The 54,996-nt window shown below is 70.5% G+C and carries 54 protein-coding genes and 1 pseudogene (2 of these 55 only partly in view); 26 read left to right on the forward strand and 29 right to left on the reverse strand.

The features are described from left to right. The 8 genes from bchY to BLR02_RS30535 all read left to right on the forward strand — a co-directional run. Window positions 1–20: the end of a chlorophyllide a reductase subunit Y gene (gene bchY, locus BLR02_RS19665; RefSeq protein ID WP_090664354.1), read on the forward strand. 1,462 nt of this gene lie to the left of the window's left edge; 20 of the gene's 1,482 nt are visible here — the last part of the coding sequence; its start codon lies off the left edge, out of view; it ends in the stop codon at window positions 18–20. Window positions 21–24: 4 nt separating this feature from the next. Continuing rightward, window positions 25–1,467 carry a chlorophyllide a reductase subunit Z gene (gene bchZ / locus BLR02_RS19670; RefSeq protein ID WP_090664355.1) on the forward strand — a complete coding sequence of 481 codons (1,443 nt, stop codon included), beginning with the start codon at window positions 25–27 and terminating at the stop codon, window positions 1,465–1,467. 52 nt (window positions 1,468–1,519) lie between these two features. Beyond that, complete coding sequence (gene pufB / locus BLR02_RS19675; RefSeq protein WP_342670586.1) at window positions 1,520–1,825, forward strand: light-harvesting antenna LH1, beta subunit; 306 nt, start codon at window positions 1,520–1,522, stop codon at window positions 1,823–1,825. Window positions 1,826–1,841: 16 nt separating this feature from the next. After that, entirely contained in the window at window positions 1,842–2,018 is a 177-nt protein-coding gene (gene pufA, locus BLR02_RS19680; RefSeq protein WP_090567233.1) for a light-harvesting antenna LH1, alpha subunit, read from the forward strand. 102 nt (window positions 2,019–2,120) lie between these two features. Next, a complete protein-coding gene (pufL, locus tag BLR02_RS19685) occupies window positions 2,121–2,945 on the forward strand; it encodes a photosynthetic reaction center subunit L (protein ID WP_090664356.1) in 825 nt (274 codons plus the stop codon). Window positions 2,946–2,973: 28 nt separating this feature from the next. Continuing rightward, on the forward strand, window positions 2,974–3,945 hold the full coding sequence (gene pufM / locus BLR02_RS19690; RefSeq protein ID WP_090567239.1) for a photosynthetic reaction center subunit M: 972 nt from the start codon (window positions 2,974–2,976) through the stop codon (window positions 3,943–3,945). Beyond that, window positions 3,942–5,018, forward strand: coding sequence for a photosynthetic reaction center cytochrome PufC (pufC, locus tag BLR02_RS19695; protein WP_090664357.1), 1,077 nt, complete (start codon window positions 3,942–3,944; stop codon window positions 5,016–5,018). Before pufM ends, pufC begins: the two co-directional genes overlap by 4 nt. A gap of 178 nt (window positions 5,019–5,196) precedes the next feature. Then, window positions 5,197–6,210: a c-type cytochrome gene (locus BLR02_RS30535; protein WP_090664358.1), complete on the forward strand. Its 1,014-nt coding sequence runs from the start codon at window positions 5,197–5,199 to the stop codon at window positions 6,208–6,210. 24 nt (window positions 6,211–6,234) lie between these two features. Here the strand turns inward: BLR02_RS30535 and BLR02_RS19705 are convergent, their stop codons facing one another. Both BLR02_RS19705 and BLR02_RS19710 read right to left on the reverse strand, forming a co-directional pair. Continuing rightward, window positions 6,235–7,413 carry a vWA domain-containing protein gene (locus tag BLR02_RS19705; RefSeq protein ID WP_090664359.1) on the reverse strand — a complete coding sequence of 393 codons (1,179 nt, stop codon included), beginning with the start codon at window positions 7,411–7,413 and terminating at the stop codon, window positions 6,235–6,237. A 4-nt stretch (window positions 7,414–7,417) separates the two neighbouring features. Continuing rightward, window positions 7,418–8,263: an AAA family ATPase gene (locus BLR02_RS19710; protein WP_090567248.1), complete on the reverse strand. Its 846-nt coding sequence runs from the start codon at window positions 8,261–8,263 to the stop codon at window positions 7,418–7,420. A gap of 90 nt (window positions 8,264–8,353) precedes the next feature. Between BLR02_RS19710 and BLR02_RS19715 the strand changes: the two genes are divergently transcribed. Next, window positions 8,354–8,914 carry a DUF1003 domain-containing protein gene (locus BLR02_RS19715; RefSeq protein WP_090664360.1) on the forward strand — a complete coding sequence of 187 codons (561 nt, stop codon included), beginning with the start codon at window positions 8,354–8,356 and terminating at the stop codon, window positions 8,912–8,914. A gap of 69 nt (window positions 8,915–8,983) precedes the next feature. On the opposite strand, the gene BLR02_RS19720 is transcribed toward BLR02_RS19715, so the two are convergent. Further along, window positions 8,984–9,304: an antibiotic biosynthesis monooxygenase gene (locus BLR02_RS19720; protein ID WP_090567254.1), complete on the reverse strand. Its 321-nt coding sequence runs from the start codon at window positions 9,302–9,304 to the stop codon at window positions 8,984–8,986. A 130-nt stretch (window positions 9,305–9,434) separates the two neighbouring features. Here BLR02_RS19720 and BLR02_RS19725 point away from each other — a divergent pair, with 130 nt between their 5' ends. Then, on the forward strand, window positions 9,435–9,902 hold the full coding sequence (locus tag BLR02_RS19725) for an Lrp/AsnC family transcriptional regulator (protein WP_245704865.1): 468 nt from the start codon (window positions 9,435–9,437) through the stop codon (window positions 9,900–9,902). Window positions 9,903–9,908: 6 nt separating this feature from the next. Here the strand turns inward: BLR02_RS19725 and BLR02_RS19730 are convergent, their stop codons facing one another. The 4 genes from BLR02_RS19730 to BLR02_RS19745 form a co-directional block, all read right to left on the reverse strand. Beyond that, entirely contained in the window at window positions 9,909–12,431 is a 2,523-nt protein-coding gene (locus BLR02_RS19730) for a PAS domain S-box protein (RefSeq protein WP_090664361.1), read from the reverse strand. A 236-nt stretch (window positions 12,432–12,667) separates the two neighbouring features. Next, window positions 12,668–13,657, reverse strand: coding sequence for a tripartite tricarboxylate transporter substrate binding protein (locus BLR02_RS19735; protein WP_090567261.1), 990 nt, complete (start codon window positions 13,655–13,657; stop codon window positions 12,668–12,670). A gap of 32 nt (window positions 13,658–13,689) precedes the next feature. Then, window positions 13,690–15,201, reverse strand: a complete 1,512-nt coding sequence (locus tag BLR02_RS19740; RefSeq protein WP_090567264.1) for a tripartite tricarboxylate transporter permease — start codon at window positions 15,199–15,201, stop codon at window positions 13,690–13,692. 4 nt (window positions 15,202–15,205) lie between these two features. Continuing rightward, window positions 15,206–15,673: a tripartite tricarboxylate transporter TctB family protein gene (locus tag BLR02_RS19745; RefSeq protein WP_090664362.1), complete on the reverse strand. Its 468-nt coding sequence runs from the start codon at window positions 15,671–15,673 to the stop codon at window positions 15,206–15,208. 139 nt (window positions 15,674–15,812) lie between these two features. Between BLR02_RS19745 and BLR02_RS19750 the strand changes: the two genes are divergently transcribed. Both BLR02_RS19750 and BLR02_RS19755 read left to right on the forward strand, forming a co-directional pair. Further along, entirely contained in the window at window positions 15,813–16,769 is a 957-nt protein-coding gene (locus BLR02_RS19750; protein WP_090567270.1) for an AAA family ATPase, read from the forward strand. Next, window positions 16,769–18,064: a VWA domain-containing protein gene (locus BLR02_RS19755; protein ID WP_090664363.1), complete on the forward strand. Its 1,296-nt coding sequence runs from the start codon at window positions 16,769–16,771 to the stop codon at window positions 18,062–18,064. The genes BLR02_RS19750 and BLR02_RS19755 overlap by 1 nt, the downstream gene beginning before the upstream one ends. A 37-nt stretch (window positions 18,065–18,101) precedes the next feature. On the opposite strand, the gene BLR02_RS19760 is transcribed toward BLR02_RS19755, so the two are convergent. Then, the gene (locus BLR02_RS19760) at window positions 18,102–18,812 is read right to left on the reverse strand and encodes a haloacid dehalogenase type II (protein WP_090664364.1); all 711 of its coding nucleotides are present in this window, start codon (window positions 18,810–18,812) and stop codon (window positions 18,102–18,104) included. A gap of 300 nt (window positions 18,813–19,112) precedes the next feature. On the opposite strand from BLR02_RS19760, the gene BLR02_RS19765 reads away from it, so the two are divergent. Then, window positions 19,113–20,363, forward strand: a complete 1,251-nt coding sequence (locus BLR02_RS19765) for an Hsp70 family protein (RefSeq protein WP_090664365.1) — start codon at window positions 19,113–19,115, stop codon at window positions 20,361–20,363. 237 nt (window positions 20,364–20,600) lie between these two features. Here the strand turns inward: BLR02_RS19765 and BLR02_RS19770 are convergent, their stop codons facing one another. From BLR02_RS19770 to pdxA, 8 genes are all read right to left on the reverse strand, one after another. Next, window positions 20,601–22,250 carry a putative 2-aminoethylphosphonate ABC transporter permease subunit gene (locus BLR02_RS19770; RefSeq protein ID WP_090664366.1) on the reverse strand — a complete coding sequence of 550 codons (1,650 nt, stop codon included), beginning with the start codon at window positions 22,248–22,250 and terminating at the stop codon, window positions 20,601–20,603. After that, window positions 22,243–23,358, reverse strand: a complete 1,116-nt coding sequence (locus tag BLR02_RS19775) for an ABC transporter ATP-binding protein (RefSeq protein ID WP_090664367.1) — start codon at window positions 23,356–23,358, stop codon at window positions 22,243–22,245. Before BLR02_RS19775 ends, BLR02_RS19770 begins: the two co-directional genes overlap by 8 nt. Further along, entirely contained in the window at window positions 23,358–24,386 is a 1,029-nt protein-coding gene (locus tag BLR02_RS19780; RefSeq protein WP_090664368.1) for a putative 2-aminoethylphosphonate ABC transporter substrate-binding protein, read from the reverse strand. Before BLR02_RS19780 ends, BLR02_RS19775 begins: the two co-directional genes overlap by 1 nt. 98 nt (window positions 24,387–24,484) lie before the next feature. Further along, complete coding sequence (phnX, locus tag BLR02_RS19785; RefSeq protein WP_090664369.1) at window positions 24,485–25,309, reverse strand: phosphonoacetaldehyde hydrolase; 825 nt, start codon at window positions 25,307–25,309, stop codon at window positions 24,485–24,487. Further along, window positions 25,306–26,427 (reverse strand): TIGR03364 family FAD-dependent oxidoreductase, encoded by a 1,122-nt coding sequence (locus BLR02_RS19790; RefSeq protein WP_090664370.1) that lies wholly within the window; start codon window positions 26,425–26,427, stop codon window positions 25,306–25,308. Before BLR02_RS19790 ends, phnX begins: the two co-directional genes overlap by 4 nt. Window positions 26,428–26,671: 244 nt before the next feature. Then, entirely contained in the window at window positions 26,672–26,824 is a 153-nt protein-coding gene (locus BLR02_RS29635; RefSeq protein WP_176849691.1) for a hypothetical protein, read from the reverse strand. A 90-nt stretch (window positions 26,825–26,914) separates the two neighbouring features. Then, window positions 26,915–27,637: a pyridoxine 5'-phosphate synthase gene (locus tag BLR02_RS19795; protein WP_090664389.1), complete on the reverse strand. Its 723-nt coding sequence runs from the start codon at window positions 27,635–27,637 to the stop codon at window positions 26,915–26,917. A gap of 5 nt (window positions 27,638–27,642) precedes the next feature. Next, the gene (gene pdxA, locus BLR02_RS19800) at window positions 27,643–28,635 is read right to left on the reverse strand and encodes a 4-hydroxythreonine-4-phosphate dehydrogenase PdxA (RefSeq protein WP_090567293.1); all 993 of its coding nucleotides are present in this window, start codon (window positions 28,633–28,635) and stop codon (window positions 27,643–27,645) included. A gap of 150 nt (window positions 28,636–28,785) precedes the next feature. Here pdxA and BLR02_RS19805 point away from each other — a divergent pair, with 150 nt between their 5' ends. After that, window positions 28,786–30,852, forward strand: a complete 2,067-nt coding sequence (locus tag BLR02_RS19805; protein ID WP_176849692.1) for an HWE histidine kinase domain-containing protein — start codon at window positions 28,786–28,788, stop codon at window positions 30,850–30,852. Here the strand turns inward: BLR02_RS19805 and BLR02_RS19810 are convergent, their stop codons facing one another. The 6 genes from BLR02_RS19810 to BLR02_RS19835 are packed head-to-tail and all read right to left on the reverse strand — an operon-like array spanning window position 30,853 to window position 37,917. Further along, the gene (locus BLR02_RS19810) at window positions 30,853–32,439 is read right to left on the reverse strand and encodes an ABC transporter substrate-binding protein (protein ID WP_245704868.1); all 1,587 of its coding nucleotides are present in this window, start codon (window positions 32,437–32,439) and stop codon (window positions 30,853–30,855) included. Between the two features lie 4 nt (window positions 32,440–32,443). After that, window positions 32,444–33,274 carry a polysaccharide deacetylase family protein gene (locus tag BLR02_RS19815; protein ID WP_090664390.1) on the reverse strand — a complete coding sequence of 277 codons (831 nt, stop codon included), beginning with the start codon at window positions 33,272–33,274 and terminating at the stop codon, window positions 32,444–32,446. 20 nt (window positions 33,275–33,294) lie between these two features. Further along, on the reverse strand, window positions 33,295–34,059 hold the full coding sequence (locus BLR02_RS19820) for an SDR family NAD(P)-dependent oxidoreductase (protein ID WP_090567497.1): 765 nt from the start codon (window positions 34,057–34,059) through the stop codon (window positions 33,295–33,297). Next, the gene (locus BLR02_RS19825; protein ID WP_090567302.1) at window positions 34,052–34,816 is read right to left on the reverse strand and encodes an SDR family NAD(P)-dependent oxidoreductase; all 765 of its coding nucleotides are present in this window, start codon (window positions 34,814–34,816) and stop codon (window positions 34,052–34,054) included. The genes BLR02_RS19820 and BLR02_RS19825 overlap by 8 nt, the downstream gene beginning before the upstream one ends. Further along, complete coding sequence (locus tag BLR02_RS19830) at window positions 34,813–36,372, reverse strand: GMC family oxidoreductase (RefSeq protein ID WP_090664373.1); 1,560 nt, start codon at window positions 36,370–36,372, stop codon at window positions 34,813–34,815. Before BLR02_RS19830 ends, BLR02_RS19825 begins: the two co-directional genes overlap by 4 nt. A 3-nt stretch (window positions 36,373–36,375) precedes the next feature. Next, window positions 36,376–37,917: an ABC transporter substrate-binding protein gene (locus BLR02_RS19835; protein WP_090664374.1), complete on the reverse strand. Its 1,542-nt coding sequence runs from the start codon at window positions 37,915–37,917 to the stop codon at window positions 36,376–36,378. 273 nt (window positions 37,918–38,190) lie between these two features. Here BLR02_RS19835 and BLR02_RS19840 point away from each other — a divergent pair, with 273 nt between their 5' ends. The 3 genes from BLR02_RS19840 to BLR02_RS19850 all read left to right on the forward strand — a co-directional run bounded on the left by BLR02_RS19840 (window position 38,191) and on the right by BLR02_RS19850 (window position 40,581). After that, a complete protein-coding gene (locus tag BLR02_RS19840) occupies window positions 38,191–39,132 on the forward strand; it encodes an N-carbamoyl-D-amino-acid hydrolase (RefSeq protein WP_218127999.1) in 942 nt (313 codons plus the stop codon). Between the two features lie 101 nt (window positions 39,133–39,233). Further along, on the forward strand, window positions 39,234–40,202 hold the full coding sequence (locus tag BLR02_RS19845; RefSeq protein WP_090567314.1) for a Bug family tripartite tricarboxylate transporter substrate binding protein: 969 nt from the start codon (window positions 39,234–39,236) through the stop codon (window positions 40,200–40,202). A 67-nt stretch (window positions 40,203–40,269) separates the two neighbouring features. Continuing rightward, window positions 40,270–40,581: a putative quinol monooxygenase gene (locus tag BLR02_RS19850; RefSeq protein WP_090567317.1), complete on the forward strand. Its 312-nt coding sequence runs from the start codon at window positions 40,270–40,272 to the stop codon at window positions 40,579–40,581. 13 nt (window positions 40,582–40,594) lie between these two features. Here the strand turns inward: BLR02_RS19850 and BLR02_RS19855 are convergent, their stop codons facing one another. Next, window positions 40,595–41,737: a CaiB/BaiF CoA transferase family protein gene (locus BLR02_RS19855; RefSeq protein ID WP_090567321.1), complete on the reverse strand. Its 1,143-nt coding sequence runs from the start codon at window positions 41,735–41,737 to the stop codon at window positions 40,595–40,597. Between the two features lie 105 nt (window positions 41,738–41,842). Here BLR02_RS19855 and BLR02_RS19860 point away from each other — a divergent pair, with 105 nt between their 5' ends. Further along, window positions 41,843–42,877, forward strand: a complete 1,035-nt coding sequence (locus tag BLR02_RS19860; protein ID WP_090664376.1) for an amidohydrolase family protein — start codon at window positions 41,843–41,845, stop codon at window positions 42,875–42,877. Here the strand turns inward: BLR02_RS19860 and BLR02_RS19865 are convergent. From BLR02_RS19865 to BLR02_RS19875, 3 genes are read right to left on the reverse strand one after another with little or no spacing between them, the layout of a single operon-like run. Further along, entirely contained in the window at window positions 42,856–44,532 is a 1,677-nt protein-coding gene (locus BLR02_RS19865; protein ID WP_090664377.1) for a thiamine pyrophosphate-binding protein, read from the reverse strand. The genes BLR02_RS19860 and BLR02_RS19865 overlap by 22 nt on opposite strands. A 41-nt stretch (window positions 44,533–44,573) precedes the next feature. Further along, window positions 44,574–46,154: a serine hydrolase domain-containing protein gene (locus BLR02_RS19870; protein ID WP_090567331.1), complete on the reverse strand. Its 1,581-nt coding sequence runs from the start codon at window positions 46,152–46,154 to the stop codon at window positions 44,574–44,576. After that, the gene (locus BLR02_RS19875) at window positions 46,154–47,128 is read right to left on the reverse strand and encodes a S1C family serine protease (protein WP_090567335.1); all 975 of its coding nucleotides are present in this window, start codon (window positions 47,126–47,128) and stop codon (window positions 46,154–46,156) included. The genes BLR02_RS19870 and BLR02_RS19875 overlap by 1 nt, the downstream gene beginning before the upstream one ends. Before the next feature lie 145 nt (window positions 47,129–47,273). Between BLR02_RS19875 and BLR02_RS19880 the strand changes: the two genes are divergently transcribed. The 7 genes from BLR02_RS19880 to BLR02_RS19910 all read left to right on the forward strand — a co-directional run bounded on the left by BLR02_RS19880 (window position 47,274) and on the right by BLR02_RS19910 (window position 51,893). Beyond that, a complete protein-coding gene (locus tag BLR02_RS19880; RefSeq protein ID WP_090664391.1) occupies window positions 47,274–48,161 on the forward strand; it encodes a metal ABC transporter solute-binding protein, Zn/Mn family in 888 nt (295 codons plus the stop codon). Between the two features lie 19 nt (window positions 48,162–48,180). Next, entirely contained in the window at window positions 48,181–48,897 is a 717-nt protein-coding gene (gene nfi / locus BLR02_RS19885) for a deoxyribonuclease V (protein WP_090567337.1), read from the forward strand. A 9-nt stretch (window positions 48,898–48,906) separates the two neighbouring features. Then, window positions 48,907–49,287, forward strand: a complete 381-nt coding sequence (locus BLR02_RS19890) for a DUF423 domain-containing protein (protein WP_090567340.1) — start codon at window positions 48,907–48,909, stop codon at window positions 49,285–49,287. After that, window positions 49,284–50,192, forward strand: coding sequence for an SAM-dependent methyltransferase (locus BLR02_RS19895; protein WP_090567342.1), 909 nt, complete (start codon window positions 49,284–49,286; stop codon window positions 50,190–50,192). The genes BLR02_RS19890 and BLR02_RS19895 overlap by 4 nt, the downstream gene beginning before the upstream one ends. A gap of 76 nt (window positions 50,193–50,268) precedes the next feature. Further along, window positions 50,269–50,661 (forward strand): EF-hand domain-containing protein, encoded by a 393-nt coding sequence (locus BLR02_RS19900; protein WP_176849694.1) that lies wholly within the window; start codon window positions 50,269–50,271, stop codon window positions 50,659–50,661. 60 nt (window positions 50,662–50,721) lie between these two features. Then, window positions 50,722–50,904, forward strand: coding sequence for a hypothetical protein (locus BLR02_RS19905; RefSeq protein WP_090567347.1), 183 nt, complete (start codon window positions 50,722–50,724; stop codon window positions 50,902–50,904). Window positions 50,905–50,975: 71 nt separating this feature from the next. Continuing rightward, complete coding sequence (locus BLR02_RS19910) at window positions 50,976–51,893, forward strand: NAD(P)-dependent oxidoreductase (protein WP_090567350.1); 918 nt, start codon at window positions 50,976–50,978, stop codon at window positions 51,891–51,893. Between the two features lie 10 nt (window positions 51,894–51,903). Here BLR02_RS19910 and BLR02_RS19915 read toward each other — a convergent pair whose 3' ends face one another. The 3 genes from BLR02_RS19915 to purB form a co-directional block, all read right to left on the reverse strand. Continuing rightward, a complete protein-coding gene (locus BLR02_RS19915; protein WP_176849695.1) occupies window positions 51,904–52,362 on the reverse strand; it encodes a calcium-binding protein in 459 nt (152 codons plus the stop codon). Window positions 52,363–52,730: 368 nt separating this feature from the next. Further along, the gene (locus BLR02_RS19920; RefSeq protein ID WP_090567357.1) at window positions 52,731–53,027 is read right to left on the reverse strand and encodes a hypothetical protein; all 297 of its coding nucleotides are present in this window, start codon (window positions 53,025–53,027) and stop codon (window positions 52,731–52,733) included. Between the two features lie 89 nt (window positions 53,028–53,116). After that, on the reverse strand, window positions 53,117–54,454 hold the full coding sequence (gene purB / locus BLR02_RS19925) for an adenylosuccinate lyase (protein WP_090567360.1): 1,338 nt from the start codon (window positions 54,452–54,454) through the stop codon (window positions 53,117–53,119). 153 nt (window positions 54,455–54,607) lie between these two features. Here purB and BLR02_RS19930 point away from each other — a divergent pair. After that, window positions 54,608–54,996 (forward strand): annotated as a pseudogene (locus tag BLR02_RS19930) (TerC family protein); its annotated part runs 217 nt beyond the window's last position; the annotation flags it as partial.

The raw sequence follows: 54,996 nt of genomic DNA on the forward strand, positions 1-54,996 counted from the left end.
ACGAAGCGGTGGGGAGCTAGCGCGATGCTCGTCCTCGACCACGACCGCGCCGGCGGCTACTGGGGCGCCGTCTATGCCTTCAGCGCCGTGCGCGGCCTGCGCACCGTGATCGACGGCCCTGTCGGCTGCGAGAACCTCCCCGTCACCGCCGTCCTCCACTACACGGATGCGCTGCCGCCGCATGAGCTGCCCGTGGTGGTGACCGGCCTCGACGAGGAGGCCCTCTCCCAGACCGGCACCGAGGGCCCGATGAAGCGCGCCGCCGCCACTGGCGATGCCGACCTCCCCGCCGTCGTCGTCACCGGCAGCATCGCCGAGATGATCGGCGGCGGCGTGACGCCGGAGGGCAGCAACCTCCGCCGCTTCATCCCCCGCACCATCGACGAGGACCAGTGGCAGGCCGCCGACCGCGCCATCAACTGGCTCTGGACGGAGTTCGGCGCGAAGAAGGTCCGGCCCCGCAAGCGCGCCGAGGGCAGCCCGCCCCGCGTCAACCTCGTCGGCCCGATCTACGGCACCTTCAACATGCCCTCCGACCTCGCCGAGATCCGGCGCCTGGTCGAAGGCATCGGCTGCGAGGTCAACCTCACCTTCCCGCTCGGCAGCCATGTGGACGACATCGCCCGCCTGCCGGATGCGGACGTCAACATCTGCCTCTACCGCGAATTCGGCCGCAAGCTCTGCGAAACGCTGGAGCGGCCCTACCTGATGGCCCCTATCGGCCTCTTCGCCACCACCAATTTCCTCCGCAAGCTCGGCGAGCTGACCGGCCTCGACCCGGAGCCCTTCATCGAGCGCGAGAAGCACACGACGATCAAGCCGGTCTGGGACCTCTGGCGCAGCGTCACCCAGGACTTCTACGCCACGGCCAGCTTCGCCGTCGTCGCCACCGAGACCTATGCGCGCGGCCTCCGCCGCTTCCTCGAGGAGGAGATGGGCATCCCCTGCGCCTTCTCCTTCGCCCGCCAGCCGGGGATGAAGACCGACAACGCCGCGGTGCGAGCGGCCGTCCACAAGACGCCGCACCTCGTCCTCTTCGGCTCCACCAACGAGCGGATGTATGCGGCCGAGGCCAAGGCCCGCAGCACCTATATCCCCGCCAGCTTCCCCGGCGCCATCATCCGGCGCGCCACCGGCACGCCCTTCATGGGCTATGCCGGCGCGACCTACCTCATCCAGGAATACTGCAACGCGCTGTTCGACGCGCTCTTCCACATCCTGCCCCTCGGCACGGACCTGGACCGGGTGGCGCCGACCCCCGCCCGCCCCGCCGAGCCGTGGGAGCCGGAGGCGCAGGCCCTGCTCGAGGCGCATCTCGAGACCGAGCCCTTCCTGCTCCGCATCTCGGCCGCCAAGCGCCTGCGCGACCGCGCCGAGCGCGAGGCGCGGGAGGCGGCCGAGCCCCGCGTCACCGCCGCCCGCCTCGCCGGCCTCCTACGGGATCTTGCCGGGAGCCGCGTCGCGTGAGCGCCCACCCTTCCATCGCCGCGCGCCCATCCTGCGCCGCGTCCAGTCGTGCGTGGCGGGCCCCGCCGCGCCGGTCCCTGCCGCGCGGGAGTTGCGCGGTAACGGCCGCAAGGCCGCCATCACGGAGGACATCGAGATGGCCGGTACCGATCTGCGAGATGGCTCGCTGACGGGGCTGACGGAGAACGAGGCGAAGGAATTCCACGGAATCTTCGTCACGAGCTTCATCATCTTCACCGTCATCGCCATCGTCGCCCATTTCCTGGTCTGGCAATGGCGCCCCTGGCTCCCCGGGCCGCGCGGCTACACGCAGTCGATGATCGACGGCGCGACGTCGCTCGCCAGCTACATCACCTGAGGGGAGGGCAGAACACATGTGGCGCATCTGGCTGCTGTTCGATCCGCGTCGCGCGCTGATCGGGCTCTTCACCTTCCTCCTCGTGCTCGCGCTGGTGATCCACTTCATCCTGCTCAGCACGAACCGCTTCAACTGGATCGAGGGTCCCCGCCCGCAGGCGATGATCACCGACACCATCAGTTCGGTCGTATAGCGCGATCGCCCCGGCGACGGACGAGGCCAGCCCTCGCCCGCCGCCAACCTTGCCGCAACGAGGCTGCCCGCACGGACCGCCTCCCCATCCGGGGTATCCACCATGGCGATGCTCAGCTTTGAGAGGAAATACCGCGTCCGCGGCGGCACCCTGATCGGGGGCGATCTCTTCGACTTCTGGGTCGGGCCCTTCTATGTCGGCTTCTTCGGCGTCACGACGATCTTCTGCACCCTCGTCGGCACGCTGATGATCTTCTACGGCGCCGCCATCGGCGGCACCTGGAACCCGTGGACGATCAACATCGCCCCGCCCGACCTGAAATACGGCCTCGGCCTCGCGCCGCTGAAGGATGGCGGGATCTGGCAGATCGTCACGGTCTGCGCCCTCGGCGCCTTCGTCTCCTGGGCGCTGCGCCAGGCGGAGATCGCGCGGAAGCTTGGCATAGGCTACCACATCCCCGTCGCCTACGGCATGGCGGTCTTCGCCTACTTCACCCTGGTGGTGATCCGCCCGGTGCTGATGGGCGCCTGGGGCCATGGCTTCCCCTACGGCATCCTCAGCCATCTCGATTGGGTGTCGAACACCGGCTACCAGTACCTGCACTTCCACTACAACCCGGCGCACATGCTCGCGGTGACCTTCTTCTTCACCACGACGCTCGCCCTGTCGCTGCATGGCGCGCTGGTGCTCTCGGCCATCAACCCGCCCAAGGGCGAGGACGTGAAGACGGCGGAGCACGAGAACACCTTCTTCCGCGACACCATCGGCTATTCCATCGGCACGCTCGGCATCCACCGCCTCGGCCTGTTCCTGGCGCTCTCCGCCGGCTTCTGGAGCGCCGTCTGCATCGTCATCTCCGGCCCCTTCTGGACCCATGGCTGGCCGCAATGGTGGAGCTGGTGGCTCAACCTGCCGATCTGGAGCTGATGCCCGAACAAGGAGGAGGAACGTCCCCATGGCGGAATACCAGAACATCTTCACCCGCGTGCAGGTCCGCGGCCCGGCCTATGCCGGCGTGCCGCTCGCCCGCGGCAGCAGCCCGCGCGACGGCCGGCCCAATTTCGCCTATATCCTCGGCTGGCTCGGCGACGCGCAGGTCGGCCCGATCTATCTCGGCTGGCTCGGCATCCTCTCGCTCGGCTTCGGCTTCGCCGCCTTCGAGATCATCGGCCTCAACATGCTGGCCTCGGTGAACTGGGACCCGGTGCAGTTCATCCGCCAGCTGCCCTGGCTGGCGCTGGAGCCGCCATCGCCCGCCTATGGCCTGCACATCCCGCCGCTGGCGGAGGGCGGCTGGTGGCTGCTGGCCGGCCTGTTCCTCACCACCTCCATCCTGCTCTGGTGGGCCCGCACCTACCGCCGCGCCCGCCAGCTCGGCCTCGGCAGCCATGTGCCCTGGGCCTTCGCCGCCGCGATCTGGCTGTACCTGGTGCTCGGCTTCATCCGCCCGCTGCTGATGGGCTCCTGGTCCGAGGCGGTGCCCTTCGGCATCTTCCCGCACCTGGATTGGACCGCGGCCTTCTCCATCCGCTACGGCAACCTCTTCTACAACCCCTTCCACATGCTCTCGATCGTCTTCCTCTACGGCTCGACGCTGCTCTTCGCCATGCATGGCGCGACCATCCTCGCCGCCGGCCGCTTCGGCTCCGAGCGCGAGGTGGAGCAGGTGATCGACCGCGGCACGGCCGTCGAGCGCTGCGCCATCTTCTGGCGCTGGACCATGGGCTTCAACGCCACCTTCGAGAGCGTCCATCGCTGGGCCTGGTGGTTCGCCGTGCTCTGCCCGCTGACGGGCGGCATCGGCATCCTGCTCACCGGCACGGTGGTCGACAACTGGTACCTCTGGGGCGTCAAGCACGGCATCGCCCCGGCCTACCCGGACGTGTTCCGGGCCATGCCCGACCCGCTGCTGGGAGCACCGCAATGAGCTTCTCCCTGAAACTCGGTGCGGTCCTCGCCGGGCTGCTCGGCCTCGCGGTGATCCTGCTCACCTTCGAGCGCCCGCCGGTGGATACGGTGCAGACCGGCTTCCGCGGCGTGGCCCTGGGTACGGTATCGAACCCACGCCTCACCCCGGCCCTGGCCGCGGCCAACCAGGTCCCCAACACCCTGCCGCGGGTGCCCTCGGTCGGGCCCCGTGCCGGGCAGGCCTATCAGAACGTGCAGGTGCTGGGTGAGCTCGGCGTTGCCGAGTTCGCCCGTACCATGGCGGCGATGACGGCCTGGGTCTCGCCCCAGCAGGGCTGCGGCTATTGCCATAACACCGCGAACATGGCCTCCGACGAGGTCTATACCAAGGTCGTCGCCCGGCGGATGCTGCAGATGGTGGCCCGCATCAACGCGGAATGGAAACCCCATGTCGCCGAGACCGGGGTCACCTGCTACACCTGCCACCGCGGCAACCCGGTCCCGCTGAATGTCTGGGCCGAGAATCCGGGCCCGATGCGCGCCGGCGGCTTCTCCGCCTCCTCCAACGGCCAGAACCTGGCCTCGCCCGTCGTCGGCGACAGCTCGCTGCCCTACGACCCCTTCAGCCGCTATCTGGACCAGGCCAGCAACATCCGGGTCCAGACGCCGGACCCGCTGCCGGCGGCCAACCCGCAGACCATCAAGGATGCGGAGTTCACCTATGGGCTGATGATGCACTTCTCCCAGGCGCTCGGGGTGAATTGCACCACCTGCCACAACAGCCGCGCCTTCTCGGCCTGGGACCAGAGCGCCCCGCAACGGACCAGTGCCTGGCACGGCATCCGTATGGTGCGGGATATCAACCATAACTTCATCGACCCGCTGCAACCGATCTGGGCCGCGAATCCGAACGGTCCGGCCAGCGGCCCGCACCGGCCGCGCCTCGGCCCGCAGGAGGACGCGCTGAAGGTGAACTGCACCACCTGCCACCAGGGGGTGAACAAGCCGCTCAACGGCGTCTCCATGCTGCGGGACTATCCGGAACTGGGCCGGATCACCCGCATCGACGCGCCGCCGCCCATCCGGCAGTAGCGCCCGCCCGCCCCGGCCGGCATCGCCCCTTGGCGGGGGCGATGCCGGCCTTGGCATGTTTGGCGGCCGGGACGGGTTGCGGGTCCCGCCGCTTCGGCTATATGCATCCTGGCCTTGCGCCCCGCGCACCATCTAGCGCGGCCCACCGTCCGTTGCTGCTCCGAGGACGTCACCGCCTATGAATTCGCTCGAGCTGAACAAGGTCTTCGCCGCGGTGCTTACGGCCGGGATCACCTTCATGGTGGCCGGCCAGGTGGGCAAGCTGCTGGTGCATGGCGAAAAGCCGCATGAAAGCGCCATCCGCATCGGCGACCCGACCGGCGGCGCCCCCAGCGCGGCCCCGGCCGCCGCCCCGCAGGCCGAGCCGATCTCGGGCCTGCTCGCCAGTGCCGATGTCGCGGCCGGCCAGCAGCTCGCCCAGCGCAATTGCGGCGCCTGCCACAGCTTCGACCAGGGCGGCCGCAGCGGCATCGGCCCCAACCTCTACAACGTGGTCGGCGCGCCGCATGGCCATGTCGAGGGCTTCAACTACTCGGCCGCGCTCAAGGGCAAGCAGGGTCCCTGGGACTACGAGGAGCTGAACCACTGGCTCTACAAGCCCTCCTCCTATGCGCCCGGCACCCGCATGGCCTTCGCCGGCCTGGCCAACACCCAGCAGCGGGCGAATGTGGTTGCCTATCTGCGCAGCCTCTCGCCCAACCCGAAGCCGCTGCCCCCGGCCGGCGCGGCCGCGGCGCCGGCCGCCGCGCCTGCCGCTGCCGCCGCAGCCCCGGCTGCGGCCCCGGCCCCGGCAGGTGGCGCCCCCGCGGCGCCGGCCGCCGCCTCGGCCGATCTGCCGCCCATCGCCCCGCTGCTGGCCAATGCCAATGTGGAGAATGGCGCGGCGGTCTCCCGCCGCCTCTGCGCCGTCTGCCACACCTTCAATGAGGGTGGCCGCAACGGTGTCGGCCCCAACCTCTATGACGTGGTGGGCAAGCCGCACGGCCATCTGGCGAGCTTCAACTACTCGGCGGCGCTCAAGGGCAAGCAGGGCCCCTGGAACTACGAGGAGCTGAACCGCTGGCTCCACAAGCCGACCACCTACGCGCCCGGCACCCGCATGGCCTTCGCCGGCGTCGCCAAGGCGGAGGACCGCGCCGACGTGATCGCCTATCTGCGCAGCTTGTCGGCCAACCCGCAGCCGCTGCCCTGATCGGGTAGCCGGGGCTGGGCCGGGTTACCGGCTCAGCTCCCGCGTCATCGCCTCGATCCCGCCGAGGGTCAGCGGGAACATCCGATTCTCCATCAGCTGCCGCACCAGCCCGATCGAATGGGTGCGGCCCCAGGCCGCCTCAGGCATCGGGTTCAGCCAAGCGCTGCGACGGAAATGTCCGGTCAGCCGGCCCATCCAGGCACTCCCGGCCTCCTCGTTCCAGTGCTCGACGCTGCCCCCGGGCTGGATGATCTCATAGGGGCTCATGCTGGCATCGCCGACAAAGACGGCCTTGTAGTCCGGCCCGTATTTCCGCAGCACCTCGAAGGTCGAGACCTCGCTCTCCCGCCGTCGCCGATTGTTCGTCCATAGCCGCTCATAGGGGCAGTTGTGGAAGTAGAAATGCTCGAGATGCTTGAACTCCGCCCGGGCGGCGGAGAACAGCTCGGCGGAGATCTTCACCCAGTCATCCATCGATCCGCCGATATCGAGGAAGAGCAGCACCTTCACCGTATTGTGCCGCTCCGGCACCATCTTCAGGTCGAGCGACCCGGCATTGTTGGCGGTCGAGCGGATGGTGTCCGGCAGGTCGAGCTCCGTCGCCGCCCCCTGCCGCGCGAAGCGCCGCAGCCGCCTGAGCGCCAGCTTGATGTTGCGGGTCCCGATCTCGACCGAATCGTCCAGGTCACGGAACTCGCGCCGGTCCCAGACCTTCACCGCCCGCCGGTGCCGGCTCTCCTCCTGCCCGATCCGCACGCCTTCCGGGTTGTAGCCATGGGCGCCGAAGGGCGAGGTCCCGGCCGTGCCGATCCATTTGCTGCCGCCCTGGTGCCGCCCCTTCTGCTCGGCCAGCCGCTGCTTCAGCATCTCCATCAGCTTGTCGAAGCCGCCGGCGGCCTCGATGGCGGCCCGCTCCTCCTCGGTCAGCAGCTTCTCCGCCATCTTGCGGAGCCACTCATCCGGCAGCGTCCGGGCCAGGTCGCCCTCCGGCGGCTCCAGCCCCTTGAACACCTCGCCGAAGACGCGGTCGAAGCGGTCCAGGTGGCGCTCGTCCTTCACCAGCGTCGCGCGGCTCAGGTGGTAGAAGTCATCGACGCTGTAGTCGGCGACGCCCTCCTTCATCCCGCGCAGCAGGGTGAGGTATTCGGTGATGCTCGCGGGGATGCCCGCCCCGCGCAGCGCGACGATGAAATGCGCCAGCATGCGGCTACCTCTGGCGGCGGGAGAGGAAGGCCAGCCGCTCGAACAGGTGCACGTCCTGCTCGTTCTTGAGCAATGCGCCATGCAGCGGCGGGATCGCGGTCTTCGGGTCCTGGCTGCGCAGCACCTCGGGCGGCAGGTCCTCGATCATCAGCAGCTTCAGCCAGTCGAGCAGCTCGCTCGTCGCCGGCTTCTTCTTCAGCTCCGTCACGCCGCGCACCTGGAAGAAGACGTTCAGCGCCTCGCGCGCCAGCTCCTGCTTGATGTCGGGGAAATGCGCCTGGACGATCTGCTCCATCGTCTCCCGGTCGGGGAAGCGGATGTAGTGGAAGAAGCAGCGGCGCAGGAAGGCGTCCGGCAGCTCCTTCTCGTTGTTCGAGGTGATGATGACGATCGGCCGGTGCCGCGCCACCACCGTCTCCTTCGTCTCGTAGACGAAGAACTGCATCCGATCGAGCTCGAGCAGCAGGTCGTTCGGGAATTCGATATCGGCCTTGTCGATCTCGTCGATCAGCAGGACATGCTGCTGGTCGGCGGTGAAGGCCTCCCACAGCTTGCCCCGCACGATGTAATTCGAGATGTCGTGCACGCGCTCGTCGCCGAGCTGCCCGTCGCGCAGGCGCGAGACGGCATCGTATTCATAGAGCCCCTGCTGCGCCTTGGTCGTGCTCTTGATGTGCCACTCGATCAGCGGCAGGCCGAGCGCCTTCGCCACCTCATGCGCCAGCACCGTCTTGCCGGTGCCGGGCTCGCCCTTCACCAGCAGCGGCCGCTGCAGCGCGACGGCGGCGTTGACGGCGACCTCCAGGTCGCGCGACGCGATGTAATTCTCGGTGCTCCTGAACCCGGCCACGCCTGCCCCCTATCCATCTCTTGCGGGAAAGGTGGCCTCTCGCCTGGCATCGGGCAAGCTATCTTCCGCCCGGTCCAACGGAGCCCCACCATGCCTGAAGCCTCCCCCTCCGATACGGCGGCGCATCGCTGGTTCGGCCGCACGGCCCGCGACCTCGGCCCCGCCGAGCGCCTGGTGCTGACCGCCGCGCATCAGCGCAGCGTCATCAGCCGCAATGTCGGCCGGGACTTCGACGGGGAGCTCACCTTCGGCCAGCGGCTGGCCGACAAGGTCGCCGAATTCGGCGGCTCCTGGGCCTTCATCGCCAGCTTCGGCCTTTTCCTGCTGGCCTGGACGGTGGTGAACGCCCTGCTGCCGCGGCCCTTCGACACCTATCCCTATATCTTCCTCAACCTGCTGCTCTCGATGATCGCCGCCATCCAGGCCCCCATCATCATGATGAGCCAGAACCGCCAGGCCGCGCGGGACCGGCTGGACGCCGCGCATGACTACGAGGTGAACCTCAAGGCCGAGATCGAGATCATGGCCCTGCACGAGAAGCTGGACCAGCTCCGCACGCGGGAGATCGAGGCGCTGCTGGCCCGCCAGCAGGACCAGATCGATCTGCTGACCCGGCTGCTGGCCGAGGGCCGCAGGCCTACCGACGCCTGACAGGCGGCGCGGGACGGCGGCGCCTCGCCTCTCCTTTCGTGGGCAGGACGCCGGAACGGAGGGGCGGATCTAGGCGGCCTCCCGCTCCTCCCGCAGCGCGTAATGCGTCGCGCGGGCGTCGAAGCGGCTGAGCACCTCGCGCGCGCTCGCCGGCACATAGGCCGCCTCCCCGTCCTCGCCGGCGAATGCCGTCACGGCCTCCGGCCCGCTGAACCACATCGCCGTCATGAACTCGACCTCGCCCTCCAGCGCGCGACGGCAGAGCGCGATGCGCAGGAAACCGGGGATGCGCCGGGCGAGGATGCCGGGGAAGATCTCCGTCCTCAGCAGGGTCTCGTAGCGGTCGGCCAGGGCCGGAGTGGTCCAGCCATGCCATAGGCGCAGGATCATCGGTGCCTCCTTCTTCGTGGCACAAGGATTCCATGGCAGGCCGGGGAATGTCCTTGCGTTTCCTGCCCTCCAGGCGCCTGTGGAAGGCAAGGCATTGCGCCCGGGGCATCTCCCTTGGCAGCATGTGCCCATGGAGCTGGACCGCACCGATCGCCGCATCCTCGCCGCCCTGCAGGAGGAGGGACGCCTGACCAATGTCGAACTGGCCGAGCGCATCGCCCTCTCGCCCTCGCCCTGCCTCCGCCGGGTGAAGCGGCTGGAGGCGGCCGGCATCCTCCGCGGCTACCGGGCAGTGCTTGCGCGGGAAGCCGTCGGGCTCGGCCTGACCGTCTTCGTCGAGATCAAGGTCGAGCGGCATTCGCGCGAGAATGCGGCGGCGCTGCAGGAGGCGCTGGCGGCCATGCCGGAGGTGGTGGCCTGCCACATGGTCTCCGGCACCGCCGATTTCCTCGCCGAGATCGTCGTGGCGGATCTGCGCGCCTATGAGGCGCTGCTGACCGAGCGCCTGCTGACGCTGCCGATGATCGCCGATATCCGCTCCAACATGTCGCTGCGCCGCATCAAGTCCGACACGCCGCTGCCGCTGCCTAGCGCCTGACCCGCCTCAGCCGGCGTCGATCATGGTGCGGATGCGCTCGACGAGCTCGTCCATGGCGAAGGGCTTCGTCATCAGCTCGGTCCCCGTCTCCAGCCGGTCCTGGCCAAGCATCGCGTCATAGGCGTAGCCGGTGATGAACAGCACCTTCAGCCCGGGCCGCATCTGCCGCGCCGCATCGGCCAGCTGCCGTCCGTTCAGGCCGGGCAGCCCGACATCGGTGACGAGGAGGTCGATGCGCGCACCGGATTGCAGGATGCCGAGGCCAGCCGGGCCATCCGCCGCCTCCAGCGCGGCATAGCCCAGCTCCTCCAGCGCCTCGAGGACCAGCATGCGCACCGCCGGCTCGTCCTCGACGATCAGCACGGTCTCGCCGGCATCGGCGCGTGGCGCCCGCAACGGCCGCACCTCGGCCTCGGCCGTCTCGAGGCTGCCGCGGTGGCGCGGCAGGTAGAGCCTGAAGCAGGTGCCCTGGCCGGGCTCGCTGAAGATCCGCACATGCCCGCCGGATTGCCGGACGAAGCCATAGAGCATGGAAAGCCCGAGCCCGGTCCCCTGGCCGAGCGGCTTGGTGGTGAAGAAGGGCTCGAAGGCGCGCTCCAGCACCTCGGGCGGCATGCCCGTGCCGGTATCGCTGACGCCGATGGCGACATAGTCGCCCGGCCGCACCTCGCCGCCCTGGGCGCGGGCATAGGCCGCGTCGAGCTGCGCATTCGCCGTCTCGATCATCAGCCGGCCACCCTCGGGCATCGCATCGCGCGCGTTGATGGCGAGGTTGAGGATGGCGTTCTCGAGCTGATTCGGGTCGCAGAGCGTGGGCCACAGCTCCGGCGCCAGCGTCATCTCGAGGCTGATGGCGGGGCCGAGCGTGCGCCGCAGCAACTCCTCCATGCTGCCGACGAGGCGGTTCGCCTCGACCGGCCGCGGGTCGAGCGGCTGGCGGCGGGCGAAGGCGAGCAGGCGCTGGGTCAGGGCGGCCGCGCGCTGGGCCGAGGCCATCGCCACGCCCGTATAGCGGTCGAGCCCCTCGGTGCGTCCCGCCTCCACCCGGCGCTGCAGCAGCGCCAGCGCGCCCACGATGCCGGTCAGCAGGTTGTTGAAGTCATGCGCGATGCCGCCGGTGAGCTGCCCGACCGCCTCCATCTTCTGCGCCTGGCGCAGCTGCTCCTCCAGGGTGCGCTGGCGCGTGATGTCGCGGGCGCTGCCGAGCACCAGGCGGCTGCCGCCCTCCGCATCGCCCATCGGCACCAGGATGACATCGACGATCCGGCGCTCGCCCTCGACGTCATAGCTGCATTCATAGGTGACCTTGCGGTCCTGCTCGACGCAGCTGCGGTAGCGCTCGGCGGTCTTCTGCGCGACCTCCGCCGGCATCACCTCCTCCGCCCGCCGGCCGATGACCTCCTCGGCGCGGAGGCCGGTGAAGCGCTCGGCGGTCGGGTTCAGCGCCTCGAACAGCCCCACCCCATCGGGCTGGACGCGGATGAGGAAGACGAGGTCGGGCGAACTCTCGAAATAGGTGCGGAAGCGCGCCTCGCTGGCAGCGAGCTGCGCGGTGCGCTCCGCCACGCGCCGCTCGAGGGTCTCGTTCAGCCGGCGCAGCTCCGCCTCGGCATGCTTGGCGGCCGAGATATCGACATTGCAACCCGTGTAGCCGAGGAAGCGCCCGCTGTCGTCGAGGCGGGCGACGCCCTCGCAGCGCAGCCAGCGCAGCTGCCCCTCACGGGCGGTGACCCGGACCTCGGCCTGGAAGGGACGGCGCGCCTGGAAGGCGGCGAAGAAGGCGCATTCAAAGGCCGGCAGATCCTCCGGCAGGATGGTGTTGCGCCAGCCGGTGCCCAGCATCTCCATCGCGGGGCGGCCGAAGAGATGGTCGTAATGCATGTTGGCGAAGACGAACCGGCCCTGGTCGTCCGTCATCCAGATCAGGGCCGGCGCGCTGTCGGCCATGTGGCGGAAGCGCGCCTCGCTCTCGCGCAGCGAGATCTCGACCTGGACCCGCTCGATGGCGGAGGCGGCGAATTGCGCCAGCTGCACGACGATGGACTCGTCCACCTCGTCGAATTCGCCATCGATCTTGTCCGAGAGCTCGATGAGGCCGAGATGGCGCCCGTCATTCCCGATCAGCGGCGCCGCGAGCCAGCCGCGCATCGGGGGGCGCTCGCCGGCACCCGCATCGGGTCCGGGCCAGCCGGGATGCGCCTCGATCTCGCCTTGGGTCATCCGCGCCGGGCGGTTGATCTCGCCGATCCAGGCCTGGATGCCGGGCCGGTCGGCCGGCTGGGCGTCGGCACGCCAGGCGGCGTACTTGTCCGAGAGGGACAGGGCGCTGATCGCCCGGGACCGGTCATCCGCCTGGCTCAGGCTGCAGGCCGATTGATGAGCCCCGACGATGCTCCGGGCGGCATCGGTGATCGCCTGCAACGTCGCCGGCAAGCTCGGGGCGCGCATGACCGTGCGCGCCGCCTCGGTGAGCGCCTTCATCTGCTCCAGGCGGCGCGCCTGGATGCGCTCCGCTTGGTCATGATCCATCGGTTGAAGGTTCCCTAGGTGAATCGGCCGGGTCGATGCGGGCAGGCGAGCTTCGGGCGATCGGGGCAGGGCCGGTGGTGGCCATGGCCGGGATCGGGCCAGCCCTGCGCAACGGGCGGTTGCTGGCGCGGCCAGGCTGGCGGGTCAGCCTTGTAGAACAAACTCCAGCCGGATGGAATCATCCCATCGGGTGTTGTTGCGCGCCCGGCCGCCATCTGGCGGCCGGGCGCGGAGCCTCAGGTCTTGGCGAGCCCCGCCGCCTTCATCGCATCGCCGAGCGAGGCATCGGCCGTCGCCAGCGCCTGTCCCGCGCCGGCGCCGTCGGCATAGACGAGGCCGAAGCCGCGGGCATTCATGAAGTCCTGGTACTCCTTGGAGTCGAAGACCTTCTTCAGCGCCGGCTCCATCGCCGCCTTCACCGCGGCCGGCAGGTTGGCCGGCCCGGCGATGATCCGCATGGCGCCGGCGGTGACGTCGATGCCCATCGTCTCCTTCAGCGTCGGGATGTTGGCGAAGGCCGAAAGCCGCTCCGGCGCCATCACCGCGAGGCTGCGCGCCCGCCCGGCATCGAGCATCGCCCGCGCCTCGGGCACCGAGCAGGTGGTGAAGTCGAGCCCGCCCGCGGCCAGATCCTGCATCGCCGGCGCCGCGCCGTTGGAGGGCACCCAGCGCACATGGTCCGCCTTCAGCCCCATGGCGCCCAGCCAGCTCGCCAGCGCCAGGTGCCAGATGCCGCCCTGGCCCGTGCCGCTCGCCTTGAACTTGCCCGCCGGGCTCGCCTTGATCGCATCCGCCAGCTGCTGGACGTTCTGGTAGGCCGAGCTGGCATTCACCTGGATGCCCGGCGGGTCGTTGTTGAGCTGCCCGAGCGGCGTGAAGTTCTTGTAGGTGACCTCCGTCAGCCCCTGCCAGTGCAGCATGCAGATCTCGGAGGTGATGATGCCGAGCGTGTAGCCGTCCGGCGAGGCCTGGGCGATGGCGGTATGCCCCACCACGCCGGAGCCGCCGGTGCGGTTCACCACGTTGAAGGGCTGGCCCAGCTCCCGCTCCAGCAGGGTCGCCGCGATGCGCAGCACCGCATCGGTGCCGCCGCCCGCCGCCCAGGGGCAGAGCATCTGCACCGGCCGCGCCGGCCAGCGCGGCTGGGCGAGGGCAGGGGAAGCGAGCGGGGCGGCGAGCAGGGCGGCGCCGGCCCCGAGCAGGCCGCGGCGGTCGATCGTCGTCATGGTGTTTCCTCCGGCATCGATTGGTTTCATTGCTACTCTGCCGCGCCCTGCGCCGGCAAGCGCCGCCCGCCGGTACGGTTCCAGATCCACACCCCGAGCGGCCACAACAGCGCGCCGATGGTCATCGCCGCCAGCACCGCCGAGACCGGCCGCTCGAAGAAGGGCATCACATCGCCATCCGACTTGATGAGCGAGGTGATGAAATTCTGCTCCACCATCGTCCCCATGACGATGCCGAGCACCAGCGCCGCCACCGGATAACCGTTCCGATCCATCACGAAGCCGAGGATGCCGAACAGCCCCACCAGCAGCACCGAGAACAGGTTGTTGCCCGTCGCATAGGCACCGACCGCGCAGAGCAGCAGGATCACCGGCATGATCGAGGCGCGCGGCGCCCGCAGCACTTTCGATGCGATGCGGATCATCACGATGCCGAGCGGGATCATGATGATGTTGGCGATGATGAAGATGAGATAGAGCGCATACATGCTGCGCGCATTCTCGGTGAAGAGCGTCGGCCCGGGGTTCAGCCCCTTCATGTAGAGCACGCCGATGGCGATCGCCGTGATGGTGTCGCCCGGGATGCCGAAGAGCAGCGAGGGCACCCAGCCCGAGGCGAGCGAGGCATTGTTCGAGGCCCCCGCCTCGACCAGCCCCTCCGGGTGGCCGGTGCCGAACAGCTCCGGCGTCTTCGAGAATTTCTTCGACATCGCGTAGCTGACCCAGGCGGCCATGTCGGCGCCGGCGCCCGGCAACACGCCGATGATGACGCCGATGAAGTTCCCCCGCCACATCGGCCACTGGTACGTCTTGGTCAGCTTCCACTGTCCGGCGAGGATGGAGCCGAACTTCCGGTGCGGCAGCTTCGGCGGCTCGGCCGTCACCATCGCCCGCATCACCTCGCTGACGGCAAACACGCCGACCAGCGCCGGAATCGGCTCGATGCCGCCCAGCAGGTCCGTCAGGCCGAAGGTGAAGCGCGGCGTCCCCGCCGGGTTCTCCATCCCGATGCAGGCGATCAGCAGGCCGAGCAGCATGGAGGCGATCGCCTTGATCGGCGAGGAGCGCGCCACCAGCGTCGCGCACATCAGCCCGAGGAAGGCGAGCCAGAAATACTCGAAGGTCGAGAAGGACAGCGCCATCTCGGCCAGCAGCGGCGCCATCAGCACGAGCGAGAGGGTGCCGACGATGCCGCCGATCGCCGAGAACCACAGCCCGGCGCCGAGCGCCACCTCCGGCTGGCCCTTGCGCGTCATCGCATAGGCCTCGTCCGTATAGGCGGCGGAGGCCGGCGTGCCCGGGATGCGCAGCAGGCAGCCCGGGATGTCGCCCGAGAAGATCGCCATGGCCGAGGCGGTGATGATCGTGGCGATGGCCGCGATCGGGCTCAGCCAGAAGGTGACGGGCACCAGCAGCGCCGTCGCCATGGTGGCCGAGAGGCCGGGCAGGGAGCCGACGACGAGCCCATAGATGGCGGAGGCGATGATGGCGATCACCACATCGGGCGCCGCCACCAGCCTTACGGCTTCGAGGAGTTCGTTCATGGACCTACCACGGCGCCGGCAGCACGCCGTCGGGCAGGGGCACCCGCAGCAGCTTGTAGAAGGCGAGATGCACGAGGGCGGGCGCGGCCAGGGCCAGCGGCACGGCCAGCGTCAGCCGCGCACCCAGCGCCACCGCGCCGATCAGGACGATGATGGCGGCCGTCAGCAGGAAACCCAGCGGCTCCGAGGCCAGCATGTAGAACAGCAGCAGCGCCGGCGGGATGAGCGCCCGCAGCCCATGGAAGCGCGGGGCCGCCGCCTCCGTTGCGTCTTCCTCCGGAACCTCGAAGCTGCGGCCGATGCCGAGGGCGATCAGCGCGCCGCAGATCACCAGCCCGGAGCCGATCAGCATGGGGAAGGCGGCGGGCCCGACATCCTGCCCCGGCACGGCCGGCAGGCGGGAGCCACTCCAGGCCGCAAGGCCACCGAGGATCACCAGGACCCCGCCGGTGACCCGGTCGGATAATTGCACGGGACGCTTCCCCCCTTGGACGGTCTCTCTCCGGAACCAGTCTAGCCGCCCGGGGCCGCAGGTCCAGCCAGGGTCCCGTGATTTGGCGCTGCCGCCCGGCCGGGGCATCATCCCGGGCAAAGAGGAGACGTCCCGCTCTATGCTTCCCCCTTGGCACAGCCTGCTTCACTCGATCGACGCCACGGACCGGGGGCTCGAGGCCGCCGGCTACATCGCCAGCCGCCCCATCTCCACCGCGGTCTACCTGGCCCATCACCTGCAGAAGCCCATCCTGGTCGAGGGCCCGGCCGGCGTCGGCAAGACGGAGCTCGCCAAGGCCCTGGCCTCCTGGCTCGGCCTCGGGCTGATCCGCATGCAGTGCTACGAGGGGCTCGACGAATCGAAGGCCCTCTACGAGTGGAAATACGGCAAGCAGCTGCTCTACACCCAGATCCTGAAGGACCGCCTCGGCGCCGCCCTCGGTGAGGAGCCGGGCCTCGATGCCGCGCTCGCCCGGCTGCACGGCTTCGGCGACCTGTTCTTCTCCGAGCAATTCCTCGAGCCCCGCCCCCTGCTGCGCGCCCTGCGCGAGCCCGGCGGCGCCGTGCTGCTGATCGACGAGATCGACAAGGCCGACCAGGAATTCGAGGCCTTCCTGCTCGAGCTGCTCTCCGACTACCAGGTCTCCATCCCCGAGATCGGCACCATCCGTGCCACCGTGCCGCCGCTGGTGCTGCTCACCTCCAACAGCCAGCGCGACCTCGGCGACGCGCTGAAGCGCCGCTGCCTCCACCTCCATATCGGCCTGCCCGATGCCCGGCTCGAGGCGCGCATCGTCGCCGCCCGTGTCCCCGGCGTGGAGGAGGGGCTGCGCCGCCAGCTCGTCGCCTTCGTCCAGCAGCTCCGCACGCTCGACCTGAAGAAGCTGCCCTCGGTCAGCGAGACCATCGACTGGGCCCGCACCCTGCTGCTGCTCCATGTGCGGGAGCTGGATGCGGCGCTGATCCGCGACACGCTGAACGTGCTGCTGAAATTCGAGTCCGACATCGAGGCCGCCGACCCCCGCCTCGCCGAGCTGCTGCAGGCGGCGGCGCGCGAGTCCGTGCCGGTGCGCTGATGCAGGGCCCGCTGCTCGACCTGCTCCGCGCCGCCCGCAGCGCCGGGCTGCGCATCTCGCCGGCCGAGAGCATCGACGCCGCGCGCGCCGTCGAGCAGGTCGGCTATGCCGACCGCACCACGCTGCGCGACACGCTCTCCCTCGTGCTCGCCAAGACGGTGGAGGAGAAGCGCGCCTTCGCCGACTGCTTCGACCTCTTCTTCTCCCGCACCGGCTTCGCGCCGGAGCCCCCGCCGGATGCCGCCGCCAAGGCGGACAGCCCGCTGGCGCAGATGCTGCTTTCGGGCGACCGCTCCGGCCTCGCCGCCGCCGCCGAGCAGGCCGCGGTGGAGGCCGGGGTCGGCAACATCACCATCTTCACCCAGGTGAACCTCTATACCCGGCGCATCCTCGAGCGCATGGGCCTCGCCGCGCTCGACCGCGAGATCGCCGCCGCCCCGCCCGCCACCGCCGAGCGCCTGCGCGAGGGCCGCGAGCGCCTGCGCGAGGGGGTGCGGGAGCTGGTGCAGCAGAACCTCGCCCTCTATGCGCGCGGCCAGGCGGAGGAGTACCGCAACCGCACCCTGGCCCGCACCCGCCTCGCCGCCATCGACCGGCGCGACCATGACCGCATGCGCCGGCTCGTCCGCGCCATGGCCCGGCGGCTGGCAGCGCAGTATGGCCGCCGCCGCAAACGCCGGCGCCGCGGACTGCTCGATGCCCGCCGCACCATCCGCCGCAACATGGGCTGGGACGGGCTGCCCTTCATCCCCGTCTGGAAGCAGGAGGTGATCGACAAGCCGAAGCTCGTCGTGCTCTGCGACGTCAGCGGCTCGGTCGCCGCCATGGCGCAATTCCTGCTGCTGTTCCTCTACTCGCTGAACGAGGCGCTCTCGGGCCTGCGCGCCTTCGCCTTCTCCGGCACGCTGGTCGATGTCTCCGACCTGCTGGAGGGCCAGCCGATAGAGCGCGCCATCCCCGCCGTGCTCGACCGCGCCGGCTTCGGCTCCTCCAACTACGGGCAGGCCCTGGCCGATTTCGCCGAGCACCACATGGCCCTGCTCGACAGCCGCACCACCGTCATCATCCTCGGCGACGGCCGCGGCAACCGCACCGACCCGCGCACCGAGATCCTCGCCGCCATGGCCAACCGGGCGAAGCAGATCGTCTGGCTGAACCCGGAGACACGGCCGCTCTGGGGCACCGGCGACTCCGACATGCCGCGCTACGCGCCGCATTGCCGCATCGCCGCCGTCTGCAACACCCTCGACCAGCTGGACCGCGTCATCGGCGGGCTGCTGCGGGACGGCGCCTAGGGGATGGGGGGCCGGGGCGCGCCGCGCCCGGCCGGCCTCATGGCGGCAGGAGCAGCGCGGCCGCTCCATCCAGGTCCGGCACCTCTGCATAGGGCAGCCAGTCCGGGTTGCCGGTCTCGCCCCGCCGGTTCACCCATATGCCGCGCAGGCCCAGTTCATGACGGGCCTTCATGTCCCAGTACATGCCCATCGCCACATGCACCGTCTCGTCCGGCGTCACGCCCATCGCGCGGTAGGCGTAGTCGAAGAGCTGCCGCGACGGCTTGTAGGCCCGCGCCTGTTCGGCGGTGATGACGTAGTCGAAGGGCACGCCGATGCGCGCCACGGTCGGCGCGATCAGGTCGTCGTCGGAATTCGTGAAGATCGCCAGCTTGTAGCGCTCGCGCAACCGCCGCAGGGCATCCGGGACCTCGGGGTGCGGGCCCATCGCCATCGGCGACGACGCGATGCGCTCGATCTCCTCGGCGCCCGGGGTCAGGCCGTGCCCGGCGAAGGCGGCGGCGAAGCCGGTGCGCAGGATCTCCTTGTAGGGGCGGTGCGGCCTCTCCGCCGTCAGGCGCCGCCCCTCCGCCGAGAAGCTATCGAGGATCGCGGATGCGCCCGCGCCGCTCGCGCCGTGCTTCGCCAGCGTCGCGCCGACCTCGCGCAGGAGTACCTCGTACCATTGCACGAGCGTGCCGTAGCAGTCGAAGGTGATGACCTTCGGCGCGGGGTCGAGCTGGAACATCGAGGGTTCGGGCATCGGCATGGCTTGCGGTTGTAGGTGGTGGGGGAAGGCGTCGCCAGGCGATGCCGGCAGGCGTCCCGAAGGGCTGCCGGCGGCCCGTGATGCCGCCGAGCGGCCATCCTTGCGTCCGGGGCCGGGCCGGTCCGCCGGCGTGAGCGGCCCGGTCACCACCGCCCAGCCATGGCAACGGATCACGAAACTGCAGCCGCGGCAACGCCTGGTTCGGGCACCCGGGGGTGGAGCATCCGGCCGCCCCTGGGCTCGACCCGGCCCGCCGCTTCGGCTAACACGCGCGCCCTTCCGGCTTCAGGGGCACGCCCGGTGCAACCCATCATCGGCATCGATTTCGGCACCACCAACAGCGTCGTCGCCCGCCTCATGCCCGATGGCCACGTGGAGACCGCCCGCTTCGCCATCGGCACCGATACCTTCGACGTGTTCCGCTCCGTCCTTTGCTTCTGGGCCGAGGCAGGCGGCGCCCCGCGCCATGCCGCCGGCCCCGGGGCCATCGAGGCCTATCTGGAGGACCCGCTCGCCAGCCGCCTCATCATGTCGATGAAGACCTACCTGGCGCAGCGCAGCTTCACCGAGACGCGCATCTTCAGCCGGTCCTTCACGCTGGAAAGCCTGATCGCCCTCTTCCTCCGCGCGCTCCATGCCCCCGTCGCCGGCGCCCGCCTCGTCGCCGGCCGCCCGGTGCGCTTCGCCGGCGACATGCCGGATGATGGGCTGGCCGAGACCCGCCTCCGCGCCGCCTTCACCGAGGCCGGCTGGCACGACATCGACTTCGCGCTGGAGCCGGAGGCGGCCGGCTACCGCTTCGCCCGTGGCCTCGGCGGCGCGGCCACGGTGCTGGTCGGCGATTTCGGCGGCGGCACCAGCGACTTCTCCGTCCTCCGCTACGAGCCGGGCGGCGTCACCGCGCTCGGCCATTCCGGCATCGGCATCGCCGGTGACAGCTTCGACTACCGCATCATCGACCATGTCGTATCGCCCCTGCTCGGCCGCAACGACAGCTACCGGGTGATGGGCAAGCCCATGCCCATCCCCGCCGCCTGGTACACCGGCTTCGCCCGCTGGCACCGCCTCTCGCTGATGCGCGCGCCGAAGACGCTGCGCGACATCGCCGAGGTCGCCCGCACCGCCGACCATCCGGAGCGGCTCCACCACCTCGTCTCGCTGATCGAGGAGGAGGCCGGCTACGCGCTCTACCGCGCCGTCTCCGGCGTGAAGGCCGCGCTCTCCCGCGCCCCGCGCGCGACGCTCGCCTTCCGTCATGAGGATTTCGCGGTGGAGGCGGAGATCGCCCGCGCCGATTTCGAATCCTGGATCGCCCCCGACCTGGCCCGGCTCGGCACCGCCATCGACGATGCGCTGGCCGAGGCCCGCCTGCCGCATGAGGCCATCGACCGCGTCTTCCTCACCGGCGGCACCTCCCTGGTGCCGGCGGTGCGGGCGCTGTTCGAGGCCCGCTTCGGCGCGGCGCGGCTGGCGGGCGGCGGGGAGTTCGTCTCGGTGGCGGAGGGGCTGGCGCTGATCGGGCAGGCAAGGGCCGCCGCCCGGATGGGCTGACCCGCCGCGCTTGACGGGGTAGGGACAATAATCCTATAATCTCGCCGCAACCCAACATGACTCCATGGCGCGCCGGATGCCTGCCATCCGCGGCAAGCCCATGCCAGGGCAACGGCATGGCGCCGGCGCTGGCCAGCGCCTCAATCCCTCAAATCTTCAAATTCGTTGTCCTCTTCGCCCGCCATATCAACGGGTTAGGCGTCCCCGGCCCGGCTGGAATTGAGCCGGTTTGAAGTTTCACCGCGCCCGCCACCCTTGGGTCGCCCGCTCCACCACCCCCGCCATCGCCAGCTGCGCGAGCTTCACCGCCACCGTCACGCCGAGGATCGCGCAGGCCATCGCCGCCGCCGCGCTCGCCTGCCCCGCCTCGTCCATATGCACCACGGCGATCGAGGCCGGCTTCGTCTCCGGCCCGTAGAGGAAGATCACCGCCGAGACCGTCGTCATCGCGTTGACGAAGAAATACACCGCGATGTCGAGGATCGCCGGCAGGCAGATCGGCACTGTCACCCGCGCGAAGGTCAGCAGCGCCGGCACCCGCAGCGAGGCGCCTACCGCCTCGAATTCCGGGTCGAGCTGGCGGATCGCCGTCACCGCCGCCAGATGCGGCACGGTGTAGAAATGCACCAGGCTGTTCAGCACCAGCAGCCCGAGCGTGCCATAGAGGAAGCCCAGCGGATTGGCCGGGTGGTTGAAGAAGAGGATGGTGCCGAGCCCGAGCACCAGACCGGGCACCGCCAGCGGCAGCCCCGCCACGAAGCGCAGCACGGAGGAGAGCAGCCCGCCCGGCGCGCCCCGCTCCAGCAGCCAGGCGGTGCCGAAGGCCAGCGGCGTCCCGATCAGCGCCACCCAGGCCGCCATCCGCACCGAGGTCCAGACCGTGCCCCAGCCGGCCGCATCGAACCGGGCGAAGTCGTAGTTGTCGAGCGTCAGCGAGAGGTTCCACGGCCAGAAGCGGATCAGCGAGCTCCAGCAGGCGACGCCCACGATGCCGAGCAGGAAGCCGGCGACGAGCAGGCAGAGCAGCAGCAGCGGCACGTCCCGCGCCGGCCGCGGCCGCGGCTGGTAGGCGACGGCGCGGCCGGAGAGGGTCGCGCTCCGCTGGCCCTCCGCCCAGCGGTCCAGCAGGAAGCCGCCCACCGCCGGCAGCAGCAGCACCAGCCCGACCACGGCCCCCATGTTGAAGTTCTGCAGCCCGACGACCTGCTTGTAGACATCGGTCGCCAGCACCGGGAACTGCCCGCCGATCACCTTGGGGATGCCGAAATCCGTCACCACCAGGGTGAAGACCACGGTCGTCGCCGAGACCAGCCCATAGCGCGCCCCCGGCAGCGTCACGGTCCAGAACACCCGCCACCGCCCCGCCCTGAGCGCCGCCGCCGCCTCGTAGAGCCGCGCATCGGCCATGCCGAGCGCGACGGAGAGGATGATCGCCGCATGCGGGAAGCAATAGAAGACCTGCGCCGCCACGATCCCCACCGGCCCGTAGAGGCTTCCCCCGCCCAGCATCCCGCGCAGCAGCCCCTGGTTGCCGAACAGGGTGATCAGCGCGAGGGCCGGCAGCAGCGAGGGCGCGAGCACCGGCAGCAGCATCACCGCGCGGAAGGCGGGCCGCGCCGGCAGGCAGGCCCGCGTCAGCCCATAGGCGTAGAGGAAGGCGAGGGGCACGGTCAGCAGCGTGGTCAGCGCCGCGGTCCAGAGGCTGTTCCAGGCCGCCAGCCGCAACGCGGGCGTCCGCGCATAGGCGAGGATGTTGGCAAGGCCGGCGAAGCCGCCCTCGGCATCCTCGAAGGCCCGCAGCAGCACGGTGCCGAGCGGCAGCACCAGGCCGATGCCGAGCAGGGCGAGCGCCAGCCACAACCCCGCCCGCAGCGGCGCCTCACGCATCGGCGGGGAAGACCATGACCCGCTCGGCCGGGAAGGCGACCGGCAGCACCGTCCCCGGCGCCGCGCGGGCGAGCTCCGGCGGCGCATCCGCCTCCAGCCGCCACCGACGGCCGGAGGGCAGGCTCGCCTCCAGCGACAGGCGGCAGACCGGGCCGAGGAATTCGCCATGCGTCACCTCGGCGTCGAAGGCGCCCGGCAGCGCGGTGGCGGCCCCGCCGAGGCGCACATCCTCCGGCCGGATGAAGGCCTCGACCGGCGTGCCGTAGAGCAGCGGCCGCGCCGCCGCGCAGGGCAGCCGCAACCCCTCCACCAGCAGCAGGCCGGGCGGCGCCTCCACGGTGGCGGAGACATGGCTGCTCCGCCCGACGAAGCCGGCGACGAAGGCGGAGGCCGGCTGGCGGTAGATCGCCTCCGGCGTGCCCACCTGCTCGATCCGTCCGCGCGACATGACGACGACGCGGTCGGAGACGCTCATCGCCTCCTCCTGGTCATGCGTCACCATGACGGTCGTGACCCCGAGCCGCCGCTGCAACGCGCGGATCTCGCCACGCAGATGCTGCCGCACGATGGCGTCGAGCGCCGAGAGCGGCTCGTCCAGCAGCAGCAGCCCAGGCTCGCTGGCCAGGGCGCGGGCCAGCGCCACCCGTTGCTGCTGCCCGCCCGAGAGCTGCGCCGGGTACTTCGCCGCATGCTCGGCAAGGCCGACCAGCGCCAGCAGCTCCGCCACCCGCTCCTCGCGCCGCCGTCGCGGCCAGGCGCGGCCCCGCAGCCCATAGCCGATATTGGCGGTGACGGAGAGGTTCGGGAACAGCGCGTAGGACTGGAAGACGATGCCGAAATCCCGCCGCCCCGGCGGCAGGTGGGTGATGTCCCGCCCACCCTGCGCGATGCGCCCGCTGCTCGGCGGGTCGAGCCCGGCGATCGCCCGCAGCAGCGTCGTCTTGCCGCAGCCCGAGGGACCAAGGAAGGAGACGAACTCGCCCGGCTCCACCGCCAGGCTCACATGGTCCAGCGCCTGGAAGGTGCCGAAGCGCTTCGAGACCTGCTCGACGACGAGGTAGGGCGCCGCCGCCACCAGGGCCGGCGGCCGCTCCAGTGCCGCGCTCATCAGTTGCGGGGCGCGGATTTGCCGTCGAAGCGCGCCGCCCAGTCGCGCAGGATCTCGTCCCGCTTCAGGGCGACCTCGCGGAAATCCTGGCTCACCAGGCGCTGCTCGAACTCGGCCGGATAGCCGCGCACCGCCGCCTGCACGCCGGGCAGCGCCAGCACCGCGTAGAAGCGGCCGTAAAGCTCGTTCGCCGCCCGCGTCACGGCGAAGTCGGCCAGCTTCCGCGCCGCCTCCATGTTGCGGCTGCCGCGCAGGATGGCGGTGCCCTCCAGGTCGAAGCCGACGCCATCCGTCGGCACGATGATCTCGACCGGCGCGCCCTGGTTCTTCAGCGTCACGGCCCGCATGTCGAGCGAGATGCCGAGGCCGTATTCGCCGCGCGCCGCGTTGTTGCAGGGCGCGCTGCCGCTGTGGGTATAGACCTGCACGTTCTCGTGCAGCTTCGTCATGTAGTCCCAGGCCCGCTCCGCCCCCATGGAGCCGATCCAGCCTGCGACGGTGAGGAAGCCGGTGCCGGAGGAGGCCGGGTTCGGCATGGCGATCTGGCCGCGGAAGGCGGGGTTCAGCAGGTCGGCCCATGTGCCCGGCCGCGGCAGGCCGCGCTGCTGCGCCACCATGGTGTTGAAGCAGATGGCGGAGACGAAGGCATCCATGCCCGTCCAGGTCATCGGGCTGCGGTCGGAGCGGAAATTCGGCCGCAGCGCCTCCGCCCCCGCCGGGGTGTAGGGCTCCAGCATGGAGAGTGCCTCCATCTGCAGCAGCGAGAAGACGGAGAGGCCCCAGACCAGGTCGGCGCGCGGGTTCTGGCGCTCGGCGATCAGCCGCGCGGTGATGACGCCCGTGCTGTCCCGCACCCAGGCGATCTCGACTCCCGGCACCGCCGCCTCCGCCGCCTGCTTGAAGGGGGCGAGCTGCTCATTCTCGAGGGCGGTATAGACGGTGAGCCGGGTCCGCGGCTGCGCCGAGGCGAGGGCGGGAAGCATGGCGCAGGCCAGGGCCAGCGCGGCGTTCAGCACGCGGCGTTGCATGATGGGCGTCTCCGTCGGAGTGGTGCTTGGCCCGTGTGTTAGCGCGGCTTTCCCCGGGATCGACGTTACAGTTCCGTGGCAGGCCTCGGCAAGCCGCGTCAATCCGGCGCCTCGCCCTCCGCCATGCGCCGCTCGATCGCGGCGATCGCGGCCGGCAGGTCGGCGATGCTGTCGATCACCAGATGCGCCCCGGCCGCGGCCAGCTCCGCCGTGGCGCGCGCCCGCGCCGCATCCCGTGCCTCGGGCGAGACGGCGGCCAGCTCCTCCGCCGACCAGCCGGCGATGTTGCCGGTCAGCGCCACGCCGACCGCCCAGCAGCCGGCGGCGCGCGCCTCGCCGATGCCGGGCGGCGTGTCGTCGAGCTTCACCACGGCGGCGGCGGGCCAGACGCCGAGCGCCGCCATGGCGTGCCACATCTGCAGCGGCGCGGGCCGGCCGGCGGCGAGGTCCCCGGCGCAGACCACTACCTCGGGCACGAAGCCCTGCGCCGCGGCGAGGGGCGCCAGCTCGGCCATGATCGGCCGCGTGTAGCCCGTGGTGCTGCCGATGCGGATGCCGCGCGCCGCCAGCGCCGCCAGCGCCTCCCGCGCGCCGGGGATCAGCGCCGCGTGGTCGCGGATGGCGGCGACGTTCATCGGCTCGAAGATGTCGAAGATCGCCTGCACATCGGCCTCGGAGAAGTCCCGTCCGTGCCGCGCCCGCCAGGCCGGGGCGATGGCGGCGCCGACGGCGCGGATATGGTCGGCCTTCGCCATGCCCATCGGCCCGCGCGCATCGGCGATTGAGATGGCGACGCCCATCTCGGCGAAGGCGCGGACGAAGGCGCCCATCGGCGCCCGGCTGCCATGGTCGACGACGGTGCCCGCCCAGTCGAGGATCACCGCCCGCACCGGCCCTGCATAGGGCTGCCGCCAGTCGTTCATGCCATGCTCTCCCAGGCCGCGAGGACATCCTCCGCCAGGCCGAAGGCGGTGCTCGCCCCCGTGCCGCTGGTGACGGAAACCAGCATCACCCCCGGCATCGGGGATTCGAAGAAGGCCGTCTCCGGCCCGGAGGGATAGACGCCGACCCAACGCTCCACCACTTCGGGCCGCGGCAGGTCGAGCACGGCCGAGAGCTCGCGGAGGATCAGCGCATCCACCTCCGCCGGCTGGAAGGGGTCGGGCGAGGGGCTGTAATGATGGCTGTCGCCGACCACCAGCGAGCCATCCGCGCCCTGCACGGCGATGAGGTGGATGCCATGCATCAGCTCCTCGCCCTGCTCCGCCCGCAGCCGGGCGGCGAGGCGCGGCAGGCTCGGGCTGGCCGCGTAGCCGAGGTAGCGCATCAGGCCGAGATCGCTCATCACCGCCCCCGGCAGGACGAAGCCGGGCGCGGCGACGCGCAGCATGTGCAGCTTGCAGAGCGTCACCTGCCGCCGCGCATAGATCTCGGGGAAGAGGGTGCGCAGGTCCGTCCCCGGGCAGACGATGATCCGCCCCGCCCGGATGCTGCCGCCGGCGAAGCGCACCTGGCCTGGCTCGACCGCCTGCACCCCCGTCAGCGGCCGGAAGGCGACGCCCCGCGCCTCCGCCAGCCAGGCGGTGAGGCGGGGAATGGCGTCGCGGCTCTCGACCCGCAGCTCATGCGGGCTCAGCATGGCGCCGGCCAGGTCGCCGCGCAGCCCGCCGAGCGCCGCGGCCTCCGCCCCGCTCAGCATGCGGCAACCCTCGCCCATCGGCCCCCTGGTGAACTCCTCCAGCACCGCCGCCGCCTCTGGCCGGCGCGCGGCGAAGGCGAGGCCGCGCTGGTGGATGGCGATGCCGGCCTGGGGCGCCACCTCCGCCCAGATGTCGCGGGCCCGGCGGGCGCGGCGCCAGCAATCCCCCGCCTCCTGCCCGGTGACGGTGACGAAGCCGAAATTGCGGATGGAGGCGCCGATCGCGCGCACCTCCCGCTCGAGGACGACGGTGCGCAGCCCGGCACGCGCGGCGGCCAGTGCATGCGCCAGCCCGACAATGCCAGCGCCGACGATGGCGCAGTCGAAGCTTTCCTCGGCCAAGCGCGAACCTCCCGCTGCCGGGCCGGTTTAGCGAAGCGGGACCGGCACGGCCACAGGCTGGTTGCGAAACGTCATCGAAGGCGTCGAGATGCCTGCCCACGCGAGCGTCGGCGCTGCCCTGCTCTGGACGCTTGGCCAGAGCCTGGGCGATGCCTTCACGCCGTGGTCGAAGCGGCCTGGGCGGCCGCCTTTTACCCTGCTTTGCAGCGGGATGATCGCCGCGGCGCGAGGGGCCTGGACGGCCTCAGCCGCGGAAGCCGGCCAGGACGAAGAGCATCAGTATGAAGCCGATGAAGGCGGTACCCTGCAGCAGATAGGTGCCGACGCTCATCGTCTCGTCCTGATGGCGGGCGGGCCTGCGGGCGGGGCGGACATTGATCGGGGTGGCCTGGGCCATGACGGCACTCCTTTTTGGATTGGACCTGCCCGCCCTGGTGCAGCCGCCATGCCATGCATTCTGCAGTTACAGCCGTCGTCTCGAGGCGGTTCAGCCGCCGCGGGCCGCGGCGATCATCTCCTTCATGCGGCGGATCACCGCGGGCAGTCCTTCGAAGACGCTCTGGCCGATGAGAAAATGGCCGATGCTGACCTCCACCACCTCCGGCATGGCGGCCACCGGCGGCAGCGTCTCATAGGACAGGCCATGGCCGGCATGGCATAGCAGGCCCGCGGCGGCGGCGGCGGCGGCACCCTGCCGAAGCCTTGCAAGATGCAATTCGCGCTCGGCGTGTGCCGCATCGGCATAGGCGCCGGTATGGAGTTCAACGGCTTGCGCCCCCATCCGGGCGGCCGCTTCGATCTGCCGGGCATCCGCCTCGACGAAGACCGAGACCTCGATGCCTGCCCCGGCCAGCCGCGCAATCGCATTCTGCAAGGCCGGGCCGGCGGCGATGACGTCGAGACCACCCTCGGTCGTCAGCTCCTGCCGCTTCTCGGGGACGATGCAGCAGGCGGGCGGGCGGAGGCGCAGCGCGATGCCGACCATCTCCTCGGTCGCTGCCATCTCGAAATTCAGCCGCGTTTCCACCTCGGCGGAAACGCGTTCCAGGTCGCGGTCGCGGACATGGCGGCGGTCCTCCCGCAGATGCATGGTGATGCCATCGGCCCCGGCGCCCATGGCGATGCGCGCTGCCTCCACCGGGCAGGGGAAGCTGCCGCCCCGGGCGTTCCGCAGCGTCGCCACATGGTCGATATTCACGGAGAGGCGCATCGGCGTCATCGGCTGGCGTTCCTGCGATGAAGGGCAATCTCGGCTGCGAGGCGGATGGCGGCGACGAGGCTGCCAGGGTCGGCAAGGCCACGGCCCGCGATGTCGAGGGCCGTGCCGTGGTCCGGGCTGGTGCGGACGATGGAAAGGCCGAGCGTGACATTCACCCCGCCCGCCATGTCGAGCGTCTTGATCGGGATCAGCGCCTGGTCGTGATAGAGGCCGAGCGCCACGTCGTAGCCCGGCCGGGCCTTGGCGGTGAACATGGTGTCGGGCGGGATCGGGCCGCGCGCATCGATCCCCTCGGCCCGCAGGGCAGCGACGGCCGGCGCGACGATGTCGCGGTCCTCGGTGCCGATGGTGCCATCCTCCCCGGCATGCGGGTTCAGCCCGGCGATGGCCAGGCGTGGGGCGGCGATGCCGAAATCCTGCCGCAGCCCGGCCGCGGTCAGCTGCGCCACCTCGATGATGAGTGCCGGGGTGAGGCGGGCGATGGCCTGGCGCAGCGGCTCATGGATCGTCACCGGCACCACGCGCAATTCGGGGCAGGCCAGCAGCATGACGGGTGGCCGGCCGGTGCCGGCGATCTCGGCCAGGTATTCGGTATGGCCGGGATGGGCGAAGCCGGCGGCGTAGAGGGCGGATTTCTGGATCGGGTTGGTCACCACCCCGGCGGCGCGGCCCGCCTTGGCCAGCGCCACCGCCTCGTCGATGGCGGCGATGACGGCCGGGGCATTGGCAGGGTCGAGCTGTCCGGGCCGGGCCGGGTGGGGCAGGGGGCGGTGCAGCACCGGCAGCGCCTCGGGGAAAGCCGCTAAGGCCTCCTCCGGCGCCGCGATGCGGCGGATCGGGGCACCGGCAAGGCGCGTCGCATCGTCGATCAGGAAGAAGGCCGGGCCGGTGGCGCGCAGCGCCGCCCAGGCACCGGCCGCGATCTCGCCGCCGATGCCGGCAGGCTCGCCCATCGTGAGGGCCAGGGGGGGCAGCGGGGAGGGACACATCCCGTCGATGTAGGCCGGACCCGGCCCGCTGCCCAGCCTGCCGGACCGACTCGCATTTTTTATCGAAGGCGCAAAGAATTAAGGATAGCTTCATACTATCGACGCGTGCGTCGGAATGCCTTCAGCAGAGCAGCCCGAGCGGGAATGGTTATGAACGCCTGTCACGCCGCGCCCATGCTGCCCGCGGCCGCCCGGACGACAACCGGGACCGGTTATCGCCGCTGGGGGTTGAGCGCCCATCTGCTGGCATTCGGCCTGGTACTGCTGCTGCCCGTGCTTGCGCTTGCTGCCATATCGGCCTGGCAGGTGGCGCAATCCTACCAGCAAGCCTTCGTGGCCCGGTTGAGCGACACCACGCGGGCGCTTTCGCTCGCCATGGCGAGCGAGTTGGGCACCATGCAGACGGCCGCGCTGGCGGCTGCCTCGGCACTTGCCGAACAACCGCCATGGGAGGAGGCAAGGACCGAGGCTTGGCTGAGGGGACTGAGCCAGGTTTTGGGCGATGCCCGGATCGCCGTTTTCGCAGGCGCCACGGCGCCTGAAGAAGAAGCCAACGCCCTGGTCCGCCAAATCCTGCAAACTGGCAGGCCCGCGCTGTCCAACCTCTACCGGGCCCAACCCGCAACGGCCGGGCCGGAAGGTAAGTTCGCGGTGTCGATCGGGGTGCCGGTGCCGCAGGCCGAAGCGCCCGAGCGGGTGGTGCTGGTCACCTTCTCCCCCGACCGGCTGGCCCAGGTCTTTGCCGCACAGGGGCTGACCGGTGGCGTGGCCGGGCTGGCCGACGGTCATGGCATCAGCGTCGCCCGCTCCCGTCACAACGACCGCTTCGTGGGGACTCCCGCGCCTTGGTACCGGCTTGCGGAGGGGCTGCAGGAAGGCGTGTTCCGCGGCCGGAATTTCGAAGGGGTGGAGATCCTCTTCGGCTATCACCGGCTGCCCATCGGCGAGGGCTGGGGCGTCGTCCTTGGCGAACCCTGGGCGGCCTATCAGGCGAATTGGCGCTCGCCACTCATCCGGCTCGGCGTCGGTGCGGTGTTGGCGATCGCCCTCGCCATCACAGCGGCCGCGGTTCTGGCGCGGCGCATCCTTACCCCGGTGCGCGCGCTGCGCCAGCAGGCGGAGGAGGTCACCGCCGGGCGCAGCGAGGCGGAAACCCGGGCCGCGGTCGCACGCCCGGCCGAGGTCGCGGAATTCGAGGCGCTACGCCTCTCCATGCTGCAGGCCGATGCGGCGCTCCGGGCCGGCGAGGCCGAGTTCCGCGCCGCCTTCGAGCAGGCCGCCATCGCCATGTCCCAATCCGATCCCACCACAGGCCAATTGCTGAGGGTGAACGAGGCCTATTGCACCCTGGTCGGCCGTCCGGCTGAGACGCTGATTGGCCATCCCTTCGCCGATTTCATCCATCCGGAGGACCGCGAGTCCGAGATGCGGGGCTGGCAGGCCATGGCGCGGGGCGATACGGCCATTTTCGAGACCCGCAAGCGCTATGTCAGGCCGGACGGCACGGTTCGCTGGGCCAGCGGCACCGTCTCCACGGTGCGGGACCCGTCGAGCGGCCGCATCGTCCGTACCCTGGCCGCCTCGCAGGACATCACCGAACGCAGGGCCGCAGAGGAGCGGCAGACCTTGCTGACGCGGGAGTTGGACCACCGCGCGAAGAATGTCCTCGCCGTGGTGCAGGCCGCCTTGCGCCTCACACCCCGCACCAGCGCCGAGGAATATGCCGAGGCGGTGGAAGGCCGTGTCGCCGCGCTGGCAAGGGCGCATGCCCTGCTTGCCGGGGCACGCTGGAGCGGTGCCGGGTTGCGGGAGCTGGTAGCGGCCGAGATATCGGTCTTTCTCGGCGCGTCGGTGACGGACCGCGTGGTCATCGAGGGGCCGCCGGTGACGCTCTCGCCCCCGGCGGTGCAGGCCGTCTCCATGGCGCTGCACGAGCTGGCGACCAATGCGACCAAGCATGGCGCCCTCTCCCGCCCCGGCGGCTGCCTGCATCTGAGCTGGAGCCTGACCGAGCGGCCTGGTTGGCTGCTGCTGCGCTGGACAGAGCGCGGCGGACCGCGCCTGGCCGGGCCGCCGGTGCGGCGTGGCTTCGGCTCCCGCGTGCTGAGGGCGACGGTGCAGGACCAGCTGGGGGGGCAGCTGGAACAGGCCTGGCTGCCCGAAGGGCTGGAATGCACCATCGCCGTGCCGATGGCGCGGATCGGTGCCGCGGCCTGATCACCGGGCCCGTTCGATGTTCCATATCACCGGGAAGCCGAAATCGATCACCCCCCTCAGCTCGGCACGCCAGACCGCCGGGGCCTGGAACTGCCCGTCGAGCGGGAAGGTGACGTTCTCGATGGCGAGGCGCTGCAGCTCCGCCGCCAATTCCAGCCGCCGGGCCGGGTCGCTCTCAGCGGCGAAGCGCTCGAGAACCGGCGTCATCGCCGGCACGCAGTAGCCCCAGGGCTGGTTGTTGGAGCAGTTGTAGCCAATGCCCATGTTCGAAAGCGGGTCGGCCATGTCGAAGCCGGTATAGATCACCGGCACCAGGTTCCAGCCGCCCTCGGCCGGCGGCTGCCGCCCGACCCAGCGCTGGGCGATGGAGGACCAGTCCGCGGTCTGCACATCGAGGTTGAAGCCGGCCCGCTTCAGCCGGTCGATGACGACGAGCGCCATCGGGTTGATGAGCGCGCTGTCCGCCGGCTGCAGGATGACGATGCGCTCGTTGTTGTAGCCGGCCTCGCGCAGCAGGGCGCGGGCGCGATCGAGGCTCGGCTCCCGCACGATGTCGCCGCCGGCGTCGCTGCTGTAGCGCGTGCCGCAGAGATACACCGAGGTGCAGGCCGCATCGACCATGCCCTCCGGCAGGCCATGGCCGGCGAGGATCTCCGTCCGGTCCAGCGCCGCCTGCAGGGCGCGGCGCATCGGCAGCCGGTCGAAGGGCGGGAAGTAGTGGTTGATGCTGACGCCGCCGACGATATGCGCGATGCCACCCGGCCTGGCGATGACGAGGTTCCGGTCACGGCGGAAATTCGCCAGGTAGTCGATCGGGGCATATTCGAGGTAGTCGACCTCGCCACGGGTGATGGCGGCGGCGCGCAGCGCGATGTCGGGCAGGGTGACGAACTCGACCCGCTCCATTTTCGCCACCTTGCCGCCGGCCAGCCCGTCAGCCGGCTCGGCGCGCGGCACGTAGCGCGGATTGCGGCGGAAGAAGGTGCGCTCGCCCGGCACCCACTCCTCCTTGAGGAAGAGGTAGGGGCCGCTGCCCACAACCTCGGCCACCGCCTGGGTCGGCGGCGTGGCGGAGGCCAGGCGTGCCGGCATGATGAAGGGCACATGCACGCTCGGCTTGCCGAGCGCATCGATCACGCCGCCGAAGGGCTGCGCCAGCTGCAGCACGAAGCGGTTGGGCGCCTCGACGCGGAACTCCTTCGTCGCGGCGATGAGGCGGCGGCCGATCGCATCCCGCGCGCCCCAGCGCTTGAGCGAGGCGACGACGTCATCGGCGGTGACCGGCGTGCCGTCGCTGAATTCGAGGCCGGGGCGGAGGGTGAAGGTCCAGGCGAGGCGGTCCTCGCTGACCTGCCAGCCTTCCAGCATCTGCGGCCGGAACTCGCCCTTGCCGTCCATGGCGACGAGCGTGTCATAGACCATGTAGGCGAAGTTGCGGGTGACGAAGGAGGGGCTGGCGATCGGGTCGAGGTTCTGCAGCCCGACATTGAGGACAAGCCGCAGCGGGCGCTCGCGCGGCTGCGCCGCCGCCGAGAGGGCAAGGCTGCCGGCGGCCAGGAGACCGAGGAGGAGGCGTCGCACCATCATGCTCTCACTCCGTCTCATGCGCCGCGGACCAGGCCTCGGCGACTTCGGTGCCCGTTGCGAACCACACATCGGGGAAGGTCTTGATCCACTGGATCATCTCGCGCAGCAGGGCGACCCGGCTTGGCCTTCCCGTCACCTGCGGGTGCATCACCAGGTTGTAGAGCCCGCCCCAGCGGTAGATCTCGCGGAACTCCTCCTGGAAGATCTCGCGGATATGGCTGTTCGGGAAGATCGGCCGCGGCGACTTCACCGAGAACAGCGCATGCGGCGCATCGTCCAGGCTCCAGTGCCAGGGCAGCTCGATCGGGCCCGGGCTGCCATCCGGCATGATGTGCCGGTAGGGGTTGATGTGGTCGAGCAGCGAGCTGTCGTAGAGGAAGTCGTGCTTCTTCAGCAGGCGGATGAGGTTGTCGCTGGTCTCGCCGGCGGGCGAGCGGTAGCCGCGCGGCACGACGCCGAGGCAGCGCTTCAGCGCCTCCAGCCCCCGCTCCATCTCCTCGACCTCCTTATCGGGGAAGGCGGGGTCGATCCAGGCATGGGAGTAGCTGTGATGCGCGATCTCGTGCCCCTCGCGCAGGATCATCTCGGCCCGCGCCGTGTGCTTCTCCGCCGTCCAGCCGACGACGAAGAAGGTGGCCTTCACGCCCTCCTGCCGCAACACCTCGAGGATCATCGGCACGCCGACCTTGGCGCCATAGGCACCCTGGCTGAGGATGCCGGGGCGGCGGGCATTCTCCGGATCGCGCGAAAGCCAGAGGGTCTCGGCATCGAAATCGAAGGTCAGCATCACCGCGACCTTGGCACTGCCCGGCCAATTCACCTTCATGTCGATCATCGGTCGCCCCTTCGCCCGTTTCAGCCAGCCTCGCGCGGCGGGTGCCGCGCCGCAAGCCATCCCCCATCCACGGCGATCACCTGGCCGGCGACATAGGCGGCATCTGCCGAGGCGAGGAAGGCGATGACGGCCGCCACCTCCTCGGGCGTCCCTGCGCGGCGCAGCGGTGTCGGCTCCAGCACGGCGCGGCGGTAGTAGTCGTTGCCGAGATGGCCCTTGGTCATCGCCGTCTCGATCACGCCGGGGGCGACCGCATTCACCAGGATCCCCTCGGGCGCGAGCTCGCCGGCCAGCTGCCGCGTCATCTGCGCGATGCCGGCCTTGGCCACCGCATAGGCCGTGGTGCCGGGATAGCCGGCGATGCCGAAGGTCGAGGAGACCGAGACGATGCGCCCGCCCGGCCGCGCGAGATGCGGGATGGCGGCGCGCGTCAGCCGCAGCACGGCCTTGAGGTTGGTGTCGATGAAGCGGTCGATGAGGTCGTCATCCGATTCCAGCAGCGGTTTCGAGCCGCCGATGCCGGCATTGTTGACCAGGATGTCGAGCCGGCCGAAGGCATCGAGCGCGGTATCGACCACCACCTCGCCCGCGCCGCGCGCCGCGAGGTCGATGCGGAGGCCGACGCCGCCCAGCGCCTCGGCCTGCGCCATGACCTCCGGCGCCTGGTCTGCCAGCAGGACCTGTGCGCCCTCGGCCGCGAGGCGCGCCGCGGTGGCGGCGCCGATGCCGCGTGCCGCGCCGGTCACGATGGCGGCGCGGCCGGTGAAGCGTCCCTGTTCAGGCAAGCCGGCCTCCATCGACGGGGAGTGCGACGCCGGTGACGAAGCCGGCCGCCTCGCTGAGCAGGAAGAGCACGGTATCCGCCACCTCCTCGGCGCGGCCGAAGCGGCCGATCGGGTGACGGGCGCGGAAGATGGCCTCGCGCATCGCGCGGGCCTCGGGGTCGCCGGCGGAGGCGAAGGTCTCCTCCAGCATCGGCGTCTCGATCGAGCCAGGGCAGACGCAATTGACGCGGATGCCCTCACCGGCATGGGCGACGGCCAAGCTCCGCGTCAGCATCACCACCGCGCCCTTGCTGGCCGAATAGGCTGGCATGGTGGGCGAGCCGACCAGCCCTGCCGCCGAGGCGAAGGTGACCATGGCGCCGCCACCCGCCGCGCGCATCAGCGGCAGCGCGGCCCGGGCGGCCAGCCAGGTGCCCTTGACGTTGACGGCGAAGAGCCGGTCCCACTCCGTCTCCTCCACCTCGGTGACCGGGCGCACCGGGCCGAGCATGCCAGCGGCCGTCACCAGCAGCCGCAGCGGGCCGAGCGCCATGGTCCCGGCCACGGCGGCGGCCACGTCGTTGGCGGCAGAGGCATCGCCGACCATGGTGCGGGCATCGGGGCACTGCGCGGCCGTCTCGGCCAGCCCGGCCGCGTCGCGATCGAAGAGCATCAGCTTCGCGCCCTCACGCGCCAGGCCGAGCGCGGTGGCGCGGCCAAGGCCCGAACCGGCACCGGTGACGAGGGCCACCTGGCCGGTGAAGCGATCGGGCCTCATTCGGCCAGCATCCGGCGGGCGACCTGCTCGCCGATCATCACGCAGGTGAAGTGGGTATTGGCCCGGCAGTCGGCAGGCATGATGGAGGCATCGGCGACGCGCAGCCCGGCGATGCCCTTCACCCGCGCATCCGGGTCCACCACGCCGCGCGGCTCCTCAAAGGCTGTCATCTTGCAGGTGCCGGCGGCGTGCTGGATATCGCCTGCCTCCTGCAGCAGCAACGCGTCGAGTTCCGCCTCGGGCAGGGCCGCAGTCTCGGCCAGGCTCAGCCCCGTCTCGCCGAAGGCGATGCGCTCAGCGATGCGGGTGACGGCAGGGCGGGCGACGAGCCTTGCCAGCCGGCCCACCGCATCACGCATCCGCAGCAGGTCGCGCGGGTCGGAGAGCATGTTCTCCTCCACCACGGGGTCCTCCTCCGGCCTGGGCGACGCGAGGGTGACCGCGCCGCGGGAGAAGGCCTCGAAGACCGAGGCGCCGATGCCGCCGAAGGGGTTGGGCCGCGCCCCGGGTGCCGCCACGCCGCGATGGTTGAAGGCGATGAGGATCATGTCCCGTCTGCCCGCCCCGCCGAGGCCGCTGCTGTAGGTGACGCAGCAATTGGTGTGGCGCTGGTCCGGGTCGGTCGGCACGAATTCCGACCGGAAATCGATGCCGGCGCGGATGATCGGGTGGTCCATGAGGTTGCGGCCGACCTCGGGCAGGTCCCGCACCACCTCGATGCCCATGGCCTGCAGCGCCGCGCCCGCGCCGATGCCGGAGCGAAGCAGGATGGCAGGGCTATGGATGGCTCCGGCCGAGAGCACCACCTCGCGCGCCTGCAGCTCGACCCAGCCCTGGTCCCTGAGATGGACCCGCACGCCGATGGCCCGGCCATCCCGGACCAGCACACGGTCCACCAGGGCATCGCCGCGGATCTCGAGATTGGGCCGGCTGCGGGCGGGCTCCAGGAACGCCTCGTTGGTGGAGATGCGGCGGCCGTTCCGGCTGTTGATCGGGTAGCAGGAGACGCCCTCCCCGCCTGGCGCGTTGAGGTCGGGGTTCCAGGGATAGCCATCGGCCAGCGCCGCATCCTTCAGCGCGAGATCGACCGGCCCCCAGGCTGATTCCGGCGCGCGGTAGACCGGCAGCGGCCCGCCATGCCCGTGGTTCGGCAGCGTGTCATCCTCGATCGCGTCGAAGACCGGCAGCACGTCGCGCGCCGCCCAGCCCTCGCAGCCCGCTTCGGCCCAGCCATCGAAGGCATCCATCACGCCACGGATGGCGATCTGGGCGTTGACCACCGAGCTGCCGCCGAGCGCCTTGCCGCGCCAGTAGAATTTCGGCGGCTGCGCGGCGGTGCGGCGGGAGAGGAGCTTCGGCCAGTGCCACTCGGCCTGCATGCCCGGATCATGGATCATCGGGATGGGGTTGGGGCTCAGCATCGCCTGGGGTGCCTGCTCCGCCCGCCAGTCCCGCCCCGCTTCCAGCAGCAGCACGCGCCGCCGCGGGTCAGCCGAGAGACGGGCGGCCAGCGCCGCCCCGGCCGAGCCGGCGCCGACCACGATCACGTCATGCATGGCCTATTTCTCCACCGACCAGAAGAGCGGGATCGCGGACGGTATGAGGTTGCGCAGTTGCGCGCGGTGGGCCGCCGGCTGGGCGAACTGGCCCCAGGGCACGGACATCGCCCTGTCATAGACGATCTCCTGGATCTGCGCCGCGATGCGCTGCCGCTCGGCGAGGGTCGGCGCCGCGGCGAAGGCGTCGAAGAGCGGCACGAGCGGGCGTTCGCAGTGGAAGCCGCCGGTCAGCGCCTCGGTGCAGTTGAAGCCGATGACGGAATTGGTCAGCGGCGATTGCAGGTCGACGCCGAGCGCATGCACGCCGAAGACGCTCCAGCCCTCGCGCCGCGTCCGCCGCGCGAGCACCGAGGCCCAGTCCATCACCTGCACATCCACGGTGAAGCCGGCGCGGCGCATGCGGTCGGCGAGGATCTCGGAGGACACCTTCGCCGCCTCCAGGTCGTTCGCCACCAGCACCACCACGGGCTCGCCGGCATAGCGGGTCTTCTTCAGCGCCTCGCGCGCCGCGTCGATGGAGGGGGAACGGAGCAGGGCGGTGCCGGCCTCGTTCTCATAGGGGCTGCCGCAGATGAAGAAGGCAAGGCAGGTGCGGGCATAGCGGTCGGAGAGGCCGAAGCCCGCCATCACCTCGCCCTGGTCGACGAGCTGGAGCAGCACGCGGCGGATCTCGGCGTCGGCGAAGGGGCCACTCGCCGCATTCAGCCGGTAATGGCCGGTGAACTGGTCGAGCCCGGTGAAATTCACCAGCCGCACGCGGCGGTCCCGCTCCAGCACGCTGAGCAGATCGAAGGGGGCGTACTGGATGTAGTCGATCTCGCCCGATTGCATGGCCGCTGTCGCGGTGGCGCCATCCGGCACCACGCGCAGGTCGAGCGCCTCGATCTTCACCACCTTGCCGCCGGCGAGACCGCTGCCCGGCTCGGGGCGAGGGCGGTAGGCGGCGTTCTTCCGCAGCAGCATGCGGTCTCCGGTGCGGTGCTCGGCACGGCTGTAGACGAAGGGGCCGGAGCCGACGATCTCGGTGATGCGCTCGGTGCCCGGGGTGCGTGCCAGGCGCTCCGGCATCATGAAGGGGCTGGGGCTCGAGGTGGTGCCGAGCGTATCCAGCACCAGCCCGTAGGGCGCCTTCAGCACCAGGGTGAACGTCTTCGCATCCACCGCGTCCAATGACGCGGTTGCGGCCATCAGCCGTCCGCCGAGCGCGCTGCGCGTGCCCCAGCGGCGCAGCGAGGCGACGCAATCGGCCGCCGTCACCGGCGTGCCGTCATGCCAGGCGAGGCCGTCGCGCAAGGTGAAGCGCCAGGTGAGGCCGTCCTCGGAGGTGGTCCAGCGCTCGACCATCTGCGGCCTTACCTGGCCCTCGCGGTCCATGGCGAAGAGCGTGTCGAAGACCATGTAGCCGAAGGTGCGGGTGATGTAGGCCGGGCTGAAATGCGGGTCGAGCGTGACGATCTCCGCCTCCAGCACCGCCGTCAGGGTCTGGGCCCGCAGCGGCGTGGCGAGCAAAAGGGCGAGCAGCAGGACGAGCCGGGCAAGCATCAGGCGGGGTCTCCAAGGCGCGGGCGCATGCTAAGCGGCTCCGTTCCGCTGGCAATCCGCCCACGCCGGGCTTTCGCCGTGCCGGCTGCCGGGTCTGGCGGTTTCAGCGGCAACGGGGCGGCCGGCTGCCCGGCTCGCGGGCGGCTTGTGGCACGGCCTCCCTTGCGGGCCGGCGACCGCCTGTTAGAAGCGAGATACCGAAGGACCGAGACCGGTCATGCAGCCCGACGCCGTTGCGGGCGGATGAGGCCAGCCATCAGGGAGCGCATTGCCTTGCCCCGTACCCTCCGAGTCGCCGCCGCGCAGATGGGCCCCAACCAGCGGGCCGACAGCCGTGAGGCCATCCTTGCCCGCATGCTGGCCCTGCTGGAGGGTGCGGCGCGGGAGGGTGCGCAGCTCGTCGTCTACCCGGAGCTCGCCTTCACCACCTTCTTCCCGCGCTGGCTGATCGAGGGGGCGGAGCTTGATGCCTATTTCGAGCGGGCGATGCCGAACCCGGCGGTGCAGCCGCTGTTCGACCGGGCGCGAGCGCTCCGCATCGGCTTCCAGGTCGGTTATGCCGAGCTGACGCCGGAGGGACAGCGCTTCAACAGCGCCATCACCACCGGGCCGGATGGCGCGATCCTCGCCAAGTACCGCAAGGTCCATCTGCCCGGCTCGGTCGAGCCGCGGCCGGGCGACCGCTTCCAGCAGCTGGAGAAGCGGTATTTCGAATATGGCGATGGCGGCTTCCAGGCCTTCCGCGGCCCGGCGGCCTGGGGCGCGCCGGTGATGGGCATGCTGATCTGCAATGACCGCCGCTGGCCCGAGGCCTGGCGCGTCTATGGGTTGCAGGGCGTCGAGCTCATGGTGATGGGCTACAATTCGGCCGCCTATGACCCGAATGGCGGGCGGACGGAGGACAGTGCGATCCGCACCTTCCACTCGACCCTCGCGGCCCAGGCCAATGCCTATATGAACGCCACCTGGGCGGTTTCGGTCGCCAAGGCCGGCGATGAGGATGGCTCCGGCTTGATCGGCGGTTCCTGCATCATCGACCCGAACGGGATGATCGTCGCCCAGGCGAAGACGCTGGGCGACGAGGTGCTGGTGGCGGAGATCGACCTCGACCTGTGCCGGCAGGGCAAGGAGAAGATGTTTAACTTCGCCGCCCACCGGCGACCCGAGCATTACCGCCGGATCGTCGACCAGGTCGGCGCCGAGCCGCCGGCCTGAGCCGGGGCCACGGGAGCGACCGGCAGCGGCGGAGCCGGCCGGCCCTCCCCAAGGCCTGCACCGGTCTGTGACCGGTAAGACAATACCCGGGAGACAACGCCATGACCGAGACCACCCGCCGCCGGTTGAATGCCGGCCTGGCCGCGAGCCTGCTTGCCGCCCCCGCCCTGGCCCAGGGCGGCTTCCCGAACCGTCCCGTGACCATCGTCGTGCCCTTCGCCCCCGGCGGCAGCACCGACGTGCTGACCCGGCTGTTGGCGGAGCGCATGACCGAGGTGCTCGGCAAGCCGGTGCAGGTGGAGAACCGCCCGGGCGGCAACACCATCATCGGGGCGGAGTACGCGGCCCGGGCCGAGCCGGACGGGCATACGGTGCTGATGGCGGCGGGCACGACGCTGACCATCAACCCGCTGATCTACCGCCGGCTCGCCTACAAGCCGGAGGACTTCACCCCAATCACGCTCGCCTCCACCTTCCCCTTCGCCGTGATCGCGCGGAAGGACGGGCCGGCTGATATCGCGGCGCTGGTCGCGGCGGCGAAGGCGCGGCCGGGGCGCATCACCTATGGCACCAACGGGCCGACCACGCTGACCAACATGGCGATGCTGATGGTGCTCGACCGGCTCGGGCTGCAGATGCAGGACGTGACCTACCGGGGCGACGCGGCGCAGCTGAACGACTTCCTCGCCGGCACACTCGACCTCCTGGTGGTGGCGGGCAGCACCGCGCTGCCTGTCTACCGCAACGACCAGGGCCGCATCCTGGGCTGGACCAGCGCGCAGCGCGTGGCCTCGACGCCGGACGTGCCGGCCTTCGCCGAGACCTGGCCGGGGCTGGTGGCAGAGAGCTGGTTCGGATTGCTCGCCCCGGCGCGCACGCCGGCGGCGGCGGTGGAGCGGCTGAATGCGGCGGCGGTGCAGGCGCTGCAGGACCCGAAGGTCCGCGAGCGGCTGACCAGCGACGGGCAGTTCCCGAAAGGCAGCACCCCGGAGGCCTTCGCGCAATTCATGGCGAGCGAGACGGAGCGCTGGCGGCCCATCCTCGGCAAGCTGGACGTTCCGCAGAACTGACCGCGTCTTGGCGGGCGGCGGCGCGGCGCGTAGCCTGCCGCCATCAACCAAGGGAGCGTCCAGGCCCATGATCCATGTCCTCGCCATCATCACCGCCAAGCCCGGCATGCGGGACCAGGTGCTGGAGGCCTTCCGCGCCAATATGCCGGCTGTCCATGCCGAGGATGGCTGCATCGAATATGGCCCGGCGATCGATGCCGAGGGGATGGGCGCCATCCAGACCCCGGTCGGGCCCGACGCCTTCGTCGTCATCGAGAAGTGGGAGAGCCTCGACGCCCTGAAGGCGCATGGCGCGGCGCCGCACATGAAGGCCTATGCGGCGAAGACCAAGGAGATGCTGGCCAGCCGGGTCATCCATGTGCTGACGCCGGCGGCCTAGCTCCCCACGACGCCTACCGCTTGAGTGCGGCGAGCACCTCCTCGGTATGCTCGCCGAGCCCAGGTGCGCGGCGTGGCGACCAGGGGCGGGCACGGTCGATGTTGATCGGCAGGCCCAGCACCTTCACGCCGCTCTCCGGCAGTGTCTGCACCATGTCGACCGCGGCGAATTGCTCGCTCGCCGCCAGCTCGCCGATATCGTTGACCGGCGCGCAGGGGACGCCGACGGCTTCCAGCGCCGCGAGCCAATGGTCGCGCGTGTTGCCGCGCAGCGCCTCGGCCACCAGCGGCAGCAGCTCCGTCTTGTTGCGGACGCGGCTGGCGCTGCGGGCGAAGCGCGGATCCTCCGCCCATTCGGGATGGCCAAGCACCTTCGCCGCGCGGGCGAAGAGCCTGTCGTTGCCGGCGGCGAGGCAGAGCGGGCGGTCGGCGGTTTCGAAGACCTGATAGGGCACGATGACGGCAGCGCCGGTGCCGTGGCGCGTCGGGACGTCGCCTGTCGCCAGGTGCTGGTTGACCTGCCCCTCGACCCAGAAAGCGGCCGTCTCCAGCAGCGAGGTGTCGATCAGGCAGCCGCGCCCGGTCTTGTCGCGCTGGCGCAGGCCGGCGAGGGCGCCGACGGCGCAGAACAGGCCGGTTGCCTTGTCGTTGATCGAGGCGCCGCAGAAGGTCGGCGGGTCCTGCGGCCGGCCGGTCATGCTCATCATGCCGCCGAAGGCCTGCAGCAGCGGGTCGAAACCCGGCCGCATGCGCATCGGCCCCTGATAGCCGAAGGCCCAGATCGAGCAGTAGACGAGGCGCGGATGCCGCTCGAGCATGGCCTCCGGGCCGATGCCGATCTCGTCCACCACGCCCGGGCGGAGGTTCTGGATCAGGATGTCGGCCGTCTCGCAGAGCGCGTGCAGCGTCTCGATATCGGCCGGGCTCTTCAGGTCCAGGATGACGCTGCGCTTGTTGCGGTTTTGGCTGTGGAAATAGAGCGAGGTTTCGCCATCCGGCCCGAAGGGCGGGCCCCAGATCCGCGCATCGTCGCCACCATCGGGCTTCTCGATCTTGATCACGTCGGCGCCGAGATCGGCCAGGATCACGCCGGCGAGCGGCCCCGCCAGCGCCTGGCCGACCTCGATCACCCTGACGCCCTCCAATGGCAAGCTCATTCCCTGGACCTCCTTGAATAGGTGGCTAAGCATAGTCGGGGACGACCGGCAGGGGTATCCTGGCGCGGAGGAAACGCCCAAAGAAACAAACCGGGGAACGAACCCATGAGCAGCCCGAATTCGCATTACGCTGCGGTCCGCGAGGAGTGGCTGGCCCGTCACCGCGAGGCGCCGGTCGATCCGGATCTGCCGATCATCGACCCGCATCATCACCTTTGGGACCGGCCCGGCTGGCGCTACCTGCTGCCGGAACTGCTGGCGGATACCGGGCAGGGCCATACCATCATCGCCACCGTCTTCGTGCAGTGCCGCGCGATGCACCGTGCCGACGGGCCGGAGGCGATGCAGCCGATCGGCGAGACGGAATTCGCCAATGGCGTCGCGGCCATGAGCGCAAGCGGGCTCTACGGCCCGATCCGCGCCTGCGCCGGCATCGTCAGCCATGCCAACCTGACGCTCGGCGCGGCGGTGCGGCCGGTGCTCGAGGCGCATATCGCGGCCGGCAACGGACGCTTCCGCGGCATCCGCCACATCACGAGCTGGGACGAGGATGAGTCACTCATCACCCCGGGCTATGCCACGCCGCGCGATATCCTCTACCGGGAGGAGTTCCGCGCCGGCTTCGCCCAGCTTGCACCGCTCGGTCTCAGCTTCGATGCCTGGCTCTATCATCCACAAATTCCGGATTTGACCGCACTCGCCCGCGCCTTCCCGGAAACGCCGATCGTGCTGGATCATGTCGGCGGGCCGCTTGGCATCAAGGCCTATGCCGGGAAACGGGATGCGGTCTTCGCCGAGTGGCGGGCGGCCATGGCAGAACTGGCCACCTGCCCGAATGTCTCGGTCAAGCTTGGTGGCCTTGGCATGCGCATCAACGGTTTCGGCTTCGAGGAGCGAGTGGAGCCGCCGGACTCCGATACGCTCGCGGCAGCCTGGAAGCCCTATATCAACAGCACCATTGAACTGTTCGGCGCGGCACGCTGCATGTTCGAGAGCAACTTCCCGGTGGACAAGGGCAGCTACAGCTACGGTGTCTTCTGGAACGCCTGCAAGAAGCTCGCGGCCGGCGCCTCCGCCGAGGAGCGCCACGCGCTCTTCAGCGGGACGGCCAGCCGCTTCTACCGGCTCGGCCTCGCATAGATGCCCATGCCGTTATAGGGCGCATAGGGTGGGAAGGCGCCGATCGCGGCCATGTCCACCTCGATCAGCGAGGGGCCGGGCGTGGCCACGGCCCGTTCCACCACGCCGGCCAGCTCGCCGATGGACGAAACCTTGAAGCCGGGCAGGCCGGCGACGGCAGCCAAGGCCTGGAAATCCGGCCCCTGCAGGTCGCCGAAGAACATGCGGCCATCCTGCAACGCGCCCTGGATATGCTTGATGACGCCATAGCCGCGGTCGTTCATCACCATGACGATCAGCTCCGCGCGCTCCTGCACCGCGGTCCAGAGCTCGGTCTGGTTCAGTGCGAAGCCGCCATCGCCGACCATGGCGATGGTCTTGCGGCTCCCTCCCGCCATCGCCGCGCCAATGCCGAGCGGCAGGCCGGGACCAATGGCGGCGCTCACCGGATGCACTGCGTCGCGCGGGCCATAGACCGGGAAGATGCGGTTGCCCCAGGAGGAATTGCTGAGGGTGACGTCACGCACGAAGAGCGCGTCGCGCGGCAGGGCACCGCGCAGCGCCGCCGGGAACTCGGCATAGGGGCCGAGTGTATCGCGGTAATCGGCCGTGGCACGGCGGCGCATCTCGGCGAAGTCCGCGGCGAAGCCCGGATCGATGGCGATGCGTCCGGCCAGCCGCTCCGCCAACCCGGCCATCACCAGCGCCGCATCGCCGCAGATGAAGGCGGTGCTGGGATAGGTACGGCCATTGGCGCGCGGGTCGGTATCGGCATGGATCAGCGTCTTCGGGAGCTGCAGCGAGAAGTCCATCGTCTCGTGCCCGCGCAGCCGGCTGCCGACGACCAGCATGGCATCCACCGTGCCGTAGAATTCCTGCACCCGGGGCGAGCCATTGCCATGCATCCCGCCGAGGGTCATCGGATGATCCTCGGGGACGATCCCCCGCCCGTTCCAGGAGGAGACCGCGCCGAAGCCGAGCTCCATCAGCCGCATCGCCTCGGCGCCGGCCCCCTTAGCGCCGTTGCCGAGCCAGAGCATGGGCCGCCGCGCCGCGGCGAGGATCGCGGCCGCCTCGTCCAGCGCGGCCGGATCGGGCGGCAGGGCGGGCGGGACGGGTAGGACCAGCCGGTCCAGCTCCGCCGGGCGCGGGATGGCGGTGCGCTGGATGTCGATCGGGATCTCGATGCTGACCGGGCCCATGGGCGGCGTCAGCGCCAGCGCCGCGGCACGGGTCAGCACGCCGAGCGCCTCCGCCGCCGAGCGGATGCGGAAGGCGGATTTGGAGACGGCGGCCAGCATCGCCGTCTGGCCCGGCACGTCATGCACCGTGCCCATGTCGCGGTCGATATATTTGGTCGCGGTCTGGCCAGTGATATGCAGCACCGGCGAGCCGGCGAACCGGGCTTCGACCAGGCCGGGCACCGTGTTGGCCGCGCCGGGGCCGGTCGAGGAGAAGACCACGCCGAGATGGCCGGATGCGCGCGCATAGGCATCCGCCATATGCCCCGCCCCCATCTCGCCGCGCGCCATGATGTAGCGGATGGCATTGCGTCGGCCGATGCCGTCCAGCATCGGGATGTTGTGCACCGAGACGATGCCGAAGCAGGTGGTGACGCCGATGCGCGCCAGGAATTCGGCGACGAGGTCGCCGACATTGTAGGGGCTTTCCGCCATGGCTGCTTCCCGCTTCCTCTCCGAAGCGGGAAGTCTGCCAGCTAATGCTGGGGGAGGAAACGCAGCCCGCTCGCCCGCGCGGCATTCACCACCAGGGCCGCGATCCGCCCGCCCGCGTCACGCTCCAGCACTGCATCGACCCAGCCTTGGAACAAGGTGCCGGGCGTGCGGATGCGGATGGCATCGCCCGCGACCGGCTCCAGCGGCCACGGTCCGGCGACAGTCAGCGGGCCGCGCACCTGCACCGCCAGCCCGCCCTCCTGCGGCGCGATGGTCCAGGTGGCGCCGAGCTCCTCGCAATGCCAAGTCCCTTCCAGCCCGGCGGGCAGGCTGGCCTCCGCTGGCGCGCGACGGAAGCGGGTCCGCGTACCGGCATCGGTCTCGAGGATGAGGCTGTCACCCTCCGGCAGGCCGACGGTGAAGGGAAAGACGCCGCGCTGGGCAACGAGCCGGCCGTCCTCGGTCGGAGCGAGGGGGAAGGGCACGCCATGCTGCGTGGCGGTCGGGCCTTCGGCGAATTCCACCGTGGCGCCGCTCTCCGGTGCGACCCAGCGGCCGAACAGGCCATCGAGGCGAGGCATGGGCGGCACGGGGTGGAGGCCGGGCGTACCCTCCAGCGCCGCGTCCAGCAGGCGGTGGGCGAGGGCATGGGTGTCGATCCCGCCATGATTGGCGATGGCGATGACCGTCATGTCCCGCTCCGGCACGCGGAGGAAGCAGGTCTTAAAGCCGGGCCAGAGCCCGCCGTGGTCGACAGTGCGAAAGCCACGATAGGTCGTGACCTCCAGCCCGCGGGCGTAGAGGTTCGGCTGGCCATTGGCGAAGGGCAGGGGGGCCACCAGCGCCTCGGCCAGGCCGGGGACGCGCCCGGTGGTGAAGTTGCGATCCCACAGCGCCAGATCCTCGACGCAGGAGACGAGGCCGCCCTCGCCCCCGAGGGGGAAGCCGTGCAACGCGCGGACGAAGCCTTCGCCCTGTGGCAGGTAGCCGGTGGCGAGGCCGGGCACGACCTCCGTCACGCTCGGCGTGTGCCGGGTCCGCGTCATCCCGAGCGGGGTGAAGATGCGACGGGCGAGAAAATCCCCGAGCGCCTCGCCGCTCACCGCCTCGACGATGCGGCCGAGCAGGAGGAAGCCGGTATTCGAGTAGCGGAAGCGGGTGCCGGGGGTGAAGTTGAGGCCGCGCTGCCGTCCGATGGCGGCCAGCAGCTCCTCGGTGCGCCAGGGCTGGGAGAGGTCGGCGCCGCCAAGGCGCATCAGCTCCAGCATGTCCCTGAGGCCGGAGACGTTGTGCATGAGCTGGTCGATGCTGATGCGGGTGCCGAGATCCGGCAGTTCCGGTAGGTGGTCGTGGATGGAATCCTCGACCGAGAGCCGGCCCTCGGCTGCCAGCAGCAGGATGGCGGCGCAGGTGAATTGCTTGCTGACCGAGGCGATGCGGAAGCAGGTCTCCAGCCCGATCGGGACGCCGAGCTCGAGGCTGGCGAGGCCGGCGCTCTCATGCAGCGCCAGCGTGCCCTCCCGCACCAGGCCGAGTGTGGCGCCGGGCGAGTCCGGACGGTCCCAGGGTGCCAGCAGGCGGCGGGCCTGGCGGCGCAAGGCGATGTCGTCGAGCGCAGCCATCAGTGCAGCCGCGGCGGCTTGAGGAAGGCGCGGCGGTCGATCGAGGTGACCGAGAGGTCGCGGGGTGCCGCCTCCCGCGAGATGGTCAGCGGCACGCGGGTGCCGGCATTGCCGCAGGCCCAGATCGCGCGCCAAAGGCCGGCGAGGTCGGAAACCTTCTGCCCGCCTACGGCCAACAGCCGGTCCCCCTCCTGCAGCCCCGCCTTCTGCGCCGGCCCGTTCCGGGCGGTGGAGGAGACCAGGACGCCGTCCTCGTCCTCCCCGGCATAGAGGCCGAGCCAGGGGCGGGCGGGGCGATTGGGCCGGCCGTAATTCAGCAGGTCGTCCAGCACGGGCGGCAGCAGGCTGGCCGGCACCACCATGTTGAGATCGACCCGCCGCCCCTTGCCGTCCTGCTGCTGCATGACGAGGGAGCCGATGCCCATCAGCTTGCCGTCACCGCCGATCAGCCCCGCGCCGCCCCAGGAGGGATGCGCCGGCGCGGTGAAGAGCGCCTCCTCCAGCATGTATTCCCAGTAGCCGGCAAATTCCTGGCGGGCAGCGATGGTGCAGCGGAGCGCATGGCCACGGCCGCCTGCGCTGGCCAGCACTGCCACATCGCCCGGCCGTGGCGCCTCTCCGGTTTCGAGCGGCAGGGCGGGCAGGTCGAGCCGCCCGAGGGCCTGGATCAGCCCGAAGCCGGTCTCGAAATCATGGGCCAGAGCATGGCCGGGGATGGCGCGGCCATCATGCGTCGTCAGCCAGATGCTCTCCGCCTCGGTGACGATATAGCCGATGGTGGCGATCAGCCCGTCAGGGCGAATCACCACGCCGCTGCCCACCCGCTCGGTGCCGAGGGTCTGGGCGGTGAAGGCATCAGCTGGCACCAGCGCCTTCACCCCGACCACCGAGCGCAGCGCCTGATCCAGGTCGAAATCATGATCGGCCGGATCCGGCTGCAGTTCCGGCGGGATCGCCCATTCGCTGGATGCCATGCAAGCCTTCCGTTCCGGTGAGTAGTCCTGGGTGCCGACCAATATCGGCAGTCGAGGGCACTTCGCCAACGCGCGAGATGCGATCCGCGGCAATCCGATGACGGCAGGGCTGGTCGCCACGCTGGTGGTGTTATATTGTAACATCATGTTTGCCCCCCGACGCGCCCTCCTGGCCTCGCCCGCCCTGCTCCTGCCGCGACTCGCCTCGGCCCAGGCCCGGCCAGTGGTGGTCGCCTCATTTTCCATCCTGGGCGACATGGTCCGGCAGCTGGCCGGGGATGCGGTGGAACTCCGTGTGCTGGCCGGACCGGAGACGGATGCGCATCTCTTCCAACCACGGCCCTCTGAGGCGCGGGCGATCGAGGGCGCGGCGCTCGTCATTCGCAACGGGATTGGCTTCGAACCCTGGCTGGACCGCCTGTTGCGCAGCACCAACTATCGCGGCGCCCTGGTGACGGCGAGCGATGGCATCACGCTCCGCCCGGCGGAATCGGGCCACAACCATGGGTCCGACCCGCATGCCTGGCAGGATGTGCGGCTGGCCCGCGCCTATGCCGCCGGGATCGCCCGCGGGCTTGGCGCCATCCTGCCTGCCGCCGCGGTTCGGGCCGGCGAGTACGACGCCCGTCTGGCCGCGCTTGACGCCTGGGTGGCCGGCGAGATCGGCCGTGTGCCGCCGGAGCGGCGAGTGGTCGTCACCAGCCATGATGCCTTCGGCTATTTCGCCGCCCGCTATGGCGTGCGGATGCTGGCGCCCCAGGGCGTGGCACCCAATGCCCAGCCTTCGGCGGCCCAGGTCGCGGCACTGATCCGGCAGCTCCGGGCGGAGCGTGTCTCGGCCGTCTTCATCGAGGGGCTTGGCAGCCAGGCGGTCATGGAGCGGCTGGCGCGGGATGCCGGCGTCACCGTCCGTGGCCGGCTCTATGCTGACACCCTCTCGCCGCCCGGTGGCCCGGCACCGAGTTACGAGGCCATGATGCGGCACAATCTCGGCCTGCTGGTCCCGGCGATGCTGGGGGCAACCGCACCCTGAGCCCGGGCGCTTGCGCCCCATGCCTGAGCCCTTGCCGCCCGACTGGATCGATCCGCCCGACCTCGCCACCGCCCGTGCCGCCCAGGTTGCCCTCGCGGCCCGGGTGGTGACGGAGGATTCGTTCGGCCCGGTGCGGCTGATCGGCGGCGTCGACATCAGCAACACTCGATTCGACCCGGAAAACCTCGTCTTCGCTGCCGTGGTGGTGCTGGCCTGGCCGGGGCTGGAGGTCGTGGCGAGCGCCTCCGCCGTGCGGCGGGCGACCATGCCCTATATCCCCGGCTTCCTCGGCTTCCGTGAGGTACCGGCACTGCTCGAAGCCTGGGCGAAGCTGCGGGAGACGCCGGATCTCGTGCTGGTGGATGGGCATGGCATCGCCCATCCGCGGGGCCTCGGCATCGCTTCCCATCTCGGGGTGGTGCTGGAGGTGCCGAGCATCGGCGTCGCCAAGTCGCCCCTGGTGGGGCGACCCGAGGGGGAGCTGGGCGACTCGCCGGGGGCGGCGGTGCCACTCGCCTGGAAGGGCCGGGTGCTGGGGACGGTGCTGCGCACGCGGCGGCGCTCGAACCCGCTCTATATCTCGCCGGGCCATCGCGTCTCGCCCGCCACGGCAGTCGATTGGGTGCAGCGGTGCGGCACCGGCTACCGCCTGCCGGAGCCGACGCGCCAGGCGCATCTGGCAGCCAATGTGGCGCGGCGGGCGCATGGGGTCGCCAAGATGGGGGAGGCGGAGTAGATCGCGCCCATGCATCGTCTCTGGCTTGCCCTGGGCGCCCTCGCCGGGCTCACCGCTGTCGGTCTCGCGGCCTGGGCCGCGCATGGCGCGCCGGCCCGGCTCGATGCGGCGCGGCTCGCCATGCTGGCGAATGGCATCCAGATGCAGGGCTGGCATGCTCTGGCCCTGCTGGCGACGGCGCTCTGGGCGGAGCGGCGGGGCGGGGTGCTGGTGCATCTCGCGGGCGCGGGCTTTGCGCTCGGGCTGATCCTCTTCTGTGGCGGCGTCTATGCGGTGGCGATCGGCGGCGTTTCGCTCGGCGCGATGGCGCCAGCGGGCGGCATCACGCTGATGGCGGCCTGGGCGTTGCTTGGCCTGTCCGCGGTCTTCAACACCCCGGGGCGGCGGTGATCGGCGCCGCCTATCTCGCAGCCGAGGGCTTCGAGGCGGAGCTGGCGGAGGAGTTGCGCCGCGCCGGCCGCAGCATCGCCGGCTGGCACGGGCGCCTCGCCCTCTCGCCCGAGCCGCCGGCGACCGTGGCCTGGGCGCTCGAGGCCTGGACTGCGCCGCAGGAGGTGCCGGCCCCCTCGGTGAAGGCGGCGGCCGACGCGCTGCGGGCGATCCAGCGCAACTGGGCGCTCTATGCCCATGGCCAGCACCGTCGCGCCGCCTTGATCGCCGAGCGGCTGCCGCCGGTGAAGGCGCGGCCGCTGCGCTTCCCTGAGGCGGCGCCAACAGCCCATCTCGGTGCCTGGACCCTGCTGTCATCGGACCGGTTGCTGCTCAGCCCGACCAAGACCAGCCCCTTCGTCAATGGCGCGGTGCAATTCGTCGAGGACCGGGAGGGACCGCCGAGCCGCGCCTATCTCAAGCTCTGGGAGGCGCTGACGCGGGCCGGACGCTGGCCGCAACCAGGCGAGACCTGCCTCGATCTCGGGGCTTCGCCAGGGGGGTGGACCTGGGCCCTGGCCCAGCTTGGTGCGCAGGTGGTGGCGGTGGACAAGGCGCCGCTCGATCCGGCGGTAGCCGCGCTGCCCGGCGTCTCCATGCGACAGGAAAGTGCCTTCGGGCTCGACCCGCGGCAAATGCCCGCTGTCGATTGGCTGTTCAGCGACGTGATCTGCTACCCACGCCGGCTGCTCGCCCTGGTGCAGCGCTGGCTGGAGGCGGGGCGGACCCGCAACCTATGCTGCACCATCAAGTTCCAGGGCGAGACCGACCATGACGCGGCCGCCGATTTCGCCGCGATTCCTGGCGCGATGGTCTTCCACGGGGCACACAACAAGCATGAGTTGATGGTGGTGCGGCTCGGCTGAGCTGGCACGCCGGGTGCTGTGTGTCCTGATGCTGCGGGCCGGCATGGGGCCGGGCTGCGGCGGAGGACCACAGGGGATGCAGGTTTCGGCTTCGGGCAGCGCCGGCAATGCGGCCATGATCCAGCAGATGCGGGAGCGGATGTTCAGCCGCGCTGACAAGGATGGCGACGGCAGCCTCACGCTCGATGAATTCCAACCCCTCGCCAGGCCGGCAGCCTCTGCCGGGACAGGGGCAATGGATGCCACCTTCAAGGCGCTCGATGCCGATGGCGACGGCAGGCTGAGCAGCGCAGAGATGGCTCAGGCCCGGCCGCACCGCCACGGCGGTGGCCGGATGGGCACGGGAGCGGATGGCATGGCGACGCTGCTCGGCGTGCAGGAGAGCAGCCAGGGCCAGAGCCCGGGCGGGATCGAGGCGGTGATGGCGCGGATGCTGCGGGCCTATGGTGGCAAGGTGGGGGCGGCCTGATCAGGCTGGAAGGCCCGATGCAGTGACGGCATGGTGCAGGCCAGGAAAGGGTGATCTGCCATGATGCTGCGTCCCATTGCTGCCTTGACCCTGCTGGTGGCCCTTGCTGGCTGCAGCGGATGGCGGCCGATCGGCATCAGCCTGCCTGGCGGCCCGACCCGTGGCACCATGACCTATGACGAGGCCATGGGCGCACGAACCGGCCTGACCCGGCTGGAGAGGGTGCCGCCGACCGAGCGCTGAGCCCCGAGTCTGGACCTTCGGCCGTCCCGCGTTACGATGCGCGTTGATTGATCTGCCGGGGAAAGACCGCCATGCGCGCCTTGTTCGTCGATGCCAACCCGTCCCTCGCGGCGGTGACCGAGCGGCTCATGCGTCCGGGCGACCCGGAGGTGGCCATTCACCGCAACCCGGACATCACCGCTGCCGAGCTGCCGAAGCTGCTGGCCGGCTACCAGATCGCCATCGACGACCATACCCAGTTCCCGACCGACATCGTGAAGCAGTGCCCGGACCTCAAGCACATCGTCTTCCTCGGCACCGGCGCGCGCAGCTACATGAATCCGGAGGAGCTCGAGGCGCTCGGCGTCACCGTCCATATCATCAAGGGGTATGGCGATACCGCGGTCGCGGAGATGGCCTTTGCCCTGATGTGGGATGCAGCACGGAAGACCGCCCATATGGATGGCGCCATCCGTGCCGGCAACTGGCCGCGGGTGGTGGGGACGCAGCTGACCGGCAAGACCGTCGGGCTGATCGGCGTAGGCGGTATCGGTGCCGAGATGGCGCGGCTTTGCACGGGCATCGGGATGAAGGTCCTCGCCTGGAACCGCTCGCCCAAGGCGATGCCGGGGGTGGAATTCGTCGAGCTTGACCGGCTGCTGGCGGAAAGCGATGTGATCTCGCTGCATCTGTTGCTGAATGACGAGACGCGCGGCTTCCTCTCGCGCGAGCGGCTGGCGAAGATGAAGCCGGGGGCGATCCTGGTGAACACCGCCCGCGGCGCCATCATTGATGAATTGGCCATGGCCTCGGCACTGGAGGCTGGGCATCTGGGCCATGCGGCCCTCGATGTCTTCATCGAGGAGCCGCTGCCGGCGGGCCATCCGCTGACCCGCCTGGAGAATGCGACGCTGACCTCCCACGCGGCATTCCGCACGCCGGAGGCCAGCGACAACCTGATCGGGGCGGCGCTGGACCATTGCCGGCGGATCCTGGCCGAAGGGCGCTGAGCCGCACCCTTCAACGCCAAAGGAAGGCATTGGTGTCGAGACCGGTGATGTCGGCACCAGTCAGGGTGATCTTGATATCGGCATTGCCATCGCCGCCGGTATCGATGAGCAGGATCTTGGGTGTGGCGTCGAGCCGCGCCTGGCTGGAGCCAGTCGCCGTCAAGCCGGCGACGCCGAGGAAGCTGAAGGCGCCGGTCAGCATTCCGGTAAAGATCGACAGGTCCGTCGTGGCGCTGAAATCGGTAATGGCACCTCCGGCCATGGTCGAGGCTTCCGTGACCCCGCCATCGATGAAAGGGTCCACGCCTGCGCCACCGGTCAGCTGATCCGCCCCCGATCCACCGCCGATCTGGTCGCTGCCCGACCCACTGACCACGATATCGTTGCCATCGTTACCGCTGAGCCGGGTGGCGATGCTGCCGGCAACGGTGATTGCATCAGCCCCCTCACCACCATTGACGGCCTCCATGCTGGAGACGCTGAGGGCATTGGCACCTTGGCCGCACATGGATGCGACATGCCGGCAGGAGGTATAGCCGGATGCCACGATGCCTCTTCGAACAGCGCCGGCACGGCTTCTCTCTGCTCAGTACCGAGATGAAGCAGTGGCTGTGCCGGGCGATCGCTTCCCGCGCGCCGCGCAGCACATGCGCCTCCATTCCTTCGACATCCGCCTTGATCAGGCGGCAGCCGGGCAGTCGGTGGCCATGGCTCTCCATATCCGCTCCTGTGCCGGCGGGCCAGGATGCGGGATGCCCCGCGGCCACGCCGGACCAAGTCCGGGCGCGACCCTGAGCGGCCGAAAGCCGCGGAAGCGTCAAGCTCCGGAAGGCCGGCTCAGCGGATATAGAAGCCGAAGCCAGGTGGCGGCGGGGGCGGCGCGTAGTAGCGCGGTGGCGGCGCGTAATAGGCCGGAGGCGGTGGCCGGTAATAGGCTGGCGGCGGCGGCGCGTAGTAGCGCGGCGGCGGGCCCCAGTAGCGCGGCGGGGGCGGCGGTCCCCAGTAACGTGGCGGCGGCGGCCGATAATAGCCCCGGCCATGCCAATAGGGATCGGCCTGCCCGGCGGATGGCGCCAGGGCCAAGCCGGCCATGCCGGCAGCCATGGCGAGGATGACTACCCGAAGGGCGCGCATGACACCCGAACCTCCTTGCATACGCGGAGAGTAGCGCCCCGCTTGCGGCGGAAACGCGGCAATCCGGTGGCCCGGACGGGACAGGCGAATCACTCCGCCGCGAACACCCGGTCGAAGATGGTGCGGACATGGGCGAAGTCGCGTGTCGGGTCCATCGCCGCATCGAGAGCCGCGCCATCCATCACCGTCGAGACGCCAGGCTCGGCCAGAAGGTTGTCGCGGAAGCTGCGGGCGCCGGGCCGGCCGAGAGCCTGCCAGGTGGCCATGGCGGCAGCCTGCACGGCGGCATAGGCGGCCTCGCGGCTCATCCCGGCCTGGGTCAGCGCCAGCAGCACCTTCTGCGAATGGACGACGCCGCCGAGGCTCTCGAGGTTCTCCGCCATCCGCTCGGGATAGACCGTCAGCTTCTCCATCATGCCCGTCAGGCGCGAAAGGGCGAAGTCGAGACCGATGGTCGCATCCGGGGCGATCACCCGCTCGACGCTGGAATGGCTGATGTCCCGCTCATGCCAGAGGGCCACATTCTCGAGCGCCGGCACCACATGGCTGCGCACCAGACGAGCAAGGCCGGTCAGGTTCTCGGAGAGCACCGGGTTCCGCTTGTGCGGCATGGACGAGGAGCCCTTCTGCCCGGCATGGAAAAACTCCTCGGCCTCGCGCACCTCACTGCGCTGGAGATGGCGCACCTCGGTCGCCAGTCGCTCGATGGAGGAGGCGACCACGGCGAGGGCGGCGAAGAAGGCGGCATGCCGGTCGCGCGGGATCACCTGGGTCGAGACCGGCTCGACCGCGAGGCCGAGCTTCGCCGCGACATGGGCTTCCACGCGCGGGTCGACGCTGGCGAAGGTGCCGACCGGGCCGCTGATGGCGCAGGTGGCAATCTCCGCTCGGGCAGCGGCCAGACGGGTGCGGTTGCGACTGAATTCGGCGTAATAGCCCGCCAGTTTCAGTCCGAAGGTCGTGGGCTCGGCATGGATGCCGTGGCTGCGCCCGATGGTCGGGGTGAACTGGTGCTCGTAGGCGCGAGTTTTGAGCGCCATCAGCAGCGCATCGAGATCGGCGAGCAACAGGTCCGCCGCCCGGGTCATCTGCACGGCGAGGCAGGTGTCGAGCACGTCGGAACTGGTCATGCCCTGGTGCATGAAGCGCGCCTCGGGCCCGATCCCCTCCGCCATGAAGGTGAGGAAGGCGATGACGTCATGCCGGGTGACGCGCTCGATAGCGTCGATCGCCTCCACCTCGGCGGGACCGATGGCGGCGGCGCGGGGGCCACCCTTCTCGCGGATGACCCGGGCCGCATCGGCCGGGATGGTGCCGAGCTGCGCCATGGCCTCGGCGGCCAGGGCCTCGATCTCGAACCAGATACGGAAGCGCTCCTCAGGGGACCAGATCGCGGCCATCTGCGGGCGGGTGTAGCGGGGGACCATCCGGGCCTCGGGCGTCAGGGGCGGGGTCCGGGCGGTTTGAACCCCATGGACGCGAATGGCAAGGCCAGGCGACTGTCGCTGATTGGGGTTGCATAAAGATTGCTGCATATTTAAGTGCGGCCGGCCGCCGACCCCGCCGAGGAGCCGAATACCATGCCCGAATGGCTTGTGCCGCTTGCCCAGGTCCTGTTTATCGATCTCGTCCTGGCCGGGGACAATGCCATCGTTGTCGGCATGGCGGCCGCCGGTCTCCCGGTGGAACAGCGCCGCAAGGCCATCTTTTGGGGCATCATCGCGGCAACGGTGATGCGCATCGGCTTCGCCGCCATCACCGCCCAGCTCCTGGCCGTGGTCGGCATCACCCTGGCCGGCGGCGTGCTGCTGCTCTGGGTCTGCTGGAAAATGTTCCGCGAGCTCCGTGCCCATCACGAGGCCGAGCCCACGGCGGCACTGGCCGAGGCTGAGGCCACGGCGCCGCGCAAGACCCTGCCCCAGGCCATCACCCAGATCCTGGTCGCCGATGTCTCGATGAGCCTCGACAA

It is taken from the genome of Belnapia rosea (assembly GCF_900101615.1).
Taxonomy (GTDB): domain Bacteria; phylum Pseudomonadota; class Alphaproteobacteria; order Acetobacterales; family Acetobacteraceae; genus Belnapia; species Belnapia rosea.

What these genes read in the sequence shown, in the direction of transcription:
- bchZ (WP_090664355.1), top strand. Translation starts at nt 25, where the DNA reads ATGCTCGTCCTCGACCACGACCGCGCCGGCGGCTACTGGGGCGCCGTC.
- pufA (WP_090567233.1), top strand. Translation starts at nt 1,842, where the DNA reads ATGTGGCGCATCTGGCTGCTGTTCGATCCGCGTCGCGCGCTGATCGGG.
- pufL (WP_090664356.1), top strand. Translation starts at nt 2,121, where the DNA reads ATGGCGATGCTCAGCTTTGAGAGGAAATACCGCGTCCGCGGCGGCACC.
- pufM (WP_090567239.1), top strand. Translation starts at nt 2,974, where the DNA reads ATGGCGGAATACCAGAACATCTTCACCCGCGTGCAGGTCCGCGGCCCG.
- pufC (WP_090664357.1), top strand. Translation starts at nt 3,942, where the DNA reads ATGAGCTTCTCCCTGAAACTCGGTGCGGTCCTCGCCGGGCTGCTCGGC.
- BLR02_RS30535 (WP_090664358.1), top strand. Translation starts at nt 5,197, where the DNA reads ATGAATTCGCTCGAGCTGAACAAGGTCTTCGCCGCGGTGCTTACGGCC.
- BLR02_RS19705 (WP_090664359.1), bottom strand. Translation starts at nt 7,413, where the DNA reads ATGCTGGCGCATTTCATCGTCGCGCTGCGCGGGGCGGGCATCCCCGCG.
- BLR02_RS19715 (WP_090664360.1), top strand. Translation starts at nt 8,354, where the DNA reads ATGCCTGAAGCCTCCCCCTCCGATACGGCGGCGCATCGCTGGTTCGGC.
- BLR02_RS19720 (WP_090567254.1), bottom strand. Translation starts at nt 9,304, where the DNA reads ATGATCCTGCGCCTATGGCATGGCTGGACCACTCCGGCCCTGGCCGAC.
- BLR02_RS19725 (WP_245704865.1), top strand. Translation starts at nt 9,435, where the DNA reads ATGGAGCTGGACCGCACCGATCGCCGCATCCTCGCCGCCCTGCAGGAG.
- BLR02_RS19730 (WP_090664361.1), bottom strand. Translation starts at nt 12,431, where the DNA reads ATGGATCATGACCAAGCGGAGCGCATCCAGGCGCGCCGCCTGGAGCAG.
- BLR02_RS19735 (WP_090567261.1), bottom strand. Translation starts at nt 13,657, where the DNA reads ATGACGACGATCGACCGCCGCGGCCTGCTCGGGGCCGGCGCCGCCCTG.
- BLR02_RS19740 (WP_090567264.1), bottom strand. Translation starts at nt 15,201, where the DNA reads ATGAACGAACTCCTCGAAGCCGTAAGGCTGGTGGCGGCGCCCGATGTG.
- BLR02_RS19750 (WP_090567270.1), top strand. Translation starts at nt 15,813, where the DNA reads ATGCTTCCCCCTTGGCACAGCCTGCTTCACTCGATCGACGCCACGGAC.
- BLR02_RS19755 (WP_090664363.1), top strand. Translation starts at nt 16,769, where the DNA reads ATGCAGGGCCCGCTGCTCGACCTGCTCCGCGCCGCCCGCAGCGCCGGG.
- BLR02_RS19760 (WP_090664364.1), bottom strand. Translation starts at nt 18,812, where the DNA reads ATGCCGATGCCCGAACCCTCGATGTTCCAGCTCGACCCCGCGCCGAAG.
- BLR02_RS19770 (WP_090664366.1), bottom strand. Translation starts at nt 22,250, where the DNA reads ATGCGTGAGGCGCCGCTGCGGGCGGGGTTGTGGCTGGCGCTCGCCCTG.
- BLR02_RS19775 (WP_090664367.1), bottom strand. Translation starts at nt 23,358, where the DNA reads ATGAGCGCGGCACTGGAGCGGCCGCCGGCCCTGGTGGCGGCGGCGCCC.
- BLR02_RS19780 (WP_090664368.1), bottom strand. Translation starts at nt 24,386, where the DNA reads ATGCAACGCCGCGTGCTGAACGCCGCGCTGGCCCTGGCCTGCGCCATG.
- phnX (WP_090664369.1), bottom strand. Translation starts at nt 25,309, where the DNA reads ATGAACGACTGGCGGCAGCCCTATGCAGGGCCGGTGCGGGCGGTGATC.
- BLR02_RS29635 (WP_176849691.1), bottom strand. Translation starts at nt 26,824, where the DNA reads ATGGCCCAGGCCACCCCGATCAATGTCCGCCCCGCCCGCAGGCCCGCC.
- BLR02_RS19795 (WP_090664389.1), bottom strand. Translation starts at nt 27,637, where the DNA reads ATGCGCCTCTCCGTGAATATCGACCATGTGGCGACGCTGCGGAACGCC.
- pdxA (WP_090567293.1), bottom strand. Translation starts at nt 28,635, where the DNA reads ATGTGTCCCTCCCCGCTGCCCCCCCTGGCCCTCACGATGGGCGAGCCT.
- BLR02_RS19805 (WP_176849692.1), top strand. Translation starts at nt 28,786, where the DNA reads ATGAACGCCTGTCACGCCGCGCCCATGCTGCCCGCGGCCGCCCGGACG.
- BLR02_RS19810 (WP_245704868.1), bottom strand. Translation starts at nt 32,439, where the DNA reads ATGATGGTGCGACGCCTCCTCCTCGGTCTCCTGGCCGCCGGCAGCCTT.
- BLR02_RS19815 (WP_090664390.1), bottom strand. Translation starts at nt 33,274, where the DNA reads ATGATCGACATGAAGGTGAATTGGCCGGGCAGTGCCAAGGTCGCGGTG.
- BLR02_RS19825 (WP_090567302.1), bottom strand. Translation starts at nt 34,816, where the DNA reads ATGAGGCCCGATCGCTTCACCGGCCAGGTGGCCCTCGTCACCGGTGCC.
- BLR02_RS19830 (WP_090664373.1), bottom strand. Translation starts at nt 36,372, where the DNA reads ATGCATGACGTGATCGTGGTCGGCGCCGGCTCGGCCGGGGCGGCGCTG.
- BLR02_RS19835 (WP_090664374.1), bottom strand. Translation starts at nt 37,917, where the DNA reads ATGCTTGCCCGGCTCGTCCTGCTGCTCGCCCTTTTGCTCGCCACGCCG.
- BLR02_RS19845 (WP_090567314.1), top strand. Translation starts at nt 39,234, where the DNA reads ATGACCGAGACCACCCGCCGCCGGTTGAATGCCGGCCTGGCCGCGAGC.
- BLR02_RS19850 (WP_090567317.1), top strand. Translation starts at nt 40,270, where the DNA reads ATGATCCATGTCCTCGCCATCATCACCGCCAAGCCCGGCATGCGGGAC.
- BLR02_RS19855 (WP_090567321.1), bottom strand. Translation starts at nt 41,737, where the DNA reads ATGAGCTTGCCATTGGAGGGCGTCAGGGTGATCGAGGTCGGCCAGGCG.
- BLR02_RS19860 (WP_090664376.1), top strand. Translation starts at nt 41,843, where the DNA reads ATGAGCAGCCCGAATTCGCATTACGCTGCGGTCCGCGAGGAGTGGCTG.
- BLR02_RS19865 (WP_090664377.1), bottom strand. Translation starts at nt 44,532, where the DNA reads ATGGCGGAAAGCCCCTACAATGTCGGCGACCTCGTCGCCGAATTCCTG.
- BLR02_RS19870 (WP_090567331.1), bottom strand. Translation starts at nt 46,154, where the DNA reads ATGGCTGCGCTCGACGACATCGCCTTGCGCCGCCAGGCCCGCCGCCTG.
- BLR02_RS19875 (WP_090567335.1), bottom strand. Translation starts at nt 47,128, where the DNA reads ATGGCATCCAGCGAATGGGCGATCCCGCCGGAACTGCAGCCGGATCCG.
- BLR02_RS19880 (WP_090664391.1), top strand. Translation starts at nt 47,274, where the DNA reads ATGTTTGCCCCCCGACGCGCCCTCCTGGCCTCGCCCGCCCTGCTCCTG.
- nfi (WP_090567337.1), top strand. Translation starts at nt 48,181, where the DNA reads ATGCCTGAGCCCTTGCCGCCCGACTGGATCGATCCGCCCGACCTCGCC.
- BLR02_RS19890 (WP_090567340.1), top strand. Translation starts at nt 48,907, where the DNA reads ATGCATCGTCTCTGGCTTGCCCTGGGCGCCCTCGCCGGGCTCACCGCT.
- BLR02_RS19900 (WP_176849694.1), top strand. Translation starts at nt 50,269, where the DNA reads ATGCAGGTTTCGGCTTCGGGCAGCGCCGGCAATGCGGCCATGATCCAG.
- BLR02_RS19905 (WP_090567347.1), top strand. Translation starts at nt 50,722, where the DNA reads ATGATGCTGCGTCCCATTGCTGCCTTGACCCTGCTGGTGGCCCTTGCT.
- BLR02_RS19910 (WP_090567350.1), top strand. Translation starts at nt 50,976, where the DNA reads ATGCGCGCCTTGTTCGTCGATGCCAACCCGTCCCTCGCGGCGGTGACC.
- BLR02_RS19915 (WP_176849695.1), bottom strand. Translation starts at nt 52,362, where the DNA reads ATGGAGGCCGTCAATGGTGGTGAGGGGGCTGATGCAATCACCGTTGCC.
- BLR02_RS19920 (WP_090567357.1), bottom strand. Translation starts at nt 53,027, where the DNA reads ATGCGCGCCCTTCGGGTAGTCATCCTCGCCATGGCTGCCGGCATGGCC.
- purB (WP_090567360.1), bottom strand. Translation starts at nt 54,454, where the DNA reads ATGGTCCCCCGCTACACCCGCCCGCAGATGGCCGCGATCTGGTCCCCT.